This is a genomic window from Chelatococcus sp. GCM10030263, from assembly GCF_042666455.1.
Taxonomy (GTDB): Bacteria; Pseudomonadota; Alphaproteobacteria; order Rhizobiales; family Beijerinckiaceae; genus Chelatococcus.
Window position 1 is genome coordinate 677,284 of record NZ_JBHTDB010000003.1, and the last position, 57,671, is coordinate 734,954.

A 57,671-nucleotide genomic window follows, 5' to 3' on the forward strand; every position below is an offset into this window, starting at 1 on the left:
GCGACATGTTTTCCCCATGCACGCCTCTGACACCCTGCACCGCCGGAGTTTCGGCAATGTCGCCGAGCGTCGCGAGACGCAGCCACATCTCCATGTCGCCCGAATGGGTGAGCTCCGCATCGTAGAGGCCGGCGGCCTTCTGCGCGGCCGTGCGCAGGATCGCCGTCACCGTGACGACCGGGTTGATCGCGGTCGCGCAGGTCTTTTCGATCAGGGCCGCTCCGGAATGGATCTGCCAGTCATGGTCGCCGGCGGCCGTTGCGGTGATCTCGTCGTCATCTCCGAAAACCTCGACCCAGCCGCCATAGGTCAGAACAACTGAGGAGTTCTTGTCCATTACGTCGATCGCCCGCGCGAGCGCCCCGGGCGCCAGCATGTCGTCGGCGCTGAGCAGCAGCATGTAGCGCGCCTCGGCCCACGCTATGCCTTCGTTATAGGTGGCGATATGGCCGCGATTGACGGAGTGCACGATCGCCGTGATGCGTCGATCGCGACTGGCGATGTCGCGGGCGACCGCGCCGCTGCCGTCAGGCGAGGCGTCGTCGATAATGAGGATCCGGATATCCGGCACGCCTTGCGCCAGTACGCTCGCGACGCATCGCTCCAGGAAATGCCCGTAACGGTAGCAGGGCACGATGATGTCGGCGATCGGCATGACGCGTCTTCCATGATGTGAAGTGCTCGCCGCATCTTGCGGCGGCGGGCGCCGCAGGCCGAGCTGTGCTTTCGGTCGGCACCGGGTTCATGCGCCCGGACGCGCTTACCTCTTTCGAAGGCCCTGCCATGACCCCTCGGTTGCATCGGCGCGCCCTGATCCCCCCTTGCCGGAGGTGTTCCGCCACCTTCGGACAAGGTGAAGGGATCCCGCCCAAACCTTAAGGTCACATTGGATTTCAGGACAAGGAGGCGGACATGGCGGACAAGGTTGCGCTGATTGCGGGCGTCACCGGGCAGGACGGGGCTTATCTCGCCGAGAGCCTGCTTGCCAAGGGCTATCTGGTGCACGGCATCAAGCGCCGCTCGTCCTCCTTCAATACCGAGCGAGTGGACCATCTTTATCGCGATCAGCATGAAGACAATGTCCGCTTCCTCATGCACTACGGCGACATGACGGATGCGACCAATCTCATCCGTATCATTCATGAGGTACAGCCGGACGAGATCTATAATCTCGCAGCACAAAGCCATGTGCAGGTGAGCTTCGAGACGCCGGAATACACGGCCAATGCCGACGGGCTCGGGACGTTGCGGATGCTGGAGGCCATCCGCATCCTGAAGCTCGAGAACCGCTGCCGCTTCTATCAGGCTTCGACATCGGAACTGTTCGGCAATGTCGGTCAAGTGCCGCAGGGCGAGTACACGCCGTTCCAGCCGCGCAGCCCCTATGCCGCGGCCAAGCTTTACGCCTACTGGATCACGGTGAACTACCGCGAGGCCTATGGCATTCATGGATCGAACGGCATCCTGTTCAATCACGAGAGCCCCATCCGCGGCGAGACCTTCGTCACCCGCAAGATCACGCGCGCCGTCGCAGCGATCCACCACGGCCTGCAGGACAAGCTCTATCTCGGCAATCTCGACGCCCAGCGCGACTGGGGCCATGCCCGCGATTATGTCGAGGGCATGTGGCGCATCCTGCAGCAGGACAAGCCCGACGACTATGTGCTCGCGACCGGCGAGACGCACACGGTGCGGGAATTCGTCGAGCTCGCCTTCGGGCATGTCGACCGGCGGATCGAATGGGAGGGCAAGGGGGTCGCCGAAAAGGGGCGTGATGCCACCTCCGGCAAAGTACTCATCGAAATCGACCCGCGCTACTTCCGCCCGACGGAGGTGGACCTCCTGAAGGGCGATCCGACCAAGGCGCGGACGAAGCTCGGGTGGCAGCACAGCGTGACCTTCCCGGAACTCGTCTCCGAGATGGTCGCCGCCGATCTCACCCTCGTTCTCAGGGAGGCAGCACGCAATGACCGCTATGTCTGACGGCCTCAATGGCTCGGCCATCGTCTCGGGTCGTCGCGTCTTCGTCGCCGGCCACCGCGGCATGGTGGGCTCCGCCCTCTGCCGCCGGCTCGCCCGCGAGGACTGCGACCTCATCACCATCGATCATCACGACCTCGATCTCACCCGCCAATCGGCCGTCGAAGCCTGGATGGGGCGGATGCGTCCGGAGATCGTCGTGGTCGCCGCGGCCCGCGTCGGCGGAATTCTTGCAAACGCCACCTTCCCGGCCGAATTTCTCTACGACAACCTGATGATCGCCGCGAATGTCCTTTCGGCAGCGCGCAGCACCGGGGTCGTGAAGCTGCTTTATCTCGGCTCGAGCTGCATCTATCCGAAGCTCGCGCCGCAACCGATGCGGGAAGAGAGCCTGCTGACCGGCCCACTCGAGCCCACCAACGAAGCCTATGCGATCGCCAAGATCGCCGGCCTCAAGCTGGCTCAGGCGCTCGCCGGCGAACACGGCTGCCGCTTCATCACGGCCATGCCGACCAATCTCTACGGACCGAACGACAATTTCGACCCCATGGGCTCGCACGTCATTCCCGGCCTCATGCGCAGGATCCATACGGCGCAGGAGGAGGGCCGGCCGACAGTCGAGATCTGGGGATCGGGCACGCCCCGGCGCGAGTTCCTGCATGTGGACGATCTCGCCGACGCCTGCCTCTTCCTGCTCGATCACTATGAAGCCGCGGAGCCCATAAATGTGGGTTCAGGCCACGAGGTGACGATCCGCGAGCTGGCCGAGTTCATCGCGGAGGTCGTGGGCTATACCGGCAGCTTCGCCTTCGATACCGCAAAGCCTGACGGCGCGCCGCGCAAGCTGCTCGACACGAGCCGTCTCAAGGCGCTCGGCTGGGCGCCGCGCATCGGCTTGCGCGAGGGCCTCGCCGGTGCCTACCGCCACTGGCGTGCGCGCGAGGACAGCGTCATCCTGCCGCTCGCGACGACGCGCGCGCCTGTGAGCCATCCCGCGGTGCCTTAGTCCCGGGAGCGGCGGGATAGTGCGATGGTCCTGCCGCGAGGCGGAAGCATCTGCCGGGCCGAGCATCGCGAGAGCACCACCCTGACGATGGACGAGCCTGGCCGATCCCCATCGGCCGGGCTCGTCCTTGTGGGGGACGTTCCTGCCCCCTCCCCTCGTATCGAGATGTGACCGCCTCTCAGGGCAGTTCGGCACTTGGCTGGGAAGCACCTGCCACCGGGCCTGCCGCGGCCGCCCGAAGGGGCGCCGCCGCCGCGGTCGTCGCGACCCCCGGCACCTCGATGCGCAGGATGTCGCGCGGCTGGAGCGGATCGAGCTCACCGACGGTCGTCGTTACATAACGGCCGTTTTCGAGCCTTGTGACCGTGTAGACCGTCGCCCGCCGGCCGGCCTCGCGCGCGCTGTTCAACAGCGACCTGAGCTCGTTCATCGAGGCGATCGTGGCGGCGATCTTCTCGTCCGTGCGCACGGTGCTGATGTCGAGTTCGGCGCGGACGGTCGCATTGTCCCGGATGCGCTCATCCTTCAGTTCACCCAGCTTCTGCTCGACTTCGAGCTGACGCTGGCGCGCCCGCGCCAGATAGGAGCGCAGCTCCAGAGCGTTACGTCGGGTCGCCGACAGTTCCCGCTTCAGGGCGAGAAGCCGCGGCTGCACGGCGAGCCCCTTCTGCACCAGCGTCTCTTGCGTGGCGACCTCCTGTTCCAGGAGCCGCACCTCCTCGTCATGCAGGACGATGCTCTCGTTGAGCGAGGCGATCTCCTGGTCATAGCTCGCGTGTTGTGCGCCGAGCGCCTTCTCCTGGTCGGCCAGGATGCGCTTGCGCACCTCGAAGAGCGCCGCTTCATTGTCGAGGATCTGGCGGCGGGTCGCGGCCGGGAGCAGGTCGCCGTTGCCGATAGGCGTCTGGGCGCTGAAATCGTGGCCGGCGATCTCCGCCAGGATGCGGGCCTTCTTCGCCTCTTCGGAGAAGCGCTGGATGCGCAGATCGGCGAGTTCCTGCTCTGCCGCGATGAGCTGCAGCATGCCGCTCTGGCCATTCGGCGGGCGCCGTTCACCCCCGCCGAGCGCTACGAGCTCGAGCGCGATCATGCCCGGCCTGAATTGATAGGGACCGGGCTTGTCGACATTGCCGAGGACGAAGACGGGCGCGAATTCCGCGATCTCGACGCTCGGTGCGCCGCCACCGGGAATGCGCTCGGCCAAGGCATCCGCCAGCCTCTGGCCGATTTCGCGAGGCGTCAGATCCGCCACGGCGATCTCGCCGAGGAGCGGATAGCTGATGGTGCCGCCCGGCCCGACACGGAAGCGGCCGGAGAGCTTGTCATCGCCATAGACGACCACATTCAGCAAGTCGCCGACACCTGCGCGGTAGGACAGCCCCTCGGCCGCCCCGCTCGGACTTGTCGTGAGCCATAGGCCGAAGGCGGCAACGATCAGTGATGAAGCGAAGCTGCGTTTCATGACCGTTCCCCCTTGGCCGGCGCGTTGGAGAAGATCCGCGCGGCTGCGAGCCCGACCTGGCGGGCGATGGCGCCCCCCGCCCGTGGGCGGCGGTCACGTGGTCCGGCTTGCGCGCCGGGGCTCCGGTCACGGTCCGTTTGATCGACCGCCTCGTAATGCGCATGCCGGCGCGGATCGACGCCGTCCATGACGATGCCAGAGACCTGGGTGCCGCAGAGGGCGAGTTCGCGCAGGCTCGCGACCACGTCCCGGGCGGAGGTCGCCCCCCAGCGCACGACGAAGAGAGCGGCATCGGCGCTGCTGCCGATGAGGGCAGCATCGGCCGAGGCCAGCACGGGGGGGGTGTCGATGAGAACCGCATCGTAGCGCTGCCGGCATTGCGCGATGAAATCGACGAGAGGCGCGGCCGCAAGCGCGGATTCCGGCAGTCCACTTGTCACGCCGGGAGCGATGAAATGCGCGCCCGAATGAATGTCCACCTGGGTGACGTCGCTGCCACTGGCCTCGCCGCGGATGAGCTCGGCCAAGCCCGGTCGTCCAACGCCGCCGAAGGTGCCGGCGATCGCCGGCCGCCGCCAGTCGGCATCGATGACCAGAACTTTCTCGCCACCGAGCGCCATGACGCGCGCCAGCGACACGGCGACCGAAGTCTTGCCCTCATGCGGTACCGCCGACGTCACCATGATCACTTTCGCCGTGCCGAACAGGGGCGACAGTCGGATGGCTGCCTGGAGCTTTGCGAAGGCTTGGCTGTAGGCCGACGCCCGCTGCTTCACGGGATGGTCGGCAGGCGACACGCGCGCCGCAAAGGCCGCCTCGGGGATCTGCCCGATGACCGGGGCCCCGGTTGCTTCTTCGATAGCGCTGAGGGACCGCACGCGATCATCGAGGCCTTCGGCAACGAGGGCGAGCGCAAGGCCTGCGCCAACACCGCCGATCAGCGCGAAGATGATGATGGGCAGGCGCGCCGTCGAGGGCCAGAACGGTGGCTCGGCGCGCGAGACGAGGCGCGCCTCGGGCGTCGCCAACCCCTCCTGCTCCATCGTCTGCTTGTAGCGGTTGAGAAAACTCTCATAGACGGTGCGATTGGCCTCCGCCTCCCGCTCGAGCTGATTGAGATGAATCATCGCCTGGCTGGAATCGGCGTAGTCGGCCTGCAGTGTGTCGAAGCTCGCCTTGATCCCCTCTTCCTTGCGCCGGGCGACCTCGACCTCATTGGCGAGGCTGACGAGCACCCGGTCGGTTTCGGCAGCGATCTGCTGGTCGAGGGAGGCGAGCTGCGACCGGATCGCCGGGATCTGGACGCTTTTCGATGCCCCGGCATCTTCGAGCGCCGTGAGCTGGCGCGTGAGCTCGGCCTTATCCTTGCGCAGGAGCTGGATCACCGGTGACCCGAGCACCTCCGGAAAGGAAGCGGCTCCACCGTCCTGCTTGGCGAGCATGCGCGCAGTGTCGAGCCGTGCCTCGGCACCGGTTCGGCTCGCCCGTGCAACCGCGAGCTCGGCATTCAGTGCATTGAGCTGCTGCGCCTTGAGCGGCGCGCCATTCGCCTCGATCAGCCCGGCCTCGCGCCGGAACGCCGCCACCGCCGCCTCGGAATATTCGACCGCGGTTCGCAGATCCCCGAGCTTCTTGCCGAGCCACTCGCTCGCCTGGCGCGTGGCGCCGGCCTGCAAGCGCGTCTGCTGCTCGAGATAGGCCTCGGCGAAGGCATTCGCCACACGGGCTGCATAGACGGGGTCAAAGGACGTATAGGCGATGAAGATGGTGAAGGAGCGGCCGTCATTGCTGACCCTGAGGCCGCCGAGCAGACGATCGATGATCGCCCGTTCCTTATCCTCCGGCGATGCCGGCGGTTTCGGATCCGGCTGTGCCGCGGAAAACGGCAGGAGACCGCGCAGCCAGGCCAGCGTGGAGCGGGCGAGCGACGGTGGCGCCTCGGGTTCCGGCTCGCCGCCGAGCTTCTCCATGACCCTCTCGGCAAGGGAACGCGAGCTGATCACGTCGAGCTCGGTGCGCAGCACCGGGCTTTCCTGCGGGAGACGGGAGATCACCGCATCCTGGAGAATGACCTGAACCTTGCGCGCTTCCAGCACGAGACTGGCCTCGGCCGTATAGCGCGGCGGAGTCAGGGCCATGAGGAGCGCCGCCAAGGCCAAGGCCACGACGAGGCTGGCAGCCAGGATAACCCGCCGTCTTTTGACAATCTGAAGCCACTCCCGCACCGTTTTTCCCCGGTGCGGTGATGAACTCTGCGCCGCGATCATAGTCTTGCCCCCTGTGGCACTGCGATTGAGTATAGCGTCTGTCGATCAGTCGCGGCCGGTTCGTGGAAATAAGTCTTGTGTCAGGACGGCAACTTCCGTTCTGTTCTTGGCTTTCAACTTGCGCATGATATTGCGGATGTGCACCTTTACGGTGCTTTCCTGCATGTTGAGCTCATAGGCAATGCGCTTGTTGGCCTTGCCCTGGCGCAGCGCGTTGACGACGGCGGCTTGACGGGCGGTGAACATGCCGTAGCCCTGGTTCTTAGCTGCATGGGCATGCTCCTCGATCGATCGCCGGGAGGAGATGAGGCTGCTTGCCGGGACAAAAACCCCGCCGGCCTTCACGAGATGCAGCGCCTCGACCGCTACATGCAGCGGAATGCTGGTCGGAATATAGCCTTTGGCGCCGCTGTCCAGCGCCTCGAAGATCTGCTCGGCTTCTTCGAGATCGGACAAAAGGACGACCGGTATGTTGTCCGGAAGGCGCCCGATATCGACGCATTTTTCGCCCGCCTTGCGACCGGCGGGGCAGAGCAGGATGATGGTCGCCGGTGGCGGCTGTACGGTGGCCTTGCGCCAGTCCTCGATCGTTGCGAAGGCGACGACGTTATCGCCCTTCGTCAGCATTCGCAGGCTCTGCAGGAGGCAGTCGCGGATTAGCGCGCGCGACTCGATGATGACGATCGTCGTTTGCGTCGACGGCAGGACGACCGGCGTCGGAGGCCCGGCTTCCATGTTGTGGAGCCTGTCCCGCGCCATGCTCGTCAAAGCCTCCTCCATGGAGACCGGTTCGCTGGGCAATCGATGGAGCGCTTCGGATGTCATGATGCCAATCCTCTCTGGTGACTTATATTCGGCTGTTTTTAGGGTTGATGCGGATCGACTTTCGAACGCGAGCGGCCTCCGTTCCAGTTCTTGCTGGTCTATCGATTGATTGCGTCAGTGCCGGCTCGGCGACGGATGGACCGCGGCGCCGGCATGCGCCGATGGCCGGTCGGGCGGAGCGTGACCGCCCAGCGCATCCTGACGGGAGCTGCTGGGATCACGCTCGGCGGGCGGCCCCGGATGATTGGCCTCGGATTCGGGTCGGCACCGGTCCTCGTTACGCAACAGGTCCCGCCAGGCGCGTCCGACGGTCGCCGGCGACAATCCCGTCGCCTTTGCAACCCGACGAACGCTCCAACCACTGCCGCTCGGACATTCTGTCGCCAAGGTCTGCCGAATGAGGGACGCGAGTTCCTCTCGCGGAAAGCGGCGCGGCTTGCCCGGCCGCGGCCGGTCGTAGAGGCCGTTCACGCCTTCCGCGATGTACCGGCGCTGCCATTTGGCGACTGTCTGCACGGCCACGCTGAGTTCACGCGAGACCGCCCGGCGTGTCTTCATGTCGCTGTCGAGCACGATGCGGGCACGCAGGGCGATCGCCTTCGGCGTGCCCGCTTGTCCGACGATGTCCTTCAGCCGCTCTCTATCGTCGTCCGCCAGAACCGGTTTGATCTGCTTCATGGCCTCCTCCGGCCAATGTCGCCGCGTAACGGCATCGCCAATTTCACGAAGTTATGAGACATCCAGGAACCACTGTATCATAATTCCTGCGCCTGTTTCTGAACAATACGATACCACAACGATCGCAACGGTAAACTATGCGCTCATACGCCATTAGTTGCAGCGAGAACGCTTCGGATTGACATACAACTTTAAAGATCAACTACAGAATAGCGAGCCATCACAGATCGAAATACGCCGCCTAGTAAAATCAATACCCCTTCAGGACCCCTTACAAGGGAGTGGAGATTATGGTTAACGCCAAATTTCACACGATTCTTCCGATAGTTCAGCGCCGCAAGAGCTTACGCCGGGTGACAGCTGCATGTCGGTATGACATCACGCCGTCTTTCATGGCGCAAATCGCGGTTTGCGAAATCACGGCGCCGTGAACTGGAGGAAATGCACGAGCAATACGTGTCATAAAAGACTGTATGGTTCGCTGAATGGTACGTGGACACCTAGTACCGCTGGAGCGGTATCTGTATTAACAAGTGGTTATCGCATAGCATTAGTTGCCGCCATTCGATCTTCACGCTGGCTGTGACGAATCTGTGACGGATATCAGCATGTTGTTACTTGAGCCACTCGTTTGGCGGGCAAGCGCATGTCAATGCCCGGAGAGGCCCTGCGGACGCAACTGCGCATAATTCCATGGGACTTGGCCGCGTCCCAAATCTCCGGCCCATACTAGGGTCTACCGCTCCGGAACAGCGGTTCGCAGACAGCCGCTCCGGAGAAGACGCCCAAATGAGGTGTCGGCTAACCGTCTCGAATCCACCAGTCGAAACCGCCCGCATGGCGCACGCAGCAGCCGTGCCACAATACTGGGCGATACTTGTCATTGCCCGTACAGCGATATCTATACCTTGCTCGATGCACAGTTCTGGGATTGGACCAGAAACCTCCAGAGCTGGTTTCACAGGGTGCAATTTAGGCCCAATCTCCGGCTGATCCTTCAGGGCCCGTCCCCTGTCGTGACATTACGCTGCGATCAGAAAATCTTACATAACAGTCTGAAATGGCTGAATGATTCTTTTGAAGCGATCGCGCCGTCTTCTCGCCGGACGAAGCTTGTAAACGGTCAAGCTCAAGCAAATGGCGGCGATGCCGGGTTCACGCCGGCCCAACACCGAGGGGCGGCGTGAACCGTGATCAATTTATTGTGATGAGCGCGGCGCTCCGCCCACGAGGCAGCCGGATCGGAGCAGCTCGCCGACCTCACACCGGAAGGCGGGTTGCATCAGACGCAACAAGTGACTGCCGAAGCTGTACTGTAAACACTGTTCAACCGGCTGACGGCAGTCGACCCCCGCTCGGCGCGGTCTGCCGATTGGGCTCTTCCCGGAGCATTCGAAAAGGATCATCGTGTCCGATGGCAATCATACGGGGACGGGTCACATGAAGCGGATCACCTTGCCGGATGGAACGAGCGTCACGGCGCTCGGCCAGGGCACCTGGATGATGGGGGATTCCGGCGCCGACCGCCGGAAGGAGATCGCAGCGCTTAGGGCCGGCATCGATTGCGGCATGACGGTCATCGACACGGCCGAGATGTATGGCGACGGGGCCTCCGAGGAACTTGTGGGCGAGGCGATCGCCGGGCGGCGCGGCGCGGTCTTCCTCGTGACAAAGGTGCTGCCGAGCAATGCCTCGCGCAGTGGCACGGTTCGCGCCTGCGAGGCGAGCCTCGAACGTCTCAAGACGGATTATGTGGATCTCTATCTCCTCCACTGGCGCGGGCGCGTACCGCTCGCCGAGACCGTCGAGGCCTTTGACGCGCTGACGCGCGCCGGCAAGATCCGCCGCTGGGGTGTGTCGAATTTCGACGTCGACGACATGGAGGAACTCGCCGGTGTCGCCGATGCCGGGGCCTGCGCGGTCAACCAGGTGCTCTATAACCCCGAGCACCGCGGCATCGAGTTCGATCTCATGCCCTGGCAGCGCGAGCACCAGATCCCGATCATGGCCTACTCGCCCCTCGGCCAGGGCGGGCGGCTGTTGCGCTCGCCCGCGCTCGCCGAGATCGCCAAGCGTCACGGGGCGAACCCGGCCCAGGTGGCACTCGCTTGGGCCTTGCGCGACGATAATGTCGTCGCCATTCCGAAAGCCGGCAGCAGCCGCCACGCCGAAGAGAATGCGCGCGCCGCCGATCTCGCGCTTACGCCGGAGGATCTTGCGGCGATCGATGCGGACTTTCCGCCGCCTCGCCGCAAAGAGCCATTGGCGATGATCTGATACGCTAGGTCGTGCCGGAGCGACCAGAGGGATTGAACGGCAACTTGGTCATTCCGGGACGCCCGCAGGGCGGGCCCGGAATCCAGAACCGAAGATGGTGCCGAGAGGGGCTGGGCAGCAGAGCCGAAGTTGGCTGACGTCGCGTCTTCACGATCCGTGACATCGAGTCTGGATCCCGGACACCTCGCTTCGCTCGGTCCGGGATGACCGGCTCGCCTGTTAGCCAGCTACTGCTCTCTGCCCCTCACGCCAGCGGCAGGGCCTCGGAGCGCTTCACCTGCCCCAGCGCGAAACTCGTCTCGATGGAAGCGACGCCGTCAAGGCGGGTGAGCTTGTCCTTCAGGAACTGCTCATAGGCCTTGAGATCGCTGACGACGATGCGCAGCAGATAGTCGCGCGGGCCGGTCATCAGATAGCAGTCGGCCACCTCCGGCCAGAGCGCGACCGCCTTGGCAAAGCGGTCGAGCGCCTCCTCGCGCTGGCGCTCGAGCTTCACCGAGGCGAAGGCGCTGATGGGCAGCCCGACCTTGTCCTGGTCGATCACCGCCGTATAGCCCTTGATGATGCCCGTTTCCTCCAGGAGGCGCAGTCGCCGCGCGCAGGGCGAGGGCGACAGCCCCACCTTTTCGGCAAGCTCCTGGGTCGTGATCCGGCCGTCATTCTGAACGGCGGCGATGATCTTGCGATCGATCTCGTCGAGGGCGCGCATTGGCAGATGTCTCAATGAAGAAGGAATATGTTAGCTGATATGGCCAAAAATGCCGGATCAGCCAAGCGAATTTGGCTCCTTTTGGCATCATAGCCGCCTTATATTCGCAGGAACGAGACCAGGTGCCGCCCATGACCGATCCTCGCCTTCCCCTGCTCGCCGCTATCGAGAAGAAGATCCTGTGGCTCGCCACATGGATGATTCACAACGCCAATCACCTGCGCCCCAGCACCGATGGGCTCAAGGTCGGCGGCCACCAGGCCTCCTCGGCGTCGCTCGTCACGATCATGACGGCGCTCTACGGCGCGGTGCTGCGGCCCGAAGACCGCGTCGCGGTGAAGCCGCATGCGAGCCCGGTCTTCCACGCCATCCAATATCTCTTCGGCAACCAGAGCCGCGAAAAGCTCGAGAACTTCCGCGGCTACAAGGGCGCGCAATCCTATCCTTCACGCACCAAGGATGCCGACGACGTCGATTTTTCCACCGGCTCCGTCGGCCTCGGCGTGGCGCAGACGCTCTTTGCCTCCCTGGTGCAGGACTATGTGCGCGCCAGGGGCTGGGGCAAGGATGAGCCGGAGGGGCGCATGGTCGCGCTCGTCGGCGATGCCGAGATGGACGAGGGCAATATCTTCGAGGCGCTGCTCGAAGGCTGGAAACACGGGCTCAGGAACACCTGGTGGATCGTCGATTATAACCGCCAGAGCCTCGATGCCGTGGTGCGCGAAGGCCTCTGGGCGCGTTTCGAAGCGATCTTCCGCAATTTCGGCTGGGACGTCGTCATCCTGAAACACGGCACCCTGCAGCGCGCGGCTTTCGCCGAGCCTGGCGGCGAGCGGCTGCGCGAATGGATCGACGCCTGCCCCAACCAGCTCTATTCGGCGCTCACCTTCCAGGGCGGGGCCGCCTGGCGCAAGCGCCTCACCGACGAGCTCGGCGACCAGGGCCCGGTGACGGCGCTCATCGAGCGCCGCAGCGACGATGAACTCGCCGCGCTGATGGCCAATCTCGGCGGGCACGACCTGCCCTCTCTGCTCGAAGCTTTCGAGGCGGCGCGGGCCCATGACCGCCCGGTCTGCTTCATCGCCTATACCATCAAGGGCTTCGGCCTGCCGCTCGCCGGCCACAAGGACAACCACGCCGGCTTGCTCACGCCGACGCAGATGGAGACGCTGCGCGCTGCCATGGAGGTCCGCCAAGGCCGCGAATGGGACCTCTTCGAAGGACTGCCCTTGCCTGCGGCCGAGCTCAAGACCTTTCTGAAGAAGGTGCCCTTCGTGCAGAAGGGCACACGGCGCCACCACGCGCCGGCCGTCGATGTGCCGGAGGCGCTCACTGTTCCGGCACAGCCGGTGATGTCCACTCAGCAGGGCTTCGGCCTTCTGCTGCACGAGATTGCCAAGAGCGACAGCGAGCTCGCGCGCCGCATCGTCACCACCTCGCCTGACGTGACCGTCTCCACCAATCTCGGCGCCTGGGTCAATCGCCGCGGGCTCTTCGCCCGCGAGGAGATGGCCGATGTCTTCAAGGCCGAGCGCATTCCATCGACCTATAGCTGGACCTTCTCGCCGAAAGGCCAGCATTTGGAGCTCGGCATCGCCGAGATGAATCTCTTTATAATGTTGTCCGCTCTCGGGCTGTCGCATTCGCTCTTCGGCGAGCGCCTCCTGCCCATCGGCACGCTCTATGATCCCTTCATCGAGCGCGGCCTCGATGCCTTGAACTACGCCTGCTACCAGGATGCGCGCTTCATCGTCGCGGCGACGCCCTCCGGCGTGACGCTGGCGCCGGAAGGCGGCGCCCATCAGTCCATCGCCACACCCTTGATCGGCATGGCGCAGGATGGGCTGGCGAGCTTCGAGCCGGCATTCGTGGACGAGCTCGCCACCATACTCAACTGGTCCTTCGCCTATCTGCAGCGCTCGGGCGAGGCGGAGCCCAACGAGACCACCTGGCTGCGCGATGCGGTCGGCGGTTCGGTCTATCTGCGGCTCTCGACGCGCAGCATCGAGCAGCCGAAGCGCGCGATGGCGCCGGCGCTCGCCGAGGAGATCATCAACGGCGCCTATTGGCTGAGGAAACCCGGGCCGAATGCCCAGGTGGTCGTCGCCTACACGGGGGCGGTCGCGCCGGAGGCGATCGAAGCCGTCGGGCTGATGGCCGAGGATCGGCGAGATGTGGGGCTTCTCGCCATCACCTCCGCCGACCGGCTCAATGCCGGCTGGACGGCGGCGAGCCGCGCCCGCGAGCGCGGCCTCGTTCATGCCAAGAGCCATATCGAGCGGCTGCTCGCCGGCGTGCCCTCCCATTGTGGGCTCGTCACCGTGCTCGACGGTCATCCGGCGACGCTCGCCTGGCTCGGCTCCGTCCACGGCCACCGGACGCGAACACTCGGCATCGAGCATTTCGGCCAGACCGGCACGATCGCCGATCTTTATCGCTATCACGGTATCGACGCGCAGGCAATCATCGCCGCCGCCGAGACGCTGGTGCCCGGCCGGCCGATCCGCCATCTGCGCATGGCCTGAGCTGCGAATTTTTGCAGCAGGTGTCGGCAGAGGGCATAGTCCTTCGTCCTAAGCAAGACGAAGGGATAAACCATGCTCTACGCCATTCTCTGCTATCATTCGGAAGACGTCGTCTGTGCCTGGTCGAAGGAGGAGGACGAGGCCGTGATGGCGCGGCTCGCCGTCGTGCAGGAGAGGCTCGCGAAGGAAGGCCGGCTCGGCCCCGTTGCCCGCCTCCTGCCGACGACCGCCGCCACCACCCTGCGCAAGCACGGCGAGCCACCGCTCGTCATCGACGGCCCCTTCGCAGAAACGAAGGAGCAGCTCCTCGGCTTCTACATCGTCGATGGCCAATCGCTCGACGAGGTGCTCGAGATCGCGCGCGAGCTCGGCGCGGCCAATCCCGGTGGCTCTTACGAGATCCGGCCGGTCGGCATCTTCCGCCCGGGGAGCGTCGCTTCATGAACGATCTCCACTGGATCGACGCGACACTCTCCTCGGCCCGGCCGCAAGCGGTCGCCGCGCTTCTGCGCTATTTCCGCGATCTCGACGCAGCCGAGGAGGCCTTTCAGGAGGCCTGCCTCAGAGCGCTGAAGAACTGGCCGAAGAACGGCCCGCCGCGCGATCCCGCCGCCTGGCTCATCCTTGTCGGCCGCAATGCGGCAATCGACGCCGCCCGCCGGCGCGGTCGCCAGCAACCGCTGCCGGCCGAGGAGACTCTGTCGGATCTCGACGATGCCGAGGCCGATCTCGCCGAGCGCCTCGACAATGCCGATTACCGCGACGACATCCTGCGGCTCCTCTTCATCTGCTGCCATCCCGATTTGCCGGACACCCAGCAGATCGCGCTGGCGCTGCGCATCGTCTGCGGGCTCACCGTGCCGCAGATCGCCCGCGCCTTCCTCGTCGGCGAAGCCGCCATGGAGCAGCGCATCACCCGCGCCAAGGCGCGCGTCGCCAAGGCGGGGGTGCCCTTCGAGACACCGGGCCCTATCGAGCGGGCGGAACGGCTCGCCGCGGTCGCCGCCATGGTCTATCTCCTCTTCAACGAGGGCTACTCGGCCTCGGGCGGCGAGGCGCCCATGCGTGCGCCGCTCTGCGACGAGGCGATCCGTCTCGGGCGCCTTCTGCTGCGGCTGTTCCCCACTGAACCCGAGATCATGGGGCTCACCGCGCTCATGCTGCTCACCCACGCGCGCGCACCGGCACGCTTCGGGCCGGATGGCGCCGTCGTTCTCCTGGAGGATCAGGACCGCGGCCTCTGGGCGAGACCGATGCTCGCCGAAGGCCTCGCGCTCATCGACAAGGCGGTGCGCCACCGTCAGCCCGGTCCCTATCAGATCAAGGCGGCAATTGCCGCGCTCCATGCCCGCGCCAAGCGTGCGCAGGACACCGACTGGGCCGAGATCGACCTGCTCTATGCCATGTTGGAGCAGCTCGAGCCCTCGCCCATTGTCACGCTCAATCGCGCCGTCGCCGTCTCCAAACGTCGCGGGCCGGAGGCCGCACTCGCCATGATCGAGCCGCTCGAGGAGCGACTCGCCGGCTACTTCCACTTCCACGGCGCTAAGGGCGCCTTCCTGCTGCAGCTCGGGCGCAAGGCGGAAGCGCGCATCGCTTTCGACAAGGCGATCGCGCTCGCCAATTCCCCGGCGGAGGCGGCCCATATCCGGCTGCATCTCGATAAGTTGGCCAGCGAGGGAGAGGTCGCATCGGCACTGGATCGCGCCGGTCGAAGTTAGGCATAACTTTGCGGATGATCCGCGCCGTCTTGCTGTCTTAGATACACAACAGTTGCCGCCCTACGGGCGGTCCCAAGGCACCGCCCTTCACGCTTCTCCTCGTTCCGAACGGAAGATTATGTCATCGAAGCCAACCTTCGCTCCAGTGACATGTATCTCATTCGATCCATATCTAATGATAGTTTTATTCTTTTCAGAATCGTACTCCAAAATCAAGGAGGCCTCGTCTATTTCGGCAATACTCTCAAAGGAGATTTTATCCCCATCGGAGGAATTAAACTGGGTTATTGCATCGATCCCCCAGTCCTTCTCATAATAATGGAAGCGATCCGCAGAACCGGCGGCTCCTTGCAGGGTGTCGTTGCCCGCACCTCCGATAAGGTCATCCTCACCACCTCCGCCCGAGTTCAAGAGGTCGTCGCCATCCCCGCCCGATAATTGGTCGTGGCCGAGGCCGCCCGTCAAACTATCGTTGCCACCGTTCCCCTGAAGATTGTTGGCCGCCTCATTTCCGACAACGGCATCGGCTCCAGGGCCACCCTTTGCGTTTTCGAGCACGGTGTCGACCGTCGAGATCGCGACCATGCCTTTTCCGGACAGGTCGGGGTTCGCGAACCCGGAGAATTGACCTTGCCGTAGATCGATCGTCGAATTGGTGTCGCTACTTAGACCGCTAAAGTCGATTGTGTCGGTGCCAGCGCGATCATAAATTGTGATCGGTCTAATTTGCCCGTCTGGTGCGGGAATTCCGAATCGTTCGTCGGTGGCATTGAAACCATAAACGTCGTCACCCGTTCGGGTAGACGGATTCGCTCCATAAATGTCGGTAATTGCGCGAATGTCGGCAATTCCCGGCATACGTACCTGCATGGGCCAATTTCCACTACCCGTATCATCAGGCGACATGTAGGACATGATGGAGTTCGTCCACTCGTCGTTGCTGGCCACATTATCGGCCCCATACTGCGGCGCCCCGCCGTCATAGGGACCCGTGTGTCCCAACCCGAGCGCATGACCTAGCTCATGAACCAGAATCCTGAAACGGTCCGTAGCGGCAAACTCCTCGCCTATGTAAACCGTACTCGCCCCGGTGCCATAATCATGCCCGGTGTGGGCGATGTTCGCATCCGCTCCAATGCTTGGAGTTTTGATGGTGATATTTGCGGATTCCGTTCCGCTGACCTTTTTAAACGTGATGTTCGCCACGTCCTGCCAAAAGCGCAATGCTTGGTCCAAAAGCTGCTGATCTTGTTCAGAAAGATCATTAAAGTCGAATGAATATGTTAGTTCAGTCGGCCCTGAGTCCGACACTGGGAAATGGTATGGAGTTTCTCCCGCGGCAGCCCAGTAGCCGAATTTCAAATAATCTGCCATCTCGTCAACTGTAAATGTCGGAAGATATGGCTTATCTCCCTCAGCAACGGTGACCATATACTGTCCAGATTGTGAGCCACTGTCAGTTTCATGGCCACGCGCTATGGCGATATACATCGGCCCTAAAAGACTTCCCGTTGTAGGAACGGTAAAGGTGAGCTGAGCCCCATAGAGCGGCCCACCTTCATCGCTTTCGGCAACGACCGTGGTCCAATTCAACCCGAATATCCCCATTTGTTGTAAAAGAACAATTCTAAGATCGGTAATTGGGTTCTGTCCGTAGCTAAAGGCGGAGAACGTATAGGTACGACCTGGCTGTAGCTCGACTTTGAACCAGTCTTCATCGTTGGCGTCGTTGAGACAGCCCGTGCCGGCCGAATTTACCGCCAGTGATGCCGGGGTGGACATACCGCTAACAGTTCCGTGCGGAAGGGCGTCGGTGGTGGCTGTATCACCAAAGGATTGAACCTCGGAGGTCGCGGCAAAAGGTGGCCGGGATGCCCCAGTCGGCGCGACGTCCACGTTCGCTTCGGAAGGTACAGCCGAAGGGACCGACGAGCCGGTGGCGTCGGCAGCCTGTGGCGTCGCGTCACCTGATTGCGCGCCGGAGCTGTCCGCATCCGGCGCGGCCGCCCGCGGCTCATCTGTGCCGTCCCGCGCCGCCGGGGCGATTGATGAACAGCGCGACAGGAAGGTATCAGCCTGGATCTTCTTGTCCGACTCCGAGGAACTCAGATCACCACCAGCTGCATTGCTGCCGCTGCCCAGTGCCGGCCCCACAAACTCTCTCGATATACTCATCGAAAAACTCCATATGAGTGGGGCATGTCGTCGGAGTGAAACTCCACATCTCGCGCCTATAGCGGAGATGACGGCCTGCCCGCATACAATGCATAAAATAATCGTCGCAATGGGCACGAGTCAGCAGGAACGGACATCGACGCTGCCGTGCGGTCATGCGGCCGACAGATGCTTGATCATGCAATCCGGACCAGGCACCCATGGGGATCAACCGCGCCAGTGCCCAGCCTTTCATAAGCCGAGAATAGAAGTGGTGCATCGCAGGCAGCGCGTATCTAATGATATATTCTGCTGATACTTATCTTCATGCGCACGGGTTTGGCCTTCCGACGCCGGGCTGCCTTCTGCGCCTCCCATATCTGCGCGAGGCGTCGCACCGACGCTCATGCCTCCGCAAGCGGGTCCCCAGCTACGCACGCCGAAAGCCGAAAGCGCAACCGACCCCGACGAACCGATCGCGCTCTCCTCGATGGAGAACGATATTATCCCATTCGATCACGCGAGCTTGATCACCCGCTCCGCCCGTTCGTCATGGGTTCGAGCCGTGTCGGCTCGCAGCGCCGGCTTCGCCCCCCTATTCCGCTAACGGGCTTGCTCAGCACCGCGGACCGCCAGATTGCTTTAGGCCCGTTCATCCCGACTGCGGCATGGGCTTCCACGCCCAGCCAGGCGGCGCGCTGCCAGTCCACATCGTCGGCATCGAGGGCGTCAATGGCCCAGAACCAGTGCCGCCGATCAGTAGATCGGCGGCACCTTGTGTCGTGTCATCCGGGTTGTCGCCATAAAGACTATCGGCACCATCTTCACCGTCGACTGTGTCTCTGCCGGTTCCCCCTATGAGCAAATCGTCATCAACTCCTCCAGAAATGGAATCGTCGTTGGTGCCGCCCAGGACGGTGTCGTTGCCTGCACCTCCTGTGATCGTGTAATTACCAGCCCCACCGAATATTTTATCATTACCTTAGCCTCCCAAGATGTTGTCAGCACCGGCATCGCCCCACACGTGATCCGGCCCGGCGCCAGCCGAGACGGTGTCGTTGCCGCTGCCGCTGCCGGCAGAACTCCAGTCTTCGCCGGTATTGGTGAGATCAATACTCGTGATGTTATCGTTTCCACCCCTGCCGATGATGTAGTCGCTAAAGCCTGTGCGCGGACCATCGTTGTGGAGAACAGCCGCGGATGAGAAAGTCGCATCTCACCGTCTATTGGACGAGGGTCGATCGGAGCAGATTTGCGGGATGCATCCATCTCGCAAACCTTATTCAGAGCAATCTTGAAGCAAAGGTGAAGGCACTGACATCCACTACGGACTCGTAAATGTATCCGCGATACTAGGAGTCCAAGCAACTCGCTTGCTAAGCATCTCTCACCGGCGGCAACGCCCTCGTAGTTGGCCTTTCGAGAGGAAATCACCCCTCGCAACGCTGAAAAATCGTTATTAACTAAACTTCGCCCGCTCAATGGAATATAAAATCACTCGCATCGATATTGATACCAGCTCCACCGAATCCAAATCCGATTCTGAATTCATTCGTTCCATATTTTATGATGACTTGAGCCGATCCGGGCTCGATGGTCAGATCAGCTATGGAGTGCACCTCGGGAAGTAAGACGTCGATCTTATCTTGGCCATCTTTCCAGTTGTCCATTTGATCCTTCCCCCAACCCGGAGTCAGGACATATGTATTCCCGGCATCGACTACCCCGAACAAAGTGGAATAAGCGCTCATAAATTTGTCATCCCCAGGGCCTCCCTCCATTATGTCGGCGCCCGGACCACCCTGGAAAACATCATTACCACCGCCTCCACGGAGGTAATCATTGCCTCCGCCACCGAAGATCGTGTCGTTGCCCGCGCCGCCGCCAATCGTATCAGAGCCATCAACGAGGATTAAGTCGGTGAGATCTCCGCTCACCGAGCCGCTGAGATAGTCGTGACCACCTGCGCCTTGAATAGAATCATTCCCCAATCCACCATAAACGGTATCGGCACCCGTACCGGCATTGATCGTGTCGTTGCCGCCGCGGCCCTCGATCATATCGGCCCCCGATGTGCCGGAGAGGGGGTCGTTGCCCTCCGTACCAATGATAGGCGGTGTCGCCGCGTCTTGAGTTTCCATGGCCACCCATTGGCTGCCCACACCCTCGGCGCGCTGGGCGCTGTTGTCGAGCGCTCCGCTCATGGCATGCATCCCCGCGAGCACCGCGCTCCAATCCTGCACCTGGAGACCGGCACCGTGGAGGTCGGAATCCGCGAGGACGCTCGGGTCGAGGCTGTCCAGGCCGAAGGCATGGGTCTGTACCTGCGCTTTGCCACGCAGGAGGCCGTGCCAGTCCAGATCCAAATCAGTATTGAGAAAGTCGCTGACAAATGATGTATTGGACATGTAAATCTCCTTGATTTTGATAATACTCGGGCTGCGGGGCATTCAGCGGCATAAGCTCGGTCTCCGAACCAGCCCCCCAGCCCTCCCGTGATTGAGACCGATGCCATCCATGTGCCCGTCGGCGACATCGGGCTTCCCAAGCTGTTCCACGCCTCCACCAAGCCTGCGCGGATCTGCTGTCGCCAGTCCATGCAGATGGGCGCGACGCACGGCGCTTCATAAATCGGAAGAACAGCCGGCGGCGCAGCACCGCCTGCCCCACCTCGACCTGCTAAACGAGAAAGATGAAATCGGTCGCGTCAATCGTCGAGGCAGCAACATCCTGTAGAGTAATCGTACCGCCTCCCAAAACACCGCCGAGGTTGTCGAGCGCGATGATCGTGTCGCCTCCAGATTGCGTAATGGTAAGCTGATCGAAGCCGAGCAAGCCAACCACCTGCCTCATATCGAATTTGTCCATGCCGTCATTATAGGAATAGATGCGGTCATTCCCCCAGCCGGAAGCAAAGACAAAGGTATCGGCTTCGGGAACGCCAAGAAGATTGTTTCCGAACAAATTATCGTTTCCGCCGCCGCCGACGAGCCTGTCGTTTCCGCCGCCGCCGACCAGCACGTCGTTTCCGCCGCCGCCCTGGAGCGTATCGTTACCTAGGGCACCGTAGAGCGCATCATCACCGGCACCGCCGATCAACGAATCGGCTCCGCCGGCGGCGCCGTCGACGTCACTGTCGTCGCCCCAAAGCGTGTCAGAGCCGTCCCCACCATTGATGGTATCCGCACCGAGGCCTCCGATAATAAAATCGCTATTGTTTCCGCCGGATAGGTTATCGCCACCGAGCCCACCATAGATTGTGTCCTCGCCCCCGCCGCCCCCGATCGTGTCTCGGCCGGTCCCGCCGACGATTATGTCGTTACCGCCCTCTCCCGATATGTTGTCATTGCCGTCATCGCCCCAAACGTGATCCGGCCCGGCCCCGGCCAAAATTATATCGTTACCGGCGCCGCCGGAGATCCAATCCTCCCCGGTATTCGTTGTATCAATGCTGATAATAATATCGTCCCCGCCCATACCGTTAGTGTAATCATTTAAACCTGTGCTTGCTATCTCTCCGCCTGAATCGCCGTTTGTCGATTCTGACTCTGTCCCTGGGGGTCGAGATGTGGGGAATACCGGTTCGTCCGCAGCGGCAGCCTGAATATCCGCCGTTGTGATGGAGCTGCTCTCCGAGGTCTGCTTGTCCGCCTCCGGAGTGGACTGCACGGCATTGTCGAGCGAGCCGCTGACGCCATGCAAACCGGCCAGCGCCGCAGTCCAATCCTGCGGATAGGTGTCGAGATCCGTCAGGAGGCTCGGGTCGAGGCTGTCGAGGCCAAAGCTATGGGAACGGATTTCGGCCTGCACCTTGCCACGCAAGAAGCCGTGCCAGTCCAGGTCCGGATCAGTATCGAGAAAGTCACTGATAAATGATCGTGTAAACATGTCACGATTCCCTGCTTAACAATAGGTTGGTTGTGCGAGGCCCCACCGCGTTGTTTCAGTCCTCAAATCAGCCCGCCGGTCCTCAACAGGTCTCCCAGCAGATCCACGCCCCCCAAGCCTGCGAGGATCTGCCGTCACTCGTCCATGCGATGGACGGCGAGAAACACACGGTGCCTTCAGAAGCCGAAAAGCAGGCGGCGCCGCAGCGCCGCCTGGCCGCCAAGCCCCCGCTATACGAGGAATTGGAAGTCGCCGGCATCAATCGCCGTAGACTCCACCCCGACGACGAGGATCGTGTCGTTGCCGTAGCTGATCAGGGTATCATCGCCAGATGCGGCAACGGTGAGCTGGCTGTAGCCCAGCAGACCAATGACTTGGCTCATGTCAAAGACGTCGATGCCGTCCTCAAAGTCCATGACCTGATCGTGACCCCAGCCGTTGCCAAAAATAAAGGCGTCGCCATAGCCATTGATCGGGTTGGAGGGATCACTGGACGCGGGGTCGGCGTAGAGAATATCGTCGCCGGCACCGCCGTTGAGGCCATCATTGCCCTGGCCGCCATGGAGCACATCGTTGCCGGCACCGCCATACAGGTAGTCCACGATGAAGGCATCGTCGCCACCGTGGATGTCGTCGTTGCCGTCGTCACCGTAGAGTTGACCATCGCCGTAGATGAGATCGTCGCCGGAACCGCCGGAAATGATATCATCGCCACCGCCACCATTGATGGTGTCGTTGCCGCCGAAGGCCAAGATCACGTCGACACCGGTCGTGCCGTCGATGGTGTCGGCTCCCTCCGTACCGAGGATGAGACCGGCCACGCCGGGAATGATGACGGGGGTGGCATCCGCCGCCGCCACGCCGCCGTCCGCTGCTTGAAAATCGGGACCGGCCGTCGCGTCGAGACCGACACTGTCGAGCGCCGAAGATCGAGCGGATGCCTTCTCCTGGTTGAAGGTTTGCCAATCCAGAATTGTATCAACGCTGAAAACGTCTGTGGTAAAAGTTTGAGTCGACATGTGAATATCCCCTTCACAGTGACGCAGCCCATGGCCGCAATTATCACCCGCTCCGATCAGAGCCGAAGACATGAATTCCTAAATTCAATATTGTAGACTGACCGGTTCGAGTGAATTCGAGTTCGAAAATGAGAAATACTTTACAATCGGCGAATTCCGCACAGGAATTGAGCCGGATAATCTTTGTCGAACTGTTAAGAGGTCACCCCTGCGGCGTGACCAGGTTGTTCCGCCGCCGACACACTCGGGCGTCAGCGGAAGCGCCTCAATGGGCACTGTTGAGGGTACGCGCGCTCTCGACGCTGCAGCCCAGCACATAAGACAGAGCGTTACCGTTGCCAGTCTATAATGTGTCCAACCAAGAAAGGCGAGCCATTCCCCCCCTCGCGATCGAAGATCACGAGCAACGGCTCAGTTCCCCCCAGGAGAGAACCACAGCAAGATTGCTGATTTTCGCGTTACGCGTCTCGACGACCGGACGTGAGCATCCCAATGCACGGATCAAAGACGAACGACGCCTGAACAAAGACGGGCAGTGAAAGCTCACCTAATGCAGCTTCCACGCGGCTCCTATCGGGCCGTTGCCGTTGATCCCCACAATGTCCTGATACCGCTTGTCCAGATTATCGTCACAAATTCCGACAGACTCTCCAAATCATTACATAATGATACCGGCGGCACTCGTGCCGCACTTGAAACATTACTGACTTGAACGAACGCGACTTACGGTATCCCAATATACCACAAATCCGACAGCGAACAACAAACTTTTTGCAGAGCTTGCAAGTCAGGGCATTGAGATCAGCGGGCCTCTGCCGACGGAGAGCCGCAGAGGTGACCAGCTATGCCGGAGCTCCTCAGGCGCGCCGTCGAGTGCGGAAATAGGCAGTGTCGCAGCCCGAGTGGCGGGAGGCCTGACTCAACAGCCCGCCGTCCAGCGCGCGGCGGAGGTTCCGCGCGTTGATCCTCGCCGCGCCTTAGGCCGCTTGGTCGGCCGAATGCCAGAGCTCGCCGGCGAGCACGAGCCCGCGTGCGAGAAGCCTTTGCTCGCCGATGAGCTCAGCGCCCAGCACGTCGCGATAGTCGAAGCGTCCGTTCGCAAGTTCGAGAATGGATGCATCGCCCTCGCTGCCCGGGCGGAAACTGCCGAGGTCGGGCCTTTGCAGCGCCGCCGCGGCATTCACCGTCGCGCGGCGGATCACCTCCGGCAGGCTGACGCCGAGACACAGGAATTTCGACATGGTGGTCGGCAGGTCGAAAGCCGGGCCGTCGATGCAGAGCGCATGCACGTCACTCGATATCGTGTCCGGCAGAAAGCCGGCGGCGAGCATGCCGCGCGCCACAATGAAGTCGAACGAGCCCATGCCGTGGCCGATATCGAAGAGGACACCGCGCGCCCGCGCATCGAGCACAGCGTCGAGCACGCGGCCGTCGCGCCTGATAGGGGCGTTCGGGAACGGCCGGAAGCAATGGGTGAGGATGTCGCCCGGCCGCAGCCGCGCCAGCACCTCTTCCAGTGTCGGCGGCGGCTGGTCGATATGCACCATCATCGGCACGTCGGCCTCGTCCGCGACTTGCCGGGCGATATCGAGCGGCACGACACCCGCCGTGCCGCTCGCGGTGCGGCCGACCCGCACCTTGACCCCGGCGATCACGTCGCGGTTGGCGTCGAGGACCTCGAGCGTGTCGTGCGGCGCCATCAGCCGTTGATCGCCGCTCTCGCCCACCATGATCCGGCTGGAGAAGCCGAAGATGCCCGCAAAGGAGATGTTGAGATAAGCGATAATGCGCACCGGCGAAGCATCGATGACATGGCTGCGGAAGCCCGGGAAATTGCCGGGCCCGGCGCTGCCGGTATCGACCAGCGTGCTGACGCCGGCGCTGCGGGCGAGCGCGACCGCATCGACGCCGAGCGACGTGCCGCCCCAATAGACATGGGTGTGCAGGTCGATGAGCCCGGGCGTGACGATCCGGCCAGCGGCCTCGACGACTTGCGCGCCGTGCGCCGCAAGCCCGTCGCCGACGGCGGCCACCCTGCCTTGCGCGAAAGCCACATCCGTCACGCGGTCGATCTCTTGCGAGGGATCGATCACGCGTCCGCCGGTCACCACGAGATCATAGTCCATCGCAGGTCCTTTCGCGGCCTCCACCGCTGAAGTCGAGCGGCATGGGCAATGATCTGCAAGATCTAGGTGAAACCGCAGATTGAGGTCAACGCCAATCCTCGCGGCCGGGCAGCGACAGATCGGCTGATTGACAGCCCGAAACGAACGTCCCTATCCTCGCGCCGCAAAGGCTGGCCACGAAGGTTCCAGCATCCAGGGGGACGACGATGGCGAACGATGACGTGCTGCTGAGCCGCCGCGATTTTCAGCTCGGGCTGGGAGCCGCTGTCCTGGCAACATCGCTCGCGCCGGGTCTGGCGCGCGCTCAAGGGGCCACCAGCGCCAATCTCGCGATGATCGGCGAGCCGCAATCGCTCGACCCCATGGCATCGACCGCCGACCTCGTCAGCATCATCATGCAGCATGTCTACGAGTCGCTCTACACCTTCGACGCCGATTGGAAGGTGCAGCCGATGCTCGCCGCCGACATTCCGACGGTGAGCCAGGACGGCAAGCTCTACACCATCCCGCTGCGCCAGGGTGTGAAACTGCACAACGGCCGCGACATGAATGCGGAGGATGTCGTCGCCTCCCTGAACCGCTGGCTCGCCATGACGGCGCGCGGCAAGGCGCTGACGAAAGACATCGCCTCGATCACCGCGAAGGATCCGGCAACCGTCGAGATCGCACTCAACAATCTCCAGCCCGCCCTCTTGGCCCATTTGGGGCTGCCGTCTGGTTTCGCGGCGATCATGGCCAAGGAATCGATCGCCGACAACCTGGTCGAATTCGTCGGCACAGGGCCTTATAAGTTCCGGGAGCGCAGGCCGGATCAATATGTCGTCTTGACCAAATTCGACGACTACGCGCCTCGCAGCGAGGCGCCGAGCGGCTATGCCGGCAAGCGCGAGGCGAAGATCGCGGAGCTGCGTTTCATTCCCGCCCCGAACGCCAATACGCGCGTCGAAGGCGTGGTCGCCGGCCAATATCACTTTGCCGACCAACTACCTGTCGAATCGAACAAGAAGGTGTCCACCGCATCGGGCGCCCGCGCCGTTCTCACCATGCCCTATGGCTTCCCTTACTTCCCCACCAATACGAAGCAAGGGCCCATGGCGGACGTGAAAGTGCGGCAAGCCTTCCAGATGGCGCTGAACGACGAGGAGATCCTGCTCGCCGGTTTCGGCGATCCACAGTTCTTCACCTTGGCCGCGGAGCATTTCCCCAAAGGTTCGCCGTTCCATTCGGAAGCCGGCAAAGATAAATATAATCGTGGCGATGCCGACGGCGCCAAGAAGCTGCTGGCCGAGGCCAAATATGATGGCACGCCCATCCGCATCCTCAACTCCAAGCAGTATGACTTCCACAATCGCATGGCCATGGTGATGGCCGAGCAGATGAAAGCTGCCGGCTTTGAGGTGAAGCTCGACGTCGTCGACTGGGCCACCTTGGTTCAGCGCCGCAATGACCCAGCGCTCTGGGACATCTACGTCACCCATTCGGCCTTCCTGCCGGAACCGATGCTGACCCCGCCGCAGCTCGGCGACGGCGCGCCCGGCTGGTGGAAGACCCCGGCCAAGGATGCGGCCCTTGCCGCCTTCAACGGTGAGACCGATCCGGCCAAGCGCGGCGCGCTCTGGGGCAATGTGCAGCAGGTCATCTATGATGAGGTGCCTTACATCCGCGCCGGCAATTTCGGCGCGCTGCTCGGTCTCTCGGCCAAGATGAAGGATTTCACGCCGATGCCCTGGCCTGCTTTCTGGAACGTGGAACTCTCGGCCTGAGCCATCGCGCGCAACCTCAGCGGATCGCCCGCCGGGATACCGCGCGCTTGCGCGTGAAGGCTATCGTGATCGGCAGACGCGTCGAAGGACGCGAATTGCCGATCGCTTGCTGACAGCTTCGGGGAACGAAGGACGATGTGGCTCACCCTCACGCGCCGGTTCGGCAGTCTGCTGATCGTGATGTTCCTCGTCGCTACCATGGTCTTCTTTCTCACCCGGCTCGCACCGGGTGATCCGGCCGCCATCATGCTGGGCGACCAGGCGACGCCCGAGGATGTTGCGCAGCTCCGTGTGGTCTATGGCCTCGATAAGCCGGTCCTCGTCCAATATGTGCTCTGGCTGAAGGAGGTCGTGCAGGGCAATCTCGGCCAGTCCATCTTTTTGCAGCGGCCGGTGACGCAGGCCCTCGCCGAACGGGCCGAGCCGACTTTCTTCCTTACCCTGTTTTCGATAACGATCGCCGCGCTCATCGGCGTGCCCGCCGGCATCGCCTCCGCCGTGTGGCGAGGTCGTATCCTCGACCAAATCGTGAGCGCCACGGCGATGCTCGCGGCCAATATTCCGAGCTTCTGGCTCGGCTTGATCTTCATCCAGCTTTTCGCCGTGCGGTTCGGATGGTTCCCGGTCGCCGGCTATGGCGATCCCGGCGCATCGCTCGCCGACCGGCTGGGGCATCTCATCCTGCCCTCCGCCGTGCTGGGCATCGTCAATTCGGCGCTGATCACCCGCTTCACGCGCGCCAGCATGCTGGACGTGCTCGGCGACGATTATGTGCGCACCGCCCGTTCGAAGGGCCTGTCGGAGGCCCGCGTGGTACTACGCCACGCCTTCCGCAACGCCCTCGTCCCCATTGTCACCGTGGTCGGCCTGACCGTCGCGCTCCTGGTCGGCGGCGCCATCGTCACCGAAACCGTCTTCGGCCTGCCGGGCATCGGCAATCTCGTCGTCTCGGCGGTGCTGCGACGCGACTATCCGGTCATCCAGGGCGCCCTCATCGCGGTGGCAGCGCTCTACGTGCTCATCAATCTCGCAGTCGACATCATCTATACGATCGTCGACCCGCGCGTGCGGACCTGAGCCGATGGCCTCTACAACGGTCGAATTTCTCCAGCGGCTCTTTCGGCGCAAGCTCGTGCTGGCGGCAGCCATCGTCCTGGCCGTGCTGATCCTGGCCGCCCTCTTCGCGCCTTGGATCTCGCCCTTCGATCCGGGCGCGATCAGGGTCATCCGCCGGCTAAAGCCGCCGAGCGAGACGAACTGGCTCGGCACGGACGAATATGGCCGGGACGTTCTCTCGCGCATCATCTTTGGGGCGCGGGCCTCGCTCGGCATCGGCGCGGCCGTCGTCGCGATCTCGATCGTCGTCGGCACGGCGGTCGGCCTCGTCGCCGGCTATTTCCGGCGGCTCGATGCGCCCATCATGCGCATGGTCGACGCCGTCATGGCGCTGCCGGATATCCTGCTCGCCATCTTTCTCGTGGCGATCCTCGGCTCATCCGTCTTCAATGTCGTCTTCGCACTCGCCATCGTCTACACGCCGCGCGTCGTGCGCGTCGTGCGCGCCTCGACGCTGGTGGTGCGGGAGCTGCCCTTCATCGAGGCGGCGCGCACCATCGGCGTTTCCACGCGACGGATTCTCGGTTTCCACGTCTTCATGAACGTCACCTCGCCGGTGCTCGTCCAGGCCACTTTCATCTTCGCCTATGCGGTGCTGGCCGAGGCGGGGCTCTCCTTCCTCGGTGCGGGCGTTCCGCCGGAGATCCCGACTTGGGGAGAGATGATCGCCTCAGCCCAGCAATATGCGGATCAGGCCTTCTGGGTCGTTCTGTTCCCGGGCCTTGCCATCGTGCTCGCCGCGCTGTCCTTGCAGATCGTCGGCGACGGCCTGCGCGATATGCTCGATCCGAAGCTGCGCAAGATGCTCTGAGAGCGGTCCATGAGATGTGCCGAGCCTCTGTCGCGGGCGAGGAAGCAGCCTGCGACAGAGGCTGACTGCTTGCTTCCTAATCCGCTGTCAGAAGCTGCATTCACCGTTGTTCAGAAAGCAGGTCTTGCTGAACAGCTGCAAGTCCACAGGATTCGGAAGCCGGATATCGCGCGTGTCAGGAAACGACTTTTTCGTCGGGTCATATGACCGATGGATTTGCGAAATAAAGACGATGACTAATCCCCGATCCCGAGCAAACGATTTAAGCGCGCGAACCTGCACCCCCAATTCGGGATTCTCACGTTTTTGATCGAGCAACTGCAGGTAGTCTATCACGACGAGGGTTCCGCGGGGTGCTGAGGATAATTTCTCCATGATGTAACTGGCGCTTATGCCGTCGGAGCAGTCGAATTGGAAGAGCCCGTCGAATTGCGCATAGTCCGCCCCGATAGCATGGAAACGATCCAGGACGTCCTTTTCCGTGTATTCCAATGTGAAGAACACAGCTCGATTACCAGCTTTCATAGCTTCCACTGCCAGTTCAAGGCTCATCAGAGTCTTGCCCTGACCAGGACGTGCGCCCAGCAACAGCAAGTCGCCGGGCGTCAATCGCGCAAAGAGCGCTTTGGCAGGCCTGGACTTGGACAGCTTCGCCGCAAGCAGGCTCCAGCCACTATAGCCCTCCTGGAGGGCTATACGGTCGAGCGCCCTATGAAGCGGAATGTCTTCTTTGCGGGAAAGGAGCTTGGCTTTGCGCTTCAAATGGTAGATCGGCACAGACAACTTCATCGGCAACCTCCTATCACGAGCAATATTCGCAACCCCTCCTTATGCCTGACGCTCGAATAGTCGGTTTGATGACGAGTAGCCCCGTACGAATTGCACTTTCCCGTGTGGAGGGGGGAGGCGTGGGCCGCGCACGAATCACATGTTAGCTCAGTTTCTGCGGACCGAAAATCGCTCCTCCGTCACACGGCAGGCCCTCCGCGATGGGAAAGCAGCCGCAGCGGCCTGCCCCACAAGCCGAGGTCCACGTTTGCCAGTCCCGGCGCGATAGCGGGCCATCGCGGTGGATATCCTCCAGGCGGGCGTGCCGGATTTGGGCTGAGGCTTGCTATCTCGGCTGGCAGGAGTCGCTGCGCAACCTGGCGCGTCGAGCCCGAAATCCATCAATAGCCCAGGGTCGCATCGCGCTAAACGATCCCCGCCAGGTCGACTGATTCCGCCTCGGCGATGCTGCGCTCCACGGCGAGGCAGAGTGCGACGGCCGTGCGTGCTTCGGCCGGCTGCATGACGAGATCGCCGGTGCGAAAGCCGGCGAACGCCCGCGTCAAATTCTCCTTGAGCTCGAAGATCTCCCCCGAACGGGGCACCTCGACCGTCTCGACTTCGCTGGCGTCCCGCCGGCGGACATGCAACGCAAACTCCGGGCTCGCAGTGCGGTCGAAGGCGCCTGCCCACCAGGTGCGGATCGCCCCGGCATCGCCGGCGATTTCGAGCAGGGTGTGATGCTGGAAGCCTGCGAGGCATTGCGTGACGAGCGCGGTCGAGCCATCCGCCCAGGTAATGAGGACAGAGACGGTGTCGGACAGCCCGGCGATGGTCCCGTGGGACCCGGAGGCCCGCGCCTGAAGCCGAACGGGAGGCCCGTTCTCGCGCGCATACCAGAGCACGAGATCGACGAAATGCACGAGCTCTTCCAGCATCCAGGAGCCGACCCGCGCGGCATCGCGACGCCAGCCGCCGGAACCCGGCCGGAAGGGATGGCGGAATAGTGAGAAATGCTGATGCGTCACGCGCCCGAGATCGCCGGCGGCGATGAGCGCGCGCACCCGCCCCCATTGATGCGACACCCGCAGCTCGTGGTTGACCGCGACCCGCCGCCCGGCCTTGTCGGCCGTCGCCAGCACGGCGTCGCATTCAGCCAGCGTGAGGCCCAGTGGCTTCTCCAGCACGACATGAGCCCCGGCCTCGAGCGCTTTCATCGCGAAGGCGGCATGCAGGTTGTTCGGCACGGCGACGATGACGGCATCGAAACCGCCCGCCGTCAGCATTTCCTCGTAGGAGCGAAAGACGGGCACGCCGGGTAAGGCATTCGCTGCCACCTCCGCCGAGGCATCGCCATGGCAGAACACGGCAGTGAGCTCGGCGTCGGGAATGGCGCTCACGGCCCGCGCGTGCATCTGGCCCCAGGCGCCGAAGCCCGCGAGCGCCACCCGCATGGGCGCAGCGTCAGGCACGCGCGGTGCCGTGGGCAGGCGGTGCGCCGATCGCCCGGCCGGTAGCGGCATCGAACAGATGCGTGCGTTCGAGATTGAACCGGAGCTTCAGGGTCTCCCCCGGCATCGGGCGGATTTCCGGGCGCACACGCGCCGCCACCGCGTGGCCGGCCACCGTGGTGAAGACGAGCGTATCGGCGCCGAGCGGCTCGACCACCTCGACGAGCGCCGGCACGTCGATGCGCCCCGCCGGCGCGGGCTCGCCTTGCGCCACCTCCACGTCCTCGGGCCTCAGCCCGAAGACGAGATCACCGGTGCCGGAGCGGCCGGGCGGCAGAGGCACGACTTCGCCGGACTGGCCGAGCCTGAGCCTGCCCTCGTCCGCCGTGGCGGGAATGAGATTCATGGTCGGCGCGCCGATGAAGCCGGCGACGAAGAGGCTCGCCGGCGCGTGATAGACCTCGTCGGGCGTGCCGATCTGCTCGATATGGCCACCGTTCATGACGACGACGCGGTCGGCGAGCGTCATCGCCTCCACCTGGTCATGGGTGACATAGACGGTCGTCACGCCCAGCCGCTGGTGCAGCTTCTTCATTTCGACGCGCATGGAGCCGCGCAGCTTGGCATCGAGATTGGACAAGGGCTCGTCGAAGAGAAAGACCTGCGGATTGCGTACGATGGCGCGGCCCATGGCGACGCGCTGGCGCTGGCCGCCGGAGAGTTGCTTCGGCCGGCGCTTGAGATAGGGCTCGAGCCCGAGCACGTCGGCCGCCTCGCGCACGCGCCGGTCGATCTCGCGCTTCGCCACTTTCCGGTATTGCAGCGAGAAAGCCATGTTCTCGTAGACGCTCATATGCGGATAGAGCGCGTAGTCCTGGAAGACCATGGCGATGTCGCGGTCGCGCGGTTCCACTTCGTTGACCACGCGGCCGTCGATCCGGATCTCGCCGGAGGTGATATCTTCGAGCCCCGCGAGCATCCGAAGCGACGTCGACTTGCCACAGCCGGACGGGCCGACGAGCACGATGAACTCGCCGTCGGCGATGGCAAGATCGATGCCGTGCACCACCTCGACGGCGCCATAGCGTTTGACGAGCTTGCGGAATTCGACGGTTGCCATGGCTCAGCCCTTCGCAGCATCCACGACGGCGCGGAAGCGCGCCGCGGCCGCATCCGCTCCGCGGAACAGGATGGCGCAATCATTGGCCACCGACACGAAATCAAACCCTGAGCGAATATGGCGCTCGGCGATCTCGTCATTGGGCGCGAGCACGCCGACCGCCTTGCCCGACGGGCGGCAGCGTGCGAGCCCCTCTTCGATGGCGGCCGTGACATCCGGATGGCCTGCCTGCCCCGGCAGATCCATGCTCGCGGCGAGGTCCCCCGGCCCGAAAAAGACGGCATCGACGCCGTCGACCGCCGCGATCTCCTCGCATCGCTCCAGGGCTTCCCGGGTCTCGATCTGTACGATCAGGAAAAGCGTCTCGTCGGCGCGGGCCACATAGTCCTTCACCCGTGCATAGCGGCTCGCCCGGTGCATGGCGGCAACGCCCCGGATGCCGCGCGGCGGATAGCGCATGGCGTCCACCGCCCGGCCCGCCTCCTCCGCGCTCTGCACATAGGGCAGCATGATGGTGTTGACGCCGGCGTCGAGATGGCTTTTCAGCAGCAGCGGATCGTTCCACAGAAGCCGCACGATGGGAACCGTCGGCGTACCTGCCAGCGTCCGGCAATGGGCCATGGCGTCCTGCAGCGAAACCGGCGCATGTTCGCCGTCGACAAGCAGCCAGTCATACCCCGACCAGCCGAGCGCCTCCGTGGCATCGACCGAATTCAGCATCGACCAGATGCCGATCAGCGGGCGCTTTCCGGCAAGCGCCACGCGAAACGGGTTCTGAGGGACGGCGTCGATGGCGTGCCCCGGCATGCGGCATATCCTCCTCGTTCTGGCGACAAGCCGCCCGGCTCTTTGGCCGAAGGAAACGATAGGCCGGCCGTGATGATTTGCAACTGAATTTCACGGTTGAAAATCGAGTTTCATCTTATGAAACGGATAGCGTCAGCGCACATCCCGCCGTGTTCCATCCCAGCAGCTCCGACAGCCGCGTCGCCGTGCTGCGCACCGTCTCGATCAATGCGGGAAAACGGTCTGATTGCACGCCCTGTCCGAAGCTCGACGTGCTGAGCGCGGCCACCACGATACCGTCGGCGTTGCGAACGGGAGCTGCAATGCAGGAGACGAGTTCGTTGTACTCGCGGTCGTCGATCGCATAGCCGTTGAGGCGAACCTGCGCGAGTTCGGCATGGAAGGCCGCCGCGGTGGTGATCGTGCGCGAGGTAAAGCCCGGCAGGCCCGCCTCCGCCAGAATGCGGTCGATCTCAGCTCGATCCCGATAGGCCGCGAGCGCCTTGCCGAGGGCCGTGCAATGGATGGGCCGACGGGCGCCGATCTGCGTATTGATGCGCAGAGGTGGATCGAGCGGCTCGACCTTGGCGAGATAGACGATGCTGGTGTCGGGCAGGATCGCGAGTTGCACCGTCTCGCCCGAGAGCTTGCAGGCTTCCTCCATAAGCGGGCGCGCGATGGCGGCGAGATCATGCCGCGCGATCGAACGCGCCCGAATATCGAGGAAGACGGGCCCCGGCCGCCATCCCTTGCCACCGGGACCGCTCGCCACGAAATCACCCTTCTCCATCGTCCGCAGGAATCTCAGCACTGTCGATTTGTGCAGGCCGACGGCTTGGCTGAGCTCCGTCAGGGTCATCAGGCCCGGCGCCTCGGCGAGCGTGCGCAGGATGCGCATGGTGCGGTCGATGACGCGCACCGACGCCGCCTGGCTTACAGGATCTGGCGGGACAGAGGATTCGGGCAGGTCCGGGCGCTTGTTCAAGGTTCTGGTTCCGACCGCAGACGCCGACTACGGCCGCAGTCTGAAATAGAATTTCACGCCATGCAACAGCGGATAATCTTTCGTCCGGGTGCGTGATGGCCAAGGCTCAGGTGCTGCCGCGCAGGACGAGCTCCGAGCCGAGGTCGAAGACAGTCTCGGCCGGCATCTCGCCGGCGAGCCTTGCCCGCAGCAGCTCCGCCACCTTGACGCCGATCTCGCGCCGCGGCGGCCGGACCGTCGTCAGCCCGGGCTCGCTGGCCGCCGCGAAGTCGAGATCGCCGAAGCCGCATATCTTCAGGCGCTGCGGCACCAACCAGCCGCGGCGCTGCGCCTCGAAAAGGGCCCCGAGCGCCAGCACGTCATTGCTGCAGAACACCGCATCCGTCTCGGGATGGGCATCGAGGAGCGAGCGCAGAGCATCGCCGCCGCCGGTGGCGCTCGCCCGCTCCGGCAGGCGCACCTCGGCAGGCGGGGCAATGCCTGCCGCCGCAGCCGCCTCCACGAAGCCCGCGTGGCGTTCCCCGGCGCGGTAGTCGCGGTCCATCATGGCGCCGATGAAGCCGAGCCGACGCGCTCCGCGCTCCGCAAAATGGCGCACGACCATCTGTCCAGCGGAGCGCTGGGAGAAGCCGACGATGGTGTCGATCGGCTGGTCCGAAAGCTCCCACATCTCCACGATCGGGATGTCGGCCGCCAAAAGCGCGCGGATCGTAGCGCGGCTGTGACGGCGCCCCGTCAGCACGATCGCCGCCGGCGACCAGGCGAGCACGGAGGCGACGAGTTGCTCCTCAGTTTCGAGCGCGTAGCGACTGTTGCCGATGAGGAGCTGGTAGCCGCTGCCCGCGAGCCCCTCCTCGATCGCCTCGACCGTGGCGGAAAAGAACGAATTGATCATCGACGGAATGATGACGCCGATGGTTTGGCTGCGGGCGCTCGCGAGCGCACCGGCCATCAGGTTGCGGCGATAGGAGAGCCGCTCCACCGCCTCCTCGATCTTTGCGCGGACAGCGGGCGAGACCCTGTCCGGCTGGCGCAGCGCCCGCGAGACGGTTGCCGTGGAGACACCGGCGAGCCGCGCCACATCGGCCATGCGCGAGCGCGACGTCCCCAACCGCTCTCGCGGCGGCGGGACGGTGCTCATATCTGCTGGCGTGGCTTTGGTCATGCGCGCATCTGCCGGGCTCAGAAGATGTCCGGCTCGGGCGTCTTTTCGCCCGCTTCCAGGATATCGAAGTCGCAGCCCTTGTCGGCCTGCATGACATGCGCCTCGAAGATCGCGCCATAGCCGCGGGAAAAGCGCTTCGGCGGCGCCTGCCAGGCGGCGCGCCGGCGGGCGAGCTCCTCCTCCGGGACGAGCATGTCGAGGCGGCGGTTCGGCACGTCGAGGACGATCTCATCCCCGGTCTCGACGAGCGCGAGCGGTCCGCCGACATGGGATTCGGGCGCGACATGCAGCACGCAGGTGCCGTAATGGGTGCCGCTCATGCGCGCATCGGAGATGCGCACGAGATCGCGCACCCCGCGTTCCAGCAGCTTCTGCGGCAAGGGCAAAGCCCCCCATTCCGGCATGCCCGGCGCGCCGATGGGACCTGCCCCGCGCAGGATCAGCACGCTGGTCTCGTCGATGGCGAGCGCGGGATCGTCGATGCGTGCGTTGAGCTCGGCATGGCTGTCGAAGACCACGGCCCGGCCGCGATGCGTCAGGAGATGCGGGCTCGCAGCCGACGGCTTGATCACCGCGCCGTCGGGCGCCAGATTGCCGCGCAGCACCGCGATCGCCGGCGCGCTGGCTACGGGATTGTCGAGCGGGCGGATCACCTCGTCATCGTCGATGCGCGCCCGGGCGATGACCTCGCCGAGCGTTCCGCCGGTGACGTTGCGCTGGTCGAGGTCGAGCCGGTCGGCGAGGCGCGACATGAGCCCGGTGAGCCCGCCGGCGAAGAAGAAATCCTCCATCAGGGCATCGCCCGCGGGAAAGATATTCGCCAGAACCGGCGTCTGCCGGGCCGCCTCGTCGAAGTCTTCGAGCGTGATCGCAATCCCGGCGCGCCGGGCGATCGCCACCAGATGAATCGCCGCATTGGTCGAGCCGCCGAGCGCGGCATCCACATGCAGCGCGTTGCGCACGGCGCCGTCCGTGATGATATCGGAGGGCTTCAGATCCTCCCACGCCATTTCCACGATGCGTTCGCCGCAGGCCGAGGCCATGCGCGGATGGGCGGAATCCATGGCCGGGATGCTTGAGGCGCCGGGCAGCGTCATCCCGAGCGCATCGGCGATGGATGTCATCGTCGAGGCCGTGCCCATGGTGTTGCAGGTACCGGGGGAGCGGGTGGAGATGCCCTCGATTTCGACCATCTCGGCCTCGCCGATATGGCCGGCGCGGAACTCGTCCCAGTATTTGCGCGTATGCGTGCCGGCGCCGACCTTCGTGCCGCGCCAGCGGCCGTTGAGCATCGGCCCGGCCGGGCAATAGATGGCCGGCAGATCCATGCTGATCGCGCCCATGAGAAGCCCCGGCGTGGTCTTGTCGCATCCGCCGAGGAGCACTGCCCCGTCGATGGGATGCTGGCGCAGGAGCTCCTCCACCTCCATCGCGAGGAAATTGCGGTAGAGCATGGTGGTCGGCTTGACGATGACCTCGCCGAGCGAGAGCGCCGGCAGTTCGACCGGCAGGCCGCCGGCGCGGATGACGCCGCGCTTCACCGCCTCCGCCCGCGCGCGCAGATGGGCATGGCAGGGGGACAGGTCGCTCCAGGTATTGACGACCGCGATAACGGGACGCCCCATGAACTCCTCGCGCCGCAGGCCCATCTGCTGCATGCGCTGGCGGTGAGCGAAGGCGCGCATCCCCCCGGCCGAATACCAGCGGGCGCTGCGCAGATCGGAGGCGTTGCGACGGGACACGGGGAGCTCCACGGTTCGATTTCCTGCCGGTTGCACCAGATGATATCGATTTCAAACCGCTGTCAACGCACCGTCACACGGCTACATCATTGGCGTTCTACAAATTTTTAGCTCCCGGCGAGCCAGCTTGACCGCATACATGCAACCGCTATCATGCTCTTGGACAGCCGTGGGCGAGCCAGGATCCATAAGGTAGAATGGCCCGTCCGATCTGAGCGGGTGCTTGAAGCCGGTCATGAGAATCGGGCGCAGGCACGAGGACGATGGGAGGTGCGGATGGACCGCAGAACAGTGATCAAGGCCGGCCTCGCGACTGCCGGCACGCTCGCCATGCCCGCCTATCTGAGGGCGCAATCGAACCAGAAGATCAGCATTCTCACCTGGAACATCGCCGACCAGGAGGCGCTGTTCAAAGAAGAATTCGCCGACTTCAAGAAGGAGAATCCGGGCGTCGAGATCGAATGGCTCGACAAGAAGGGCCCGGAACTGCCCGCCTTTTACCAGACGCAGCTGGTCGCCGGCACGGCGCCGGACATCATCGACCTGCAGGGCATGATCTGGGTGGAATGGGCGGCGAACGGCGCCTTGCTCGACTTGACACCCTTCCTGCAGAAGGAACCGGAAGTCGCCAAGCTCTACAATCCGGATTATCTGTCGGGCTTCGTCTACAACAAGCAGAGCTTCGTCATACCCTTCTACATCGCCAAGACGCTGCTCTACTACAACAAGACGATGTTCAAGGAGGCCGGCCTATCGGAGCCGCCAAAGACCTTCGACGAGTTGATCAACCATGCCCAGGCCATGGCCAAGGGCGAGAAGACCGGCTTCCTGACGCTCAATTTCGACTGGCTCTACTGGCCGCTCATGAAGATGAACGGCATCGAGCTCCTGAAGGACGACCTGCGCACCCCGGCCTTCAACACGCCCGAAGCCGCTGCCGTGCTCGACAAACTCGCCAAGGCGACCGCATCGGGCGGCATCAACAAGATCGCCTGGACGGGGCGCTGGGTGGAGCCGAACGGCGCCTTTGCCTCGGGCACGGTGGGCATGCTGCAGGCCCATTCCGCGTCCTACTTCTTCGTCAAGGGCCAAGGGCCCTGGGTCAATCCGGATACGCTCGGCGCCGTTCAGGGTCCGGGCAATTGGTCGACGCCGACCAATCACGGGCTCGCCATCTCCAAGACGTCGAAGAATCCGGAACTCGCCTGGAAACTCGTCAAGCATATGACAGGCAACAAATGGGCGACCGAATTCGCGACGCGCAGACGCATTCTCACCGGCAATGTCGAGGCCGACAAGGCGAGCCTCGCCAAGATCAAGGCGGAGGATCCGCTCGGCTATACGGTGCTCGAAACCCAGCTGCAGCATACGGACAAGATGACCGGGAACTGGCCGCTGCCCAATGACGCCCAGATCAAGGACGCCTTCTGGCCGGAGATCCAGAATGCCGTGCTCGGCCGCAAAGACGCCAAGACGGCGCTCGCCGATGCGGAACGCGCGGTCACGCGCGTGATGCGGCGGTCGTGATCTTCATGCCGCTTGAAACGGCTTGCGCCGCCGGGGGGGAGCCGCGACCCTCCCCTTGATGGGGAGGGTCGAACAGCGGGAACGGTCGACAAGGAACCCTGAAGAGCATGCCCAGGACGAGGTGATGGTAGCAGCGGTCTCCAAAGCGCTCGAAGGTCAACGCGCGCCCTTCATGACGCGCAAGAACACGCGCCAGGCGGTGCTCATCTGGTGTTTTCTGGCGCCGTCGCTTCTGATTTTCTTCCTTTACCGCATCCTGCCGCTCGCCTGGAACGTCATCCTCTCGTTCCAGGCCTGGTCGCCGCTTCGCCCCGCCGTCTGGATCGGATTCGACAACTACGACGAGATGCTGACCGACGAAGTGTTCTGGCAGTCGCTGTGGAACACGCTCTATATCATCGGCTCGGCGCCGATCGGCATCGCAATCGCGCTGGGGCTCGCGCTCCTCGTCAATACGGATACCCGCGGCCGCGACATCTATCGCACGCTGATCTTCCTGTCCTATCCTCTGATGACTGTCGCGGTCGCGATCATCTGGCGATGGATGTTCGATGAGCGGGTCGGCCTCATCAACTATGTAGCGCGGGCGCTCGACCTGGTCGATTCGCCGATCCCCTTCTTGAATTCCTTCACCTGGGCGCTGCCGTCGGTTATTGCCGCCAATATCTGGCAGATGCTCGGCTTCTACATGATCATTCTCTTGACCGGGCTACAGAACATCCCCGGCAATCTCTACGAGGCGGCCGAAATCGACGGTGCGAACGCTTTCCGGCGGTTTCTGCGCATCACGCTGCCGCTCCTGAAGCCATCCATCTTTCTCTGCTTCGTCATCGGCATGCTGAATTCGGTGACGAGCTTCGATCTCGTCTATGTCATGACCGGCGGCGGCCCCGGCCGCGCCACCGAAATCCTCGTGACCTATATTTACAAGCTCGGCTTCGTGCAGACCCGCTTCGACTATGCGGCGGCGGTGACGATCATATTCTTCATCCTGCTCATCGTCATCGCCTGGGCGGCGAACCGGCTCTCCGGCGGCAATGCCGGCGCGGTGGAGCGCGATTGATGCACCGCTATCCGCGCTGGCCTATCCACCTCGCGCTGCTCGCCACGAGCTTCGTCATGCTCGTGCCATTCTATTGGGTGCTGAAGACCTCTGTCTCCGGCGAGAATATCTTCAATTATCCGCCCAACATCATCCCGCGCGATCCGCATCTCTTCTATTACGTGGATGTCTGGTACGCGATCCCCTTCGCGCGCTATTTTCTCAACAGCATCATAGTGTCGGCCATCACGATCGCCGCCAATATCGTCTTCAACGCCATGGCCGGCTATGCGCTGACGCGCGGCTTCCGTGGCAAGAACCTCGTCCTCATGCTGTTTCTCTCCTGCATGATGGTGCCCTTCCAGGCAACGATCATTCCCGCCTATCTCATCACCGGAAAGCTCGGCCTGCTCGATTCCTATCTTGGGCTCGCGCTGCCGCAGTTCTCCACCATCATCTGCATATTCGTCTTCAAGGCGAGCTTCGACGCGGTGCCGAAGTCGCTGATCGACGCGGCCAAGATCGACGGCCTTTCGGAATGGCGCATCATCTGGAAGGTGATGATGCCGCTCGCCAAATCGGCCATGGCGACCAATGTCATCCTGTCCTTCATCTGGTCCTGGAACAACTTCCTCTGGCCGCTCATCATGACGCGCTCGGCGGACATGCAGACGCTGCCGCTCGGGCTTGCGCGCTTTCTCTCCTATCAGGAGGACACGACCGGCGCGCTCTATGCCTTCTGCATCATGGTGCTCGCACCGGGCATCCTGCTCTTCCTGCTCGCGCAGAAGGAATTCATCCAGGGCCTCACCTCCGGTGCCACGAAGGGATGAGAGGGCTGCCCATGAGCGACGAAGACTATGACCGTCCCCGTTGGAAGAAGCTGCTGCTCAACCGCTTCGTGCTGACGCCGCTCGTCATCGTGGTCATTGCCGGCGGGTGGGATCTCTATGCCAGCACGCATGACAACGGCATCGTCGCAGGCGTGGTGGTCGACGCCAGCGGCAAGCCGGTCGCCGGCGCCGACGTGACGCTCTGGACCTTCAATTTCACCACCTTCAGCGAAGCGAGCCAGACGAAAAGTGGCCCGGACGGCCAGTTCACTTTCACCAACAATCCCTCGCATCATATCCAGGTCAGCGCGACGAAGCCGGGTGTCGGCGCCTCCGCCCGCGTGCCGCTCCGGCTCTATTTCCGCGCGCAGGACACGACCCTCGCGGAGCCGCTCGTGCTGTCGAGCGGCGCCTAAAGCCATGAGCGCCAAGATGCCAGACCGCCCTGCAATCCTGCTCGATCCGCATCCGCGGCGGCGTCAGATGATCTTCAACCCCGCGCAATGGGCGCGGCTCGAGGCCATGGCCGAGGTCATCACCGCCGATGTGGAGGGCCCTCTGCCCGCGTCCCTCGTCGAGGAAGCCCTGCCGCGCGTCGCCGCCATTCTCGGCCAGACGGACATGCCGTCCGCGCGCATCGCCCGCGCACCGCATCTCCGCGCCATCATCAATGTCGAGGGCAATTTCCAGCCCAATGTCGATGCCGCCTCCTGCTTTGCCCGCGGCATCGAGATCCTGTCGGTCGGCCCGGTCTTCGCCCACCCCGTCGCGGAGATGGCGCTCGGCCTCGCGCTCGACCTCGCGCGCGGCATCACGTCAACCGACCGCGCCATGCGTGAGGGCCAGGAGCGCTACGGCCGCTCAGGTAACGACGACGCCTTCCTGCTGTCGCGGGCGACCATCGGCATCGTCGGCTTCGGCTATCTCGGCCGGGCGCTGCGCCGGCTGCTCGAAGGTTTTCGCCCGCGCATTCTGGTGCATGATCCCTGGCTGCCGGCCGCGGCCATCGCGGAAGAGGGCTGCGAGGCGGCAAGCCTCGAGGAGGTGCTCTCCACGGCGCGCGTCATCTTCCTGCTCGCCGGCGTCACGAGCGAGAACCAGGGCTTCATCGATGGTGCTGCGCTCCGCCGCATTCAGGACGACGCCGTGGTCGTGCTGGCGAGCCGGGCGGCCATCGTCGAATTCCCGGCGTTGGTTGCGGAGGCCCAATCGGGTCGGCTGCGCATCGCAACCGACGTCTTTCCCGACGAGCCGGTCGCGCCGGACGATCCCGTGCGCCGCTCGCCCATGCTGCTCTCGCCGCATCGCGCCGGCGGCATTCCGGCCGCCTTTCACGACATCGGCGAGCGCGTGCTCGACGATCTCGACCTCATCCTGCGGGGTCTCGCCCCCATACGCCTGCAGCGGGCGCAACCGCAAACCGTTGCCCTCATGCGCAGCAAGGCGGCGCGGGAATACGCGAAGGATGAGGCGGAAAGGCTGGCGGGGAAGAACTGAACGCGTCAGCGATCGTCGGCGCTGCCCTGTAAGCGCTGACGATCCCTCCCCTCAGGGGAGGGTCCTCCGCGGAGCGGAGGGGGTGGGGTGATCTGCTGCTGCCCCACCCGCATCCGAGCTTCGCTCGGATCCACCCTCCCCTGCGGGGAGGGATCGCCGCAGCTGGAACGACGATGCCTACGCTCACCCAGCAAACATTGGCTCCGGCAGCCCCTGCACACTAAGGCCGTGGATGGCGAAGAGCGCGCCAGCCAAAGGCGTTGCCGCGCGTTCGGCTTCCGGCAGCATGGCGGCGGCGCTCGTCACATAGAGCACGTCGAGTTTAGGTCCTCCGAAGGTGCACATGGTCGGATGCTTGACCGGCAGATCGATCAGCCGGTCGAAGCGGCCCTCCGGATCGACGCGCGCGATCTGCCCGCCGTGCACCAGTGCGCACCAGTAGAAGCCCTCGGCGTCAACGGTCGCGCCGTCGCAGCGCCCGGCGATGTCGCGCGTCGAAAAGAACAGGCGGCGGTTGGAGATGACGCCGTCGTCGAGGTCGAAGTCATAGGCGAAAACTGTCTCGGCGCGGCTGTCGGCGAAATACATCACGCGATCATCCGGCGAGAAGGCGATGCCGTTGGAAACGATGAAGCCCGTGTCCATACGGCTGACGCGTCCATCGGAGTCGAGCCGGTAGAGCGAGCCGGTCGGGGCCGCGAAGTCGGCATCGCGCGAGCCGCACCAGAAGCGGCCGCGCCGGTCGCATTTGCCGTCGTTCAGAATATTCGCCGGCCGCTCCGGATCCGGATCGATGATGCGGCTGACGCGGCCATCACTGAGATCGACCGTGGCGAAGCCGCCCTGCAACGCCGCGACGAGCCCGCCCGCCTGCCGGAAACCGAAGGAGCCGATGATCTCCGGCATCGCCCAGGTCCGAAGCGCCCCTGCCCTGTCGAGCCGGTGGACGGCCGGTGCCAGAGCATCGACCCAATAGAGCGCCTCTTCGCCGCCGTGCCAGCACGGGGACTCTCCGAGGCGATTACCTGCCTCGAGCACCACCTCGATCTCGGGCTTCGCCATCACCTCACCAGGGCAGCGGTTGGTCGTGGTAGGTCTGGAAGATGCCGGTGTGGTGCCGGCCGGCGCGGTGGATGACGCCGCGCATGCCGGCGACGCTTTCCTCCACCGGCACGCGCCCACCAGGCTCCGTCGCCGCCCAGCCGGGATGGAGCGCAATGACGCTGATGTGCCGCGGCGCAAGGTCGACTGCAAGCGTCTTGACGATCATATTGAGCCCGGCCTTGCTGGAGCGATAGGCATAGGACCCGCCGGAAGTGTTCAGCGTGATCGAGCCCATGCGGCTCGACACGAAGGCCATGATCTTGAACTCGCTCGCCGCGACATTCTCCACGAGGCACTCAGTGAGCTTCATCGGGCCAATGAGATTGGTTTCGAGAATACGCCGCCAGTTGTCGTAATCCGTCTCGCCGAAGGGCGGATGCGGTCGGCCGATGCCGGCATTGTTGACGAGGATGTCCACGGGCGCGCCGCCGAGCCGGGCGGCGAAAGCCTCGATGGCGGCGTGATCTGTGACGTCGAGCTTCGACACTTCGATGTCGCCAGTGATGGCGCGGGTGTCCGTCGCCCTCTCGGGATCGAGGCAGGTGGCATGGACGCGGTGCCCCTCAGCCACATATTGGCGCGCGAATTCGACACCGAGCCCCGTGTCGCAGCCGGTAATGACGACGGTCGCCATGGAATCAGGCCTCCGGCTGCTTGAGCGGGGTGGCCACGCCACCCGCGGCCGAGCTTTCGAGGCAGGCCATGACGAAGGCAAGGCCCGCGACGCCGTCGGCGATGCCGGGCGTAAGGCGGGCGAGGCCCGTTTCGGGCGCGAGGCCGCGGCGGGCGAGGATCATGTCGGCGAAGCCGCTGTAGAGCGTGGCGACGGCCTCCGTCATGCCTTCCGGATGGCCTGGGCGGTCGCAGCGCGTCGCCGCTTTCGCGTCGGCCGAAAGGTTCGGCTGGCCCGCACCGACGATCGTCACGTCGCCGTCGAGACGAGCGACGCGGATGCGCGTCGGGTCGCGATGCTCCCATGCGATATGCCCGGTCTCACCGAAGACGCGGATGGCGAGCTCGTTCGAGGTGCCGGCGGCGGCGTTGCAGACGTCGAGCCGGCCTCGCGCACCGTTCTTCAGGCGGAACCGCACCTGCGCCACGTCGTGCACGCGTCGGCCCGGCAGCAGCATGCCGACATCGGCCGAGACGCTCTCGAACGGCAGGTCCGTCACATAGGCGACGAGGTGGTGGGCATGCGTGCCGATGTCGCCGAGCACCAGCGACGGCCCGCTGATCTCGGGCTTCAGCCGCCAGCGCTTGGCGCCCTCGGGCGTCGCTTCGATGAGGGTCGCGTTGCCGCCCGAGAAATACTCGACCGTGACGAGTCGGACCGCGTCGATATCACCACGCAGAATGCGGGCGCGCATCTCCCGCAGCATCGGATAGCCGGCATAGGTGTGGGTGATGGCGACAGCGACGCCGGAACGCTTCACCAGCGCGGCGAGTTCGCCTGCCTCGGCGAGGTCGTTGCACAAGGGCTTTTCGATCATCACGTCCACCCCGGCGGCGCAGGCGGCGCGGAGGTAACGCGCATGGCTGTCGTTCGGCGTGATGATGGCGATGGCGTCGATGCCGTCGGGCCGCGCAGCCTCGCGCGCGATCATGTCCTCGACCGAGCCGTAGCAGCGATCTTCGCTCAATCCGATCGCGAGCCCTTCAGCTCGGGCGCGCTCGGGCTTCGACGACAGCGCACCGGCCACGACGCGGAAGCGACCGTCCATCTCCGCGGCCATGCGGTGGACGGGGCCGATCATCGAGGGCGGCGCGCCGCCGGCGATGCCGAGACGGAGCGGCCGACCGAGCGCGGTGAGAACAGGATTGGACATGATTACCTCTTGAGACCGAGCATGCGGTCGAGCATGTCTGGGGGCGCCGCGGCGCGCATGCCGGCATCGAAGGGCCGGTCTGCGACACGGATGATGTGCTCGGCGATGAAGCGCGCGCCCTCGGCGGCGCCATCTTCGGCATTCTTGAAGCAGCATTCCCATTCGAGCACCGCCCAGCCCTCATAGCCGTAGCGGGTCAGCCGGTCGAAGATGCCGCGGAAATCGATTGCGCCGTCGCCGACGCTGCGGAAGCGGCCGGGCCGGTCGATCCAGTCGGCATAACCGCCATAGACGCCGCGGCTCGCGCTCGCCACGAACTCCGCGTCCTTCACGTGGAAGGCGGCGATGCGGGAGTGATAGCGGTCGATGAAGCCGAGATAGTCCATGTGCTGCAGCAGCATATGGCTGGGGTCGTAGAGGATCTTGGCGCGCGGGTGGTCGTCGACGAGTGCCAGGAACCGCTCGAAGGTCGCGCCGTCGTGGAGGTCCTGTCCCGGATGAAGTTCGAAACAGAGATCGACGCCGGCCTCGTCGGCCGCATCGAGCAGCGGCCGCCAGCGCCGCGCGAGTTCGGCGAAGGCGCGATCGACGAGGCCGGCTGGCGGCGGCGGAAAGGGATAGAAGAAGGGCCAGGCAAAGCCGCCGGAGAACACCGTCACCTTGCCGACACCGAGCCGCGCAGCGAGCGCAATCGCCCGGCGGATGTCTGCTTCGGCGCGCGCCTGCCGCAGTGCCGGATTGCCCCGCACATCCACGGGCGCGAGCGCATCCATCACCTCGTCATAGACGGGATTGACTGCAAGGAGTTGGCCGGCGCGGGAGGCCGAGATCTCGCTGATGACGAGACCGGCGCGGGCGAGCGTTGCCTGGAGGCCGTCGATGTAAACGCTGTCCTCGCTCAGCGCCAGATCGAGCACGCGGGTGTCGTGGACAGGCACTTGAAGCGCCCTGAAACCCAGCCCCGCGGCAAATTCGGCAAGACCGCCAAGAGAATTGAAGGGCGCATCATTTGCGATGAACTGGCTGATGAACAGCGCCGGTCCGCGGATCGTGGTCGGTTGGGGCACGCCAATCGCCTTCGGTGAGGAAAGCGATGATAGCGCTTGCAGATGCTGGTGCAACCATGAAGCCGGCTCGCCGGTGCGCGCAACATGGATGCTGGGCGAGACGCTCGAACATGCGGCTCCCTTGCCATGTTGGTCGCGGACGAAATTCATCGTCCTGACGTCGCGGGTGGTCGCTTCACCGCCGTCCGAGGCTCAGATGGCTTCGCCTCCTTGCGCGCCCCGGCGGGTGACGTACGACGCCACGGATTTCGCGGAATCGCGAAAGGTTGCCATCGCGCGAACCTCCAGCAGTCGGGCGCCCTGGTCTTGCGCGGTCCGGATCGCCAGGCCAATTTCGCTCGCCGCACGCTCGGATGCCGCTCGGCCGCCCTGCCCGATCTCGACCAGCCCCGACAGGCGATGGATCTCCGCCTTATACCAGCACTCGCCGCTCCGATGCACATGCCCAAGGGCGCAATCGAGCGCCTCACGGGCCTCCTCCTGCCGCCCAAGGCGGAGACAGGCATCCGCGAGGATCGCGAAGGCCAGAGGCAATGTCAGCCGCGTGCCGTCCCTGCACCACCGCTCGATGCCCTCACGGATGCGCGTGATTCCGCTGGCCGTCCCGCTTGCCGCAACGCTGGCCCAGCCTTCGAAGATAAAACCGCCTGAAAGCCAGAACTCCACTTCGTTGTCCCGACAGCATCGTATGAGCTGTCGCGCGCGCTGGAGTGTGAGCTTGATGTCGGCGCGCTCGCGCGCAACCAGTGCGCCGGCCCAGAGCATCTGCGCCATGCCGAAAGGATGCTCGAGCGACGTCGCGATCTTCATACCCCTCGTGACATGCTGTTCGGCCGCATGCGAGTCCGCACGCAGCTGGTGCACGATCGCGCCGTACATGTTGCCGACGACACCCGGATCTTCGCCGAAGCTCGCGGCGTTGTCGGAATCCCGCTCGATGTCGTAGCTGCTGACAACTGCGTCTATGTGGGGCTCCGCCTCGGGCAACCGGCCCGTGAGCCAGTGGGTGGTGCCAACGACATTATGCGCGAAAAATGCATCGACCCGGTCTGTCTCCGCTTGGCGCGCGAGAGCGTAGAGCCGCCCGGCCAGCGGCTGAGCCAGGCTGAAGTCTGCTCGCGTCAGATGATAATTCCAAAGGCCGTAAAGCGTCGGCAGCAGCGCCACGCTGTCGGCGAGCTCCAGTGAAATGTCCTGCGCCCGTCCATAGGCCGCCACGACGCTTGGGCTGGCGAAGCCTTCGGCGATCATGAGGGCGGCACCGAGCTGGGTCTGAAGTCGCAGTTCCTCGCGTTTGCGGGCCTCGCCGTCCGGCTCCGTCTGCAACAAGTCGAGGGCATGGCGCAGCCGGCTCACCGACTCCCGCGCGGCGCCCCGCTTCAGCGCCGTCTCGGCAGCCTGCTGGTGGTTCGTCACCGCGCGTGGGATATCGCCGGCGCGTTCGAAATGCGTCGCAAGTAAAGCTGCGATCTCCACGACGCGATCCCGATAGGCGGTCTCGAGCCGATCGCCAATCCGCTGGTGCCATTTCTGGCGGATCACCGGCGGAGTGTGGCTGTAGATAGCCTCATGGTAGAGCGCATGTGTGAAGATGTAGTTCGCCGTTACCGTACCGTCCGGCCAGCTCGACACGCCAGAGCGCTGGACGAACAGCCGGCGCCTCGCAAGATTTTCGCATTGTTGTTCGATTGTTTCCTCGTCGAAGGCCCCCCCGCTGATCGTGGCGACCGCAAATTCCGACCCTGCGATGCTGCCGGCCGTCAATATATCGAGTTCAATCTGGGTCAGCTTCGAGATCTGAAAATCGATCACCTCGTTTGCCCGCGCTGGGATCGTTCGCATGAGCTCCGCGGTCGAGCCCGCGATTGCCCATTTCCCGCTCTCCTCCCGTAACAGCCCTTCTGCGAGCCAAGTCTCGACGAGGCTGGCAACAAATAGCGCATGCCCCTCGGTTCGCTGCGCGAGTTGCGGCGCTAGCGAAGGGGGAAAGGCGTGAACAGGAAACCGGCTTTCGAGATAGGCGCGTATGGCGTCGGCACCGAGTCCGGCGAGCTTGACTTCGTGGAAAGCTGGCGAGCGGCGCAGCTCATGCACCGTTTCCATCACAGCACGGTTGTCGCCCACCAACTCGTCGGACCGACAGGTGCAGATGACGATCAGGCGACCGGCTTCGCGTTGTGAGGCACAGGCCGAAATCCACGCCAGCGTACTCGTGTCGGCCCAATGAATGTCCTCGATGACGAGCATGCCGGGGCGGTGCCGGTCGAGACTATAGAATACCTCGACGAGTTCCCTGAGGAGGCGGGTCGGTGCGATGCCCGTCGGCTGAGCGTCCCGCCTGCCGGTCTCCCGCGCACCGAAGACATTGGGCAGCTGAGCAAAGAGCGTCGGCGCACGGTCGCGGATGATTTTTGTGAGCACCCGTCCGACCGGCGCCTCGCTAAGCCTGGAGATGAGCTCGAGCAGCGGCCCGTATGGCTCGCGCGGCCCCTGATTCGGGGCGCATTGGGCCCGCGCTATCCAGCTGTCCCCAGCCGCCTCATGGCGCGACAGGAACGCGTCGACCAGAGCGGTCTTGCCGGCGCCCGCCTCGCCGGTGATCAGAACGACTGCCCCCTGACCGCTGGCGGTATCGAGCGTGATAGTGGACAGCCGGTTGAGCTCGTTTTCGCGGCCGACAAAGGGAGCAGTTTCCACATTGCGTCGCGCACCGTGCGACGACCGATCCCGGCGCGCGTGCTCGCCGACCATCTCGATGCCGCCGAGATAGCGGTAGCCGTAGAGGCCCACAGTCTCGATGAACCGACGCGGGATCGAGTCGTCGCCCAGAATTTTCCGTAGCTCTCTGATGCACTGCTTCGGGCCGTTGTCGTTGCCATGCCTGCGGCCCCAAACGGCCCCGCGCAGGACGTCCGGGCTGACCACCGCGCCCCGCCGCTCCATGAGCAGGACCAGCACGGCCAGCGTCTTGGGACGAAGCGTCGCGACCGTCCCGCCGCATTGCAGCGTGCCACTTCCCGGATCCAGCACCGGCACGGAAGGCCCGGCTGTACGCTGGGACTCAGCCTTCGCATCCATCACTTTCGCCGATCTTACCTAAGGGAATGACGCCGAAATGAGGCCGCTCACCCGCTCCGCATCCATGGCGCATACCATAGACGGCATCGCGTGACATTCCTTGCGACAACCCCTTATCAGCGCTTGGAGGATTCCCCAGCTGCCATAATGGCCGCAATTTTACCGCAATTGAACCCTCATGCGGCACCCACCACCATAAACTTTCGTGAGGTGACGCTTCTGCGAGGGGTCGCGGTGTTCGGGTCTAGGCGTTGACTTCCTGGCCGGACAGCAAGCGGTCGAAGTAGGCGATCGTATGCCGAAGCCCCTCGCGCAGCGCGATCGTCGGTTGCCAACCCAGCATCTGCTGGGCCAGCGTAATGTCGGGACGCCGTTGCCTGGGATCATCCTGCGGCAGCGGCAGAAAGGTCAGCGCCGACCGCGAACCGCACATCTCGATCGTCAACTCGGCGAGCTGCCGCATGGTGAACTCGACGGGGTTGCCGAGATTGACCGGGCCGGTCACGCCGTCGGGCGTGTCCATGAGACGGATGAAGCCGTCGATAAGATCATCGACATAGCAGAAGGATCGCGTCTGGCTGCCATCGCCATAGATCGTGATCGGCTCGCCCTTCAGTGCCTGCACGATGAAATTGGACACCACCCGCCCGTCATCGGGGTGCATGCGCGGGCCGTAGGTGTTGAAGATGCGCGCAACCTTGATGTCGAGCCCATGGCGGCGGTGGTAGTCGAAGAACAGCGTCTCGGCGCAACGCTTGCCCTCGTCATAGCAGGAGCGCGGTCCGGTCGGGTTGACGTTGCCCCAATATCCTTCGACCTGCGGATGGACTATCGCGTCGCCATAGACCTCCGATGTGGACGCCTGGAAAATCCGGCATCTCAGCCGTTTGGCCAGCCCCAGCATATTGATCGCGCCGTGAACGATGGTCTTGGTCGTTTGCACCGGGTCGTGCTGGTAATGGATCGGCGAGGCTGGGCTCGCAAGATTATAGATCTGGTCGACTTCGACGTAGAGCGGGAACGTCACATCATGCCTGAGCACCTCGAAGCGAGGATGCCCGATCAGGTGTTCGATGTTCTTCTTGTGACCGGTGAAGTAGTTGTCGACGCAAAGGACGTCGTGGCCCTGTGCAATCAGGCGGTCGCAGAGATGCGATCCGAGGAATCCTGCACCACCGGTCACAAGGATGGACCGGCGTTGCGTTTGCGTGCTCGTGGAGATGGCAATATTCATTGGTCCTGCGCCATTCGATCCGTGAAGCCGCCCACGGCGTCGGCATCGATTTCCTCCACCAGCACGATCTCCTGGCTGAAGCCCTCGTCTCCATCAACGCGCAACCCCACAGGCGAGGGCGCGAGATAGGCCGAGGCATGCGGACGACCAAGAAAGCGCAGGCAGAGCGAAAGGCCGGCGAGATGGGATGGGATGATGCCGCCGCCCTTGCCCAGCGGGACGAGGCGCATTGCTTCATCCGCCGAGAACCACCGCCCCTCCTCCGTAGAGGACGGCTCGCCCTCCACTGCGCAGAGAAACAGCACGCTGAGAATGTCTGAGCGGCGGCTACGGACCGGATAGATCGATGCCACATGCCGACAGCTCTCCAAGATACGGCCACCGAGTTCGCGGTCGAGCACCCGCCTGATGCCGCCGATCAAGTAATCGCCATATCTGTCCACCGTGCCCGTGTAGTGCCATAGGCCGTTGAACGGATCGGCATCGTCCACCGCGCGCAGGGTCAGCCAGAAGAACACCTCGCCATCGACGATCCGGTGAACGATCACTTCCGGCGAACAGGACGGGCGCAGGCGGATGAGCGCGTTGAAGATGGCCGTGGGGAACATGCCGCTGTGACCGTCGCGATAATGCGTCAGCCAAGCGAGGGCGGCCTCGCACGTGACGAGTGCCGTCTCCTCGTCCTTGAAGAGGTCCAATACCTTTGTCGAATTAATGGTGCTGTCCATATTCCTCGTAGCGATGAATGTGTTCCGCGAACCACCGGTAGGTCGCCGCCAGCCCGTCCCGGAAGCTGGTCTGCGCGGTATAGCCGAGGACCTCGGTTTGCCGGGTCGTATCCGCTACCCAGCGCGGGGAATCCCACGGCTGGCGCACAACCGCGCCCCATTCGAGAGGCAAGGGGCGACCATGAATGCTCTCTACGAGTTCCGCCGCCTCACGGATGCTGTGCTCGATGCCGGTCCCAAGATTGAAGACCGATCCCTCGACACCTGCGCCCTGGTCCATGCAATGCTCGACCGCCCGCACGACATCATCGACGAAGATGAAATCGCGGCTCACATCGGGCGACGACAGCTTCATTGGTTGCCCGCGAAGCGCCGACAGCATCAGGCGAGGAATCAGCCGGCGACCGTGCTCGAAGGGCCCATAGACCGAGAACAGGCGCAAGGTCACCAGCGGGACGCCTTTGAAGCGCGCCGCATAGGTGCCGTAGAGCGTTTGCGCCAGCTTGGCGATGTCGTGCACCCGCGTTGGATCGGGAAGCGAGGCCTCGCTCATCGGCTGGGTCTGATAGCCATATTCCGACGAGCTTCCGGCATTGATGAAGAGTGCACAGCCGGCGCTCGCCGCGGCGAGATTGACCAAGGGCTGTACCGTGTTCAGGAAGATCTCCATCTCGTCGATCTCCTGCGGCAGCGCGGCATGCGCCGCGAAGTGCAGCACGACCTCCGGGCGCGCGACGGCAACGGCCCGCCGCGTCGCCTCGGCATCGAGCAGATCGGCGGTGTGGACACGCAGCTCGCGCATCACCTCTGCGGTGCGCCATGGGGCCGCCGCTCCATGGCGCGGACGCTCGATCACATGCACCTCGTCGCCGCGCTCGATCATCCGGCGCGCCAACCGTGCGCCGACGAAGCCGCTGGCGCCGCTGATCAGGACGCGACGCGCGCGAGCGGCTGACATGCTTCCGGCTCCCGACAGAAGTCGACATAATGGGCGAAGCCGGCGTCGAGCATGGTGCGCGGCTCGTAGCCCAGCATGCGGCGTGCCTTGGCAACGTCGAGCGCTCCTCGGCGCGTGCGCCGGACCGGATCCGAGGTCTCGCGGGCGGTGATTTTCAGGTTCGGGAAATGCAGCCGCGCGATATCGGCGAGTTCACGCAGGGTCCGCGCGGTGCCGCTGGTGATGTTGAACGTCTCGTTCACCGCCGCGGGATGTGTGGCTGCCAGGTAGAACCCCTCGGCCGCATCCTCCACCCACGTGAAGTCGAGAAGCTGGTTGCCACCGTCGAAGAGATAGATCTCCCGACCCTGCATGCCGCATTCCACGAAGCGCTGGACGATGCGCTGATTGGTGTCGGTCGGACCGTAGACCGAGCACGGGCGCACGATGACGAAATCGAGCCCGAACATCTCGTAGAAGGTGCGCACATAGACCTCGCCGCAAAGCTTGGCCGCGCCATAGACCTCCAGCGGCTTCGTCGGATGCTCTTCGGTCGCCGGGAAGTCGACGAAGTCGCCATAGGCCATGCTCGACGAGGCATAGACGAAGCGTCCCACCTCGCATTGCGAGGCCGCGGTCAGCACATTGGTCGTGCCTGTCTGGTTGATCGCGATCGCCTCCTCGAAATAGCGCTTCGAAGCGTCCGCGATGGAGATGGCTGCGAGATGGATGACCACGTCGGGACGGGCGGCGCGCATGCTGCGTTCCAGCAAAGCGGGACTGCAGATGTCGCCCTCGACCAACTGGAACTGCCCACGCCCCTCGCTCTCGGCCACCGCCTGCTGGATGCGCTGGAGGCGGTAGCGGACCTGGGCGGGATAGCTCAACCGCTCATGAGGCTGCACGAAGGAGCGCAGCGCGTCATAGGCGACGACATCCCATCCATTGCGAATGAACTTGACGGCAAGAAGGGAGCCGATGAAGCCCAAGCCGCCCGTGATGAATACCTTCTGCTTCATGTTTCGATGCTCGCTTGAACCGTTCTCTTCACGATGTCCTCGGCCGTCAGCCCACATTGCTGCCGATAGTAGTCCTGCGAGCCCGAGACGTGGACGAAGCGATCCGGGATGCCGATGCGGTGGATGGCGCAACGCCCCGGAACATCGGCCACAGCCTCGCATACCGCACCGCCAAGCCCGCCCAGCACAGAATGCTCCTCGACCGTGAAGATCGCCCGGCAGCGCGCGCTCAACCGGCGCACATAGTCGGCATCCAGCGGTTTGACGGTGTGGATGCTGGCGACCGTAGGACGGATTCCGTGCTCCGCCTCCAGTCTGCGCGCGGCCTCGGCGACAGTGGCGAGCATGTTGCTGGTCGCCAAGAACGCGATCTCCCCGCCCTCCTGCACCACCAGCGCGCGGCCGAGGCGGAATTCCGGGCCCGTCCGGAGATCGTGGACGAGCGGCTCGCCACGCTTGGCAAGACGCATGTAAGCGGGCCCGCCCTGAGCGGCGAGCGCTCGCGTGGCCTGGCGCACCTCCCACGGGTCACCGGGGCAGACCACGCTCATGCCGGGCAGCGCCCGCGCCACCGCGATGTCCTCCACCGCATGGTGCGTGGCGCCCATATCGCCATAGCTGTAACCGGCGCCGAGGCCGACGATGGTCACCGGCAATTCATGGTAGCAGATGTCGATCCGGATCTGCTCCAACGCGCGGAAAATGGCGAAAGGGATGAAGGAATAGACGAACGGCCGCATGCCTTCACGGGCGAGGCCGGCAGCCGTGCCCATCATATTCGCTTCCGCCACGCCGCAATTGATGTAGCGGTCGGGAAACGCGGCCTGGAACGGCTCGAACACGGTGTAGCCGAGATCGCCGGTAAGCAGCATCACGGAGGCGTCCGTGCGCGCGAGCGACATCAACTCCTCGACGAACGCCGTCCTCATGGCAGCAACTCGAGCCGGGCCGCTGAGAGGTCATCGGCGCTCGGCGTCTGATAGTGCCACTTCAATTGGTCTTCCATGAAGCTCACGCCCTTACCCTTGATAGTGTGAGCGATCAGCGCGGTCGGCCTTCCCGGTTCGAACGGGGCAGCCGAGAGTGCCTCTACGAGTGCCGCCAGATCGTGACCGTCGATGTTCCGCGTCGCCCACCCGGCCGCCTCGAATTTGGCATCGAGCGGCGCGAGGCCGAGCACCTCGTCCACGCGGCCGAAGTTCTGAATCTTGTTGTGGTCAACGATGCAGATCATGGAAGACAGCCGGTGATGGCCCGCAAACATCGCCGCCTCCCAGGTTGATCCTTCCTGACAGTCGCCCTCCGACAGTATGGTGAAGACCCGGTGCGCCCGGCCGCGAACGCGCCCCGCCAGCGCGATGCCGTTGGCCACGGACAGCCCGTGGCCGAGCGAGCCGGTCGAGAACTCGACCCCGGGAATCCCGAACGTGTTGGTATGGGCGATGAAAGGCGAGCCGTCCTTGAGATAGTCCTCGAGCCGCTCGGCGGGAAAGTGACCGTATTCGGCGAGCACGGCATAAAGCGCCGCCGCTGCATGTCCCTTGCTGAGGATCACGCGGTCGCGCTCCTCCCGTTCCGTGCCGCGCCGCAGCGCACCGCCATAGAGCGCAACGAGAATGTCCATGACCGAAAGACACGAGCCGACATGGCAGCTTCGCGCCCGAGCGATCATGCGTAACACCTCGAAACGCAGGCGATCAGCCGTCGTGGCGAGCTCCACCGGACCGACCTGAGCCGAGGCGCCGCTCATGGCGTACCCGTCGTTTCCTCGACGCCGGGCAGCGAGACGCGCGGGCCCAGATAGAAGACCTTGAAATGCTCGATGACGCTGTTATCCGGTTCATCGGTATCTTCACAGCCCGCGTGGACGGTGCCCGTCAGGCTCGCCACGATGTCGAGGCTGCACTTGACCGGCTCCTTGCGATCGTTCTCGGCGGGGCAGACCAGATGAACCACACCGTCCTCCCCGAGCACCCACTGGCAGGTCCATGACTTCCCCGGCTGGAACATATTGCGCTCCGTCGCCGTGCCATTGCCGTGGAATTGGACGAGATACCCCCCACACAGCTCGCCGAGCTTGAGCATGTAGGCGCCCACCACTTCGTCGCGACTGAAAGGTCGTTTGGTGGCCATCCAGGCTGGATAAGCCGGCTCCTCGATGCTGTCCGGCCGTCGGCCGGTTTCGAGCTCACAAAGCCGTTGGAGCCTGCGGAAGGAATCCATTTTACTGCTACCGAGTGTTTTCATTGCTGTCGCTTCTTGCACTGTCGGATTCTAGTCTTGCACGTTCACTGCACCGGCCGACGCCATTACCGGCATGGCATCGGCTGACCGGCGGCGGTGATGGATGCGTCGACCGCCGCGGCCAGTTGTCCGAAACGATCCGGGCTGCGCCGGTTGAACCAGTGGGCGTAGCTGTCGAGACCAGCCGCCGGAGGTCGGCGGTGATCGCGACTCTTCGGGATTTCGCGGAAGAATTCCGTGGCGGACGCGCGCCAGCCTAGGAGGTCGAACACGGCCTGCTGGCTCACATAAGCCTCCACCATCGACAGCTTGCATCGCATGGCTGCCGCATCCAGATCGACGCGTCGCACCCCCACGGCCCCAGCCGGGAAGGCGCCGAGCCTCAAACCCTCAGGCGCCTCACCGTCGGGTGCATAGCAGGGATATTCGAACAGGCGCGCGTCCGAGCGGGCACGCCGGCAAGCCTCTGCGATGGCGAAGTTGGTGGCGTCGTGATCGGCGTGCCCGCCTTCAAATGCGGGAGCGACCACCGCCTGCGGCCGCAGTTCCTCGATAAGCCGGCGAAGCGCCCCGCAGGATTCCTCGAGGGTGCCGACCAACCCGCCGTCCGGCTGCCGCAGCAGATGACGTTCGCAAACCCCGACGACCTCCATCGCGTGCTGGAGTTCGGCTTCACGGACCTCGTCCAGCCCGTCATATCCGCCGGACGTCATCCAGGCGGCCTCGACACGCACGCCCGCACGGACCAGCAAGGATAGCGTTCCCCCGACGAAAACGTCATCGTCAGGGTGAGGAAACACGAAGAGCACCACGCCCCCGGCCAAGGAGAGAAAGTCGACCACCTTTTGCCAATCCACTGGTAATCGTTCAGCCGCCCAACCTAAGCTGTATGGCGTGGTGGCGAGGTGCGGGGGTTCAATTTTGGTATAATTGTGCCCGCCCTGCCGGAGTGGGGCAGTACGGCACAGAAAACCTATGTAACTGTTGTCATGAACAATATCAGGGCGCGCGCATAGCTCGGGATATTCGCCGTTTACGCGCAACCCACAAGTGACGGTCAGCCAAGATGTCTCTTCTCACCGTCCAGGTAGGCGGTCCGATAGAACGCGATTCCCGCCGTCGGCGCATGGCAGGTGACGTCGTGCACCGGCACCTCCGGGGCTACCCCCGACAGGAACAGTTCGCGAATGTCCACCAGGACGGAGACCGCCTGCTCCGGCGTGAGGTCCCAGTCTACGATCCAGCTCCATGGTCGCCCGCTGACACGCTCGGGGAACGCGCCGAGTCGCGGCACCAGCACGGGAAGGCCTGCCTCCAGCCCCTCGGTGAGAATGTAGGAGTAGGTCTCCGGAGCCTGTGCGGCGTACCAGATGAGATGCGGTCGGTAATCGCCCAGCAGCAGCTGGAGCGCGTCGGTCTCATAGGCGCCGGTCACGTCGAGCGCGTCCGGAACGACGCCGTCGATAGTACCGATGATGCGGATATGGATTGGCAGCCCGCGGTCCGCCACGATGCGTGCGGCACCGAGCACACGCGACGCGCCCTTGAAGGCCGTGACCCAGCCGAGAACGGCAACGCGCAGCGGCTCGGAGGGCGCGAGACGGGGCGCGGCCACCGGCGGATAGGCAAGGATGGGGCGCGGGTGCGGCGCCACAACGAGATTTGCCTCCGGCCTGTAGCGCTCGACGCGAGCAGCAACATCGCGCGACGGGCAAATGATGCGCTCCGCCTCCCGGTAGACCCACGTATAGCGGGTCCGATAGTCGACGATGTCGCGCTCGTCCGCCCGGCTCCAGTCCTCCAGGCAGGCCGTGCAGCCCGCCTCGTCGGGCTCCCCGCAATAGGCATTTTCGCGCGTCTTGAAATGCACACGCGGACACAGCGTGTGATAGTCATGGACCGTGAAGTCGAACGCCACCCTGAGCTCCTCGACCAGCCGGCGAACATCGATCGGCACCGTGAAGAGCTGGTGGACGTGGATTCGCGCGACATGCAAGCCGCGCAGCCGCTCGACGATCTGCGGAAAATCGTCCTGCGGATGAAAGGCCACGTCAGGCTGGCCGGGCGCGCTCAGCGTAACGAGGCCGTCGGCCCGGCTGTGGATCACGAGATGAACGGCCGCATCGCCAAGATACTCCGTGAGTTCCTGAACGTGCTGCTCGGTCCCGCCACCCCAGTGGTGCGTGATGTGAAGGATGACTTTCGGCTCCACACGCGCAGCCAGGGCAGTCGAGGAAATTGTAGGCGCGGGCGGCATAATCTCTCCTCGCGAACCACTCTCGACGGGCAAACGGAACGTCAACTCGACACCGCCGATTATTTTCAATACAGATAAACGCGAAAGATGATCACCATCAAGACTGAAAATACGAATTTTCGTAAATACTTGACACGCTACAGCATGCATATTTTATAATGATGCATTCACGATTGGAGTATAAAGCGACCAGGTCCTCGATCTGCTGCCCATACATTGCTCCGAGAGCCGGAAAAAAGGACCCATGCACGTGACCTTCGCAGCGGCCACAGCGGGTCCCTCGCACCTCCCACCCCCGCTTTTGCGCGTCGCGCTGATTGCCGCCTCGTCCGGGCTGCTGCTCGGCTTCAACACGGCGGTCGTCTCCGGGGCGATGCCGTCGCTCCAGCTCACCTGGGCGCTCGGTCCGACAAGCTACGGCCTCATCGTGAGCGGTCTTTTGATCGGCGCAATCGTGGGCGCGTTCGCCGGTGGCCGGCTTGCCGACGATCTCGGCCGGCGCGACGTCATCATGGCCACCGCCGCGGTTTTTGCGCTCGGCAACTTCTGCTCCGGTCTTGCGCCCTCCCCCGCCTATATCGTCGGCGGACGGCTTATCGTCGGTTTCGCCGTCGGCGTCATCTCGGTCGTCGCGCCGCTCTACCTCGCGGAGATCTCGCCCAGACGATACCGAGGACGCATCGTCGGCCTTTATCAACTTGCGATCACGCTCGGCATCCTTTGCGCCTATGTGCTCGATGCCGTGCGGGGGCTTCAACCGCATGAATGGCGCGAGATGTTCATGAGCGGCGCTGCACTGGCCGGCGCGCTCGGAATCGCTGCGCTGCTCTTGCCGGATTCACCGCGCTGGATGCTGCTGCACGACGATGAGCAGGAAGCCCGCTCGATCCTCGTCCGTCTCGGCACCGTCGAGGTCGACTCGGTTATAGAAGAA

General features: G+C 64.0%; 50 protein-coding genes (2 of these 50 only partly in view). 16 read left to right on the forward strand and 34 right to left on the reverse strand.

The genetic code is table 11. The features are described 5' to 3' along the window. On the reverse strand, positions 1-655 hold the 5' portion of the coding sequence (locus ACFQU1_RS07750) for a glycosyltransferase family 2 protein (protein WP_378130998.1). Its footprint begins 377 nt before the window's first position; the window shows 655 of its 1,032 coding nt (coding positions 1-655); the start codon lies at positions 653-655; its stop codon lies beyond the left edge, outside the window. 257 nt (positions 656-912) lie between these two features. Between ACFQU1_RS07750 and gmd the strand changes: the two genes are divergently transcribed. Both gmd and ACFQU1_RS07760 read left to right on the forward strand, forming a co-directional pair. Beyond that, entirely contained in the window at positions 913-1,983 is a 1,071-nt protein-coding gene (gmd, locus tag ACFQU1_RS07755; RefSeq protein ID WP_378131000.1) for a GDP-mannose 4,6-dehydratase, read from the forward strand. Next, positions 1,976-2,986, forward strand: a complete 1,011-nt coding sequence (locus tag ACFQU1_RS07760) for a GDP-L-fucose synthase family protein (RefSeq protein ID WP_378131620.1) — start codon at positions 1,976-1,978, stop codon at positions 2,984-2,986. Before gmd ends, ACFQU1_RS07760 begins: the two co-directional genes overlap by 8 nt. Before the next feature lie 178 nt (positions 2,987-3,164). Here the strand turns inward: ACFQU1_RS07760 and ACFQU1_RS07765 are convergent, their stop codons facing one another. The 4 genes from ACFQU1_RS07765 to ACFQU1_RS07780 form a co-directional block, all read right to left on the reverse strand. Further along, on the reverse strand, positions 3,165-4,448 hold the full coding sequence (locus ACFQU1_RS07765; protein WP_378131002.1) for a polysaccharide biosynthesis/export family protein: 1,284 nt from the start codon (positions 4,446-4,448) through the stop codon (positions 3,165-3,167). Beyond that, the gene (locus ACFQU1_RS07770) at positions 4,445-6,715 is read right to left on the reverse strand and encodes a GumC family protein (protein WP_378131004.1); all 2,271 of its coding nucleotides are present in this window, start codon (positions 6,713-6,715) and stop codon (positions 4,445-4,447) included. Before ACFQU1_RS07770 ends, ACFQU1_RS07765 begins: the two co-directional genes overlap by 4 nt. A gap of 45 nt (positions 6,716-6,760) precedes the next feature. Continuing rightward, entirely contained in the window at positions 6,761-7,540 is a 780-nt protein-coding gene (locus tag ACFQU1_RS07775) for a LuxR C-terminal-related transcriptional regulator (RefSeq protein WP_378131006.1), read from the reverse strand. 114 nt (positions 7,541-7,654) lie between these two features. After that, complete coding sequence (locus ACFQU1_RS07780; protein WP_378131008.1) at positions 7,655-8,218, reverse strand: helix-turn-helix domain-containing protein; 564 nt, start codon at positions 8,216-8,218, stop codon at positions 7,655-7,657. A gap of 1,440 nt (positions 8,219-9,658) precedes the next feature. Here ACFQU1_RS07780 and ACFQU1_RS07785 point away from each other — a divergent pair. Then, entirely contained in the window at positions 9,659-10,495 is an 837-nt protein-coding gene (locus ACFQU1_RS07785) for an aldo/keto reductase (protein ID WP_378131010.1), read from the forward strand. Positions 10,496-10,739: 244 nt separating this feature from the next. Here the strand turns inward: ACFQU1_RS07785 and ACFQU1_RS07790 are convergent, their stop codons facing one another. Continuing rightward, the gene (locus tag ACFQU1_RS07790) at positions 10,740-11,204 is read right to left on the reverse strand and encodes an Lrp/AsnC family transcriptional regulator (protein WP_378131012.1); all 465 of its coding nucleotides are present in this window, start codon (positions 11,202-11,204) and stop codon (positions 10,740-10,742) included. Between the two features lie 131 nt (positions 11,205-11,335). Between ACFQU1_RS07790 and ACFQU1_RS07795 the strand changes: the two genes are divergently transcribed. The 3 genes from ACFQU1_RS07795 (at position 11,336) to ACFQU1_RS07805 (ending at position 15,450) form a co-directional block, all read left to right on the forward strand. Beyond that, positions 11,336-13,729: a transketolase gene (locus tag ACFQU1_RS07795; RefSeq protein WP_378131014.1), complete on the forward strand. Its 2,394-nt coding sequence runs from the start codon at positions 11,336-11,338 to the stop codon at positions 13,727-13,729. A gap of 72 nt (positions 13,730-13,801) precedes the next feature. Beyond that, on the forward strand, positions 13,802-14,173 hold the full coding sequence (locus tag ACFQU1_RS07800) for a YciI family protein (protein WP_378131018.1): 372 nt from the start codon (positions 13,802-13,804) through the stop codon (positions 14,171-14,173). Next, entirely contained in the window at positions 14,170-15,450 is a 1,281-nt protein-coding gene (locus ACFQU1_RS07805; protein WP_378131020.1) for an RNA polymerase sigma factor, read from the forward strand. Before ACFQU1_RS07800 ends, ACFQU1_RS07805 begins: the two co-directional genes overlap by 4 nt. 87 nt (positions 15,451-15,537) lie before the next feature. On the opposite strand, the gene ACFQU1_RS07810 is transcribed toward ACFQU1_RS07805, so the two are convergent. From ACFQU1_RS07810 to ACFQU1_RS07825, 4 genes are all read right to left on the reverse strand, one after another. Beyond that, entirely contained in the window at positions 15,538-17,625 is a 2,088-nt protein-coding gene (locus ACFQU1_RS07810) for a M10 family metallopeptidase C-terminal domain-containing protein (RefSeq protein ID WP_378131022.1), read from the reverse strand. Between the two features lie 631 nt (positions 17,626-18,256). After that, positions 18,257-18,574, reverse strand: coding sequence for a calcium-binding protein (locus tag ACFQU1_RS07815; protein WP_378131623.1), 318 nt, complete (start codon positions 18,572-18,574; stop codon positions 18,257-18,259). A 12-nt stretch (positions 18,575-18,586) separates the two neighbouring features. Then, positions 18,587-18,754: a hypothetical protein gene (locus ACFQU1_RS07820; RefSeq protein ID WP_378131625.1), complete on the reverse strand. Its 168-nt coding sequence runs from the start codon at positions 18,752-18,754 to the stop codon at positions 18,587-18,589. 328 nt (positions 18,755-19,082) lie between these two features. After that, a complete protein-coding gene (locus ACFQU1_RS07825; protein ID WP_378131024.1) occupies positions 19,083-20,012 on the reverse strand; it encodes a calcium-binding protein in 930 nt (309 codons plus the stop codon). An 87-nt stretch (positions 20,013-20,099) separates the two neighbouring features. On the opposite strand from ACFQU1_RS07825, the gene ACFQU1_RS07830 reads away from it, so the two are divergent. Further along, positions 20,100-20,234 carry a hypothetical protein gene (locus tag ACFQU1_RS07830; protein ID WP_378131026.1) on the forward strand — a complete coding sequence of 45 codons (135 nt, stop codon included), beginning with the start codon at positions 20,100-20,102 and terminating at the stop codon, positions 20,232-20,234. A 49-nt stretch (positions 20,235-20,283) separates the two neighbouring features. Here the strand turns inward: ACFQU1_RS07830 and ACFQU1_RS07835 are convergent, their stop codons facing one another. The 3 genes from ACFQU1_RS07835 to ACFQU1_RS07845 form a co-directional block, all read right to left on the reverse strand. Continuing rightward, positions 20,284-21,492 (reverse strand): calcium-binding protein, encoded by a 1,209-nt coding sequence (locus ACFQU1_RS07835; RefSeq protein ID WP_378131028.1) that lies wholly within the window; start codon positions 21,490-21,492, stop codon positions 20,284-20,286. 230 nt (positions 21,493-21,722) lie between these two features. Then, positions 21,723-22,511: a calcium-binding protein gene (locus tag ACFQU1_RS07840; protein WP_378131030.1), complete on the reverse strand. Its 789-nt coding sequence runs from the start codon at positions 22,509-22,511 to the stop codon at positions 21,723-21,725. A 977-nt stretch (positions 22,512-23,488) separates the two neighbouring features. Beyond that, the gene (locus tag ACFQU1_RS07845) at positions 23,489-24,637 is read right to left on the reverse strand and encodes an amidohydrolase/deacetylase family metallohydrolase (RefSeq protein WP_378131032.1); all 1,149 of its coding nucleotides are present in this window, start codon (positions 24,635-24,637) and stop codon (positions 23,489-23,491) included. 206 nt (positions 24,638-24,843) lie between these two features. Here ACFQU1_RS07845 and ACFQU1_RS07850 point away from each other — a divergent pair, with 206 nt between their 5' ends. The 3 genes from ACFQU1_RS07850 to ACFQU1_RS07860 all read left to right on the forward strand — a co-directional run bounded on the left by ACFQU1_RS07850 (position 24,844) and on the right by ACFQU1_RS07860 (position 28,327). After that, positions 24,844-26,400, forward strand: a complete 1,557-nt coding sequence (locus tag ACFQU1_RS07850; RefSeq protein ID WP_378131034.1) for an ABC transporter substrate-binding protein — start codon at positions 24,844-24,846, stop codon at positions 26,398-26,400. Between the two features lie 135 nt (positions 26,401-26,535). Further along, on the forward strand, positions 26,536-27,477 hold the full coding sequence (locus tag ACFQU1_RS07855; RefSeq protein WP_378131036.1) for an ABC transporter permease: 942 nt from the start codon (positions 26,536-26,538) through the stop codon (positions 27,475-27,477). A gap of 4 nt (positions 27,478-27,481) precedes the next feature. Further along, positions 27,482-28,327: an ABC transporter permease gene (locus ACFQU1_RS07860; RefSeq protein ID WP_378131038.1), complete on the forward strand. Its 846-nt coding sequence runs from the start codon at positions 27,482-27,484 to the stop codon at positions 28,325-28,327. Between the two features lie 87 nt (positions 28,328-28,414). On the opposite strand, the gene ACFQU1_RS07865 is transcribed toward ACFQU1_RS07860, so the two are convergent. From ACFQU1_RS07865 to araD, 7 genes are all read right to left on the reverse strand, one after another. Beyond that, positions 28,415-29,116, reverse strand: a complete 702-nt coding sequence (locus tag ACFQU1_RS07865) for a DNA helicase (protein WP_378131040.1) — start codon at positions 29,114-29,116, stop codon at positions 28,415-28,417. Between the two features lie 404 nt (positions 29,117-29,520). Continuing rightward, positions 29,521-30,567, reverse strand: coding sequence for a Gfo/Idh/MocA family protein (locus ACFQU1_RS07870; protein ID WP_378131042.1), 1,047 nt, complete (start codon positions 30,565-30,567; stop codon positions 29,521-29,523). Next, entirely contained in the window at positions 30,560-31,666 is a 1,107-nt protein-coding gene (locus ACFQU1_RS07875) for an ABC transporter ATP-binding protein (RefSeq protein WP_378131044.1), read from the reverse strand. The genes ACFQU1_RS07870 and ACFQU1_RS07875 overlap by 8 nt, the downstream gene beginning before the upstream one ends. Before the next feature lie 3 nt (positions 31,667-31,669). Next, entirely contained in the window at positions 31,670-32,473 is an 804-nt protein-coding gene (locus ACFQU1_RS07880) for an HpcH/HpaI aldolase/citrate lyase family protein (RefSeq protein WP_378131046.1), read from the reverse strand. A 115-nt stretch (positions 32,474-32,588) separates the two neighbouring features. Then, on the reverse strand, positions 32,589-33,371 hold the full coding sequence (locus ACFQU1_RS07885; protein WP_378131048.1) for an IclR family transcriptional regulator: 783 nt from the start codon (positions 33,369-33,371) through the stop codon (positions 32,589-32,591). A 172-nt stretch (positions 33,372-33,543) separates the two neighbouring features. Next, positions 33,544-34,602, reverse strand: a complete 1,059-nt coding sequence (locus ACFQU1_RS07890; RefSeq protein WP_378131051.1) for a LacI family DNA-binding transcriptional regulator — start codon at positions 34,600-34,602, stop codon at positions 33,544-33,546. 17 nt (positions 34,603-34,619) lie between these two features. Next, a complete protein-coding gene (araD, locus tag ACFQU1_RS07895) occupies positions 34,620-36,344 on the reverse strand; it encodes an L-arabinonate dehydratase (RefSeq protein WP_378131053.1) in 1,725 nt (574 codons plus the stop codon). A gap of 276 nt (positions 36,345-36,620) precedes the next feature. Between araD and ACFQU1_RS07900 the strand changes: the two genes are divergently transcribed. From ACFQU1_RS07900 to ACFQU1_RS07920, 5 genes are all read left to right on the forward strand, one after another. After that, positions 36,621-37,871, forward strand: a complete 1,251-nt coding sequence (locus ACFQU1_RS07900; RefSeq protein WP_378131055.1) for an ABC transporter substrate-binding protein — start codon at positions 36,621-36,623, stop codon at positions 37,869-37,871. Positions 37,872-37,995: 124 nt separating this feature from the next. Beyond that, entirely contained in the window at positions 37,996-38,934 is a 939-nt protein-coding gene (locus ACFQU1_RS07905; protein WP_378131057.1) for a carbohydrate ABC transporter permease, read from the forward strand. Further along, entirely contained in the window at positions 38,934-39,746 is an 813-nt protein-coding gene (locus ACFQU1_RS07910; protein ID WP_378131059.1) for a carbohydrate ABC transporter permease, read from the forward strand. Before ACFQU1_RS07905 ends, ACFQU1_RS07910 begins: the two co-directional genes overlap by 1 nt. 11 nt (positions 39,747-39,757) lie before the next feature. Next, on the forward strand, positions 39,758-40,162 hold the full coding sequence (locus tag ACFQU1_RS07915) for a carboxypeptidase-like regulatory domain-containing protein (protein WP_378131061.1): 405 nt from the start codon (positions 39,758-39,760) through the stop codon (positions 40,160-40,162). 16 nt (positions 40,163-40,178) lie between these two features. Then, on the forward strand, positions 40,179-41,243 hold the full coding sequence (locus ACFQU1_RS07920) for a hydroxyacid dehydrogenase (protein ID WP_378131063.1): 1,065 nt from the start codon (positions 40,179-40,181) through the stop codon (positions 41,241-41,243). Positions 41,244-41,426: 183 nt separating this feature from the next. On the opposite strand, the gene ACFQU1_RS07925 is transcribed toward ACFQU1_RS07920, so the two are convergent. From ACFQU1_RS07925 to ACFQU1_RS07990, 14 genes are all read right to left on the reverse strand, one after another. Then, positions 41,427-42,305, reverse strand: a complete 879-nt coding sequence (locus ACFQU1_RS07925; protein WP_378131065.1) for an SMP-30/gluconolactonase/LRE family protein — start codon at positions 42,303-42,305, stop codon at positions 41,427-41,429. A 4-nt stretch (positions 42,306-42,309) separates the two neighbouring features. Then, complete coding sequence (locus ACFQU1_RS07930; RefSeq protein WP_378131067.1) at positions 42,310-42,981, reverse strand: SDR family oxidoreductase; 672 nt, start codon at positions 42,979-42,981, stop codon at positions 42,310-42,312. A 4-nt stretch (positions 42,982-42,985) separates the two neighbouring features. Further along, positions 42,986-44,173, reverse strand: a complete 1,188-nt coding sequence (locus tag ACFQU1_RS07935; RefSeq protein WP_378131069.1) for a Gfo/Idh/MocA family protein — start codon at positions 44,171-44,173, stop codon at positions 42,986-42,988. 2 nt (positions 44,174-44,175) lie between these two features. Then, a complete protein-coding gene (locus ACFQU1_RS07940; protein WP_378131072.1) occupies positions 44,176-45,240 on the reverse strand; it encodes a sugar phosphate isomerase/epimerase family protein in 1,065 nt (354 codons plus the stop codon). A gap of 192 nt (positions 45,241-45,432) precedes the next feature. Beyond that, positions 45,433-48,318, reverse strand: a complete 2,886-nt coding sequence (locus ACFQU1_RS07945; RefSeq protein ID WP_378131627.1) for an ATP-binding protein — start codon at positions 48,316-48,318, stop codon at positions 45,433-45,435. 244 nt (positions 48,319-48,562) lie between these two features. Further along, a complete protein-coding gene (locus ACFQU1_RS07950; protein WP_378131074.1) occupies positions 48,563-49,552 on the reverse strand; it encodes a UDP-glucuronic acid decarboxylase family protein in 990 nt (329 codons plus the stop codon). Continuing rightward, a complete protein-coding gene (locus tag ACFQU1_RS07955) occupies positions 49,549-50,280 on the reverse strand; it encodes a hypothetical protein (protein WP_378131076.1) in 732 nt (243 codons plus the stop codon). Before ACFQU1_RS07955 ends, ACFQU1_RS07950 begins: the two co-directional genes overlap by 4 nt. Further along, positions 50,264-51,238, reverse strand: coding sequence for an NAD-dependent epimerase/dehydratase family protein (locus ACFQU1_RS07960; protein WP_378131078.1), 975 nt, complete (start codon positions 51,236-51,238; stop codon positions 50,264-50,266). The genes ACFQU1_RS07955 and ACFQU1_RS07960 overlap by 17 nt, the downstream gene beginning before the upstream one ends. Then, positions 51,208-52,236, reverse strand: coding sequence for an NAD-dependent epimerase/dehydratase family protein (locus ACFQU1_RS07965; RefSeq protein WP_378131080.1), 1,029 nt, complete (start codon positions 52,234-52,236; stop codon positions 51,208-51,210). Before ACFQU1_RS07965 ends, ACFQU1_RS07960 begins: the two co-directional genes overlap by 31 nt. Then, positions 52,233-53,165 (reverse strand): transketolase family protein, encoded by a 933-nt coding sequence (locus tag ACFQU1_RS07970; protein WP_378131082.1) that lies wholly within the window; start codon positions 53,163-53,165, stop codon positions 52,233-52,235. Before ACFQU1_RS07970 ends, ACFQU1_RS07965 begins: the two co-directional genes overlap by 4 nt. Then, positions 53,162-53,986 carry a transketolase gene (locus tag ACFQU1_RS07975; protein WP_378131084.1) on the reverse strand — a complete coding sequence of 275 codons (825 nt, stop codon included), beginning with the start codon at positions 53,984-53,986 and terminating at the stop codon, positions 53,162-53,164. Before ACFQU1_RS07975 ends, ACFQU1_RS07970 begins: the two co-directional genes overlap by 4 nt. Continuing rightward, the gene (locus ACFQU1_RS07980; RefSeq protein WP_378131086.1) at positions 53,983-54,483 is read right to left on the reverse strand and encodes a hypothetical protein; all 501 of its coding nucleotides are present in this window, start codon (positions 54,481-54,483) and stop codon (positions 53,983-53,985) included. Before ACFQU1_RS07980 ends, ACFQU1_RS07975 begins: the two co-directional genes overlap by 4 nt. A gap of 62 nt (positions 54,484-54,545) precedes the next feature. Next, positions 54,546-55,322, reverse strand: coding sequence for a PIG-L deacetylase family protein (locus tag ACFQU1_RS07985; protein ID WP_378131088.1), 777 nt, complete (start codon positions 55,320-55,322; stop codon positions 54,546-54,548). A gap of 215 nt (positions 55,323-55,537) precedes the next feature. Next, positions 55,538-56,737, reverse strand: coding sequence for a glycosyltransferase (locus ACFQU1_RS07990; RefSeq protein WP_378131090.1), 1,200 nt, complete (start codon positions 56,735-56,737; stop codon positions 55,538-55,540). A 301-nt stretch (positions 56,738-57,038) separates the two neighbouring features. Here ACFQU1_RS07990 and ACFQU1_RS07995 point away from each other — a divergent pair, with 301 nt between their 5' ends. After that, positions 57,039-57,671, forward strand: the beginning of a protein-coding gene (locus ACFQU1_RS07995; protein WP_378131092.1) for a sugar porter family MFS transporter. It continues 708 nt past the right edge of the window; 633 of the gene's 1,341 nt are visible here — the first part of the coding sequence; the start codon lies at positions 57,039-57,041; the stop codon falls past the right edge of the window.

Bases quoted from the DNA above. Each gene is read 5' to 3' on its own strand.
- gmd (WP_378131000.1), top strand. From the start codon at position 913: ATGGCGGACAAGGTTGCGCTGATTGCGGGCGTCACCGGGCAGGACGGG.
- ACFQU1_RS07760 (WP_378131620.1), top strand. From the start codon at position 1,976: ATGTCTGACGGCCTCAATGGCTCGGCCATCGTCTCGGGTCGTCGCGTC.
- ACFQU1_RS07765 (WP_378131002.1), bottom strand. From the start codon at position 4,448: ATGAAACGCAGCTTCGCTTCATCACTGATCGTTGCCGCCTTCGGCCTA.
- ACFQU1_RS07770 (WP_378131004.1), bottom strand. From the start codon at position 6,715: ATGATCGCGGCGCAGAGTTCATCACCGCACCGGGGAAAAACGGTGCGG.
- ACFQU1_RS07775 (WP_378131006.1), bottom strand. From the start codon at position 7,540: ATGACATCCGAAGCGCTCCATCGATTGCCCAGCGAACCGGTCTCCATG.
- ACFQU1_RS07780 (WP_378131008.1), bottom strand. From the start codon at position 8,218: ATGAAGCAGATCAAACCGGTTCTGGCGGACGACGATAGAGAGCGGCTG.
- ACFQU1_RS07785 (WP_378131010.1), top strand. From the start codon at position 9,659: ATGAAGCGGATCACCTTGCCGGATGGAACGAGCGTCACGGCGCTCGGC.
- ACFQU1_RS07790 (WP_378131012.1), bottom strand. From the start codon at position 11,204: ATGCGCGCCCTCGACGAGATCGATCGCAAGATCATCGCCGCCGTTCAG.
- ACFQU1_RS07795 (WP_378131014.1), top strand. From the start codon at position 11,336: ATGACCGATCCTCGCCTTCCCCTGCTCGCCGCTATCGAGAAGAAGATC.
- ACFQU1_RS07800 (WP_378131018.1), top strand. From the start codon at position 13,802: ATGCTCTACGCCATTCTCTGCTATCATTCGGAAGACGTCGTCTGTGCC.
- ACFQU1_RS07805 (WP_378131020.1), top strand. From the start codon at position 14,170: ATGAACGATCTCCACTGGATCGACGCGACACTCTCCTCGGCCCGGCCG.
- ACFQU1_RS07810 (WP_378131022.1), bottom strand. From the start codon at position 17,625: ATGAGTATATCGAGAGAGTTTGTGGGGCCGGCACTGGGCAGCGGCAGC.
- ACFQU1_RS07825 (WP_378131024.1), bottom strand. From the start codon at position 20,012: ATGTCCAATACATCATTTGTCAGCGACTTTCTCAATACTGATTTGGAT.
- ACFQU1_RS07835 (WP_378131028.1), bottom strand. From the start codon at position 21,492: ATGTTTACACGATCATTTATCAGTGACTTTCTCGATACTGATCCGGAC.
- ACFQU1_RS07840 (WP_378131030.1), bottom strand. From the start codon at position 22,511: ATGTCGACTCAAACTTTTACCACAGACGTTTTCAGCGTTGATACAATT.
- ACFQU1_RS07845 (WP_378131032.1), bottom strand. From the start codon at position 24,637: ATGGACTATGATCTCGTGGTGACCGGCGGACGCGTGATCGATCCCTCG.
- ACFQU1_RS07850 (WP_378131034.1), top strand. From the start codon at position 24,844: ATGGCGAACGATGACGTGCTGCTGAGCCGCCGCGATTTTCAGCTCGGG.
- ACFQU1_RS07855 (WP_378131036.1), top strand. From the start codon at position 26,536: ATGTGGCTCACCCTCACGCGCCGGTTCGGCAGTCTGCTGATCGTGATG.
- ACFQU1_RS07860 (WP_378131038.1), top strand. From the start codon at position 27,482: ATGGCCTCTACAACGGTCGAATTTCTCCAGCGGCTCTTTCGGCGCAAG.
- ACFQU1_RS07865 (WP_378131040.1), bottom strand. From the start codon at position 29,116: ATGAAGTTGTCTGTGCCGATCTACCATTTGAAGCGCAAAGCCAAGCTC.
- ACFQU1_RS07875 (WP_378131044.1), bottom strand. From the start codon at position 31,666: ATGGCAACCGTCGAATTCCGCAAGCTCGTCAAACGCTATGGCGCCGTC.
- ACFQU1_RS07880 (WP_378131046.1), bottom strand. From the start codon at position 32,473: ATGCCGGGGCACGCCATCGACGCCGTCCCTCAGAACCCGTTTCGCGTG.
- ACFQU1_RS07890 (WP_378131051.1), bottom strand. From the start codon at position 34,602: ATGACCAAAGCCACGCCAGCAGATATGAGCACCGTCCCGCCGCCGCGA.
- ACFQU1_RS07900 (WP_378131055.1), top strand. From the start codon at position 36,621: ATGGACCGCAGAACAGTGATCAAGGCCGGCCTCGCGACTGCCGGCACG.
- ACFQU1_RS07905 (WP_378131057.1), top strand. From the start codon at position 37,996: ATGGTAGCAGCGGTCTCCAAAGCGCTCGAAGGTCAACGCGCGCCCTTC.
- ACFQU1_RS07910 (WP_378131059.1), top strand. From the start codon at position 38,934: ATGCACCGCTATCCGCGCTGGCCTATCCACCTCGCGCTGCTCGCCACG.
- ACFQU1_RS07915 (WP_378131061.1), top strand. From the start codon at position 39,758: ATGAGCGACGAAGACTATGACCGTCCCCGTTGGAAGAAGCTGCTGCTC.
- ACFQU1_RS07920 (WP_378131063.1), top strand. From the start codon at position 40,179: ATGCCAGACCGCCCTGCAATCCTGCTCGATCCGCATCCGCGGCGGCGT.
- ACFQU1_RS07925 (WP_378131065.1), bottom strand. From the start codon at position 42,305: ATGGCGAAGCCCGAGATCGAGGTGGTGCTCGAGGCAGGTAATCGCCTC.
- ACFQU1_RS07930 (WP_378131067.1), bottom strand. From the start codon at position 42,981: ATGGCGACCGTCGTCATTACCGGCTGCGACACGGGGCTCGGTGTCGAA.
- ACFQU1_RS07935 (WP_378131069.1), bottom strand. From the start codon at position 44,173: ATGTCCAATCCTGTTCTCACCGCGCTCGGTCGGCCGCTCCGTCTCGGC.
- ACFQU1_RS07945 (WP_378131627.1), bottom strand. From the start codon at position 48,318: ATGGATGCGAAGGCTGAGTCCCAGCGTACAGCCGGGCCTTCCGTGCCG.
- ACFQU1_RS07950 (WP_378131074.1), bottom strand. From the start codon at position 49,552: ATGAATATTGCCATCTCCACGAGCACGCAAACGCAACGCCGGTCCATC.
- ACFQU1_RS07955 (WP_378131076.1), bottom strand. From the start codon at position 50,280: ATGGACAGCACCATTAATTCGACAAAGGTATTGGACCTCTTCAAGGAC.
- ACFQU1_RS07960 (WP_378131078.1), bottom strand. From the start codon at position 51,238: ATGTCAGCCGCTCGCGCGCGTCGCGTCCTGATCAGCGGCGCCAGCGGC.
- ACFQU1_RS07965 (WP_378131080.1), bottom strand. From the start codon at position 52,236: ATGAAGCAGAAGGTATTCATCACGGGCGGCTTGGGCTTCATCGGCTCC.
- ACFQU1_RS07970 (WP_378131082.1), bottom strand. From the start codon at position 53,165: ATGAGGACGGCGTTCGTCGAGGAGTTGATGTCGCTCGCGCGCACGGAC.
- ACFQU1_RS07975 (WP_378131084.1), bottom strand. From the start codon at position 53,986: ATGAGCGGCGCCTCGGCTCAGGTCGGTCCGGTGGAGCTCGCCACGACG.
- ACFQU1_RS07980 (WP_378131086.1), bottom strand. From the start codon at position 54,483: ATGAAAACACTCGGTAGCAGTAAAATGGATTCCTTCCGCAGGCTCCAA.
- ACFQU1_RS07990 (WP_378131090.1), bottom strand. From the start codon at position 56,737: ATGCCGCCCGCGCCTACAATTTCCTCGACTGCCCTGGCTGCGCGTGTG.